General features: G+C 63.7%; 43 protein-coding genes and 1 pseudogene. 15 read left to right on the forward strand and 29 right to left on the reverse strand.

The window, feature by feature from the left end:
• A pseudogene (locus GCN78_RS27565) lies at nt 1-118 on the forward strand (IS5/IS1182 family transposase); the annotation flags it as partial.
• A gap of 152 nt (nt 119-270) precedes the next feature.
• On the opposite strand, the gene GCN78_RS27570 reads toward GCN78_RS27565, so the two are convergent.
• From GCN78_RS27570 to GCN78_RS27605, 8 genes are all read right to left on the reverse strand, one after another.
• The gene (locus GCN78_RS27570) at nt 271-711 is read right to left on the reverse strand and encodes a hypothetical protein (RefSeq protein ID WP_152254544.1); all 441 of its coding nucleotides are present in this window, start codon (nt 709-711) and stop codon (nt 271-273) included.
• Between the two features lie 198 nt (nt 712-909).
• On the reverse strand, nt 910-3,201 hold the full coding sequence (locus GCN78_RS27575) for a TonB-dependent receptor (RefSeq protein ID WP_152254578.1): 2,292 nt from the start codon (nt 3,199-3,201) through the stop codon (nt 910-912).
• Nucleotides 3,202-3,632: 431 nt separating this feature from the next.
• Nucleotides 3,633-5,357 (reverse strand): methyl-accepting chemotaxis protein, encoded by a 1,725-nt coding sequence (locus tag GCN78_RS27580; protein ID WP_152254545.1) that lies wholly within the window; start codon nt 5,355-5,357, stop codon nt 3,633-3,635.
• A 316-nt stretch (nt 5,358-5,673) separates the two neighbouring features.
• Nucleotides 5,674-6,063, reverse strand: coding sequence for a nuclear transport factor 2 family protein (locus tag GCN78_RS27585; protein ID WP_226939854.1), 390 nt, complete (start codon nt 6,061-6,063; stop codon nt 5,674-5,676).
• Nucleotides 6,064-6,068: 5 nt separating this feature from the next.
• Nucleotides 6,069-6,281, reverse strand: coding sequence for a hypothetical protein (locus GCN78_RS27590; RefSeq protein ID WP_099403040.1), 213 nt, complete (start codon nt 6,279-6,281; stop codon nt 6,069-6,071).
• An 86-nt stretch (nt 6,282-6,367) separates the two neighbouring features.
• Nucleotides 6,368-6,871 carry a DUF2939 domain-containing protein gene (locus tag GCN78_RS27595; protein ID WP_193316891.1) on the reverse strand — a complete coding sequence of 168 codons (504 nt, stop codon included), beginning with the start codon at nt 6,869-6,871 and terminating at the stop codon, nt 6,368-6,370.
• A gap of 125 nt (nt 6,872-6,996) precedes the next feature.
• Entirely contained in the window at nt 6,997-7,443 is a 447-nt protein-coding gene (locus GCN78_RS27600; RefSeq protein ID WP_152254547.1) for a DUF2939 domain-containing protein, read from the reverse strand.
• 36 nt (nt 7,444-7,479) lie between these two features.
• The gene (locus tag GCN78_RS27605; RefSeq protein ID WP_152254548.1) at nt 7,480-8,172 is read right to left on the reverse strand and encodes a hypothetical protein; all 693 of its coding nucleotides are present in this window, start codon (nt 8,170-8,172) and stop codon (nt 7,480-7,482) included.
• Nucleotides 8,173-8,399: 227 nt separating this feature from the next.
• On the opposite strand from GCN78_RS27605, the gene GCN78_RS27610 reads away from it, so the two are divergent.
• Both GCN78_RS27610 and GCN78_RS27615 read left to right on the forward strand, forming a co-directional pair.
• On the forward strand, nt 8,400-9,239 hold the full coding sequence (locus tag GCN78_RS27610) for a hypothetical protein (RefSeq protein WP_152254549.1): 840 nt from the start codon (nt 8,400-8,402) through the stop codon (nt 9,237-9,239).
• 14 nt (nt 9,240-9,253) lie between these two features.
• Nucleotides 9,254-11,452 carry a penicillin acylase family protein gene (locus GCN78_RS27615; protein ID WP_152254550.1) on the forward strand — a complete coding sequence of 733 codons (2,199 nt, stop codon included), beginning with the start codon at nt 9,254-9,256 and terminating at the stop codon, nt 11,450-11,452.
• Between the two features lie 79 nt (nt 11,453-11,531).
• On the opposite strand, the gene GCN78_RS27620 is transcribed toward GCN78_RS27615, so the two are convergent.
• Together GCN78_RS27620 and GCN78_RS27625 are read right to left on the reverse strand one after the other, a co-directional pair.
• On the reverse strand, nt 11,532-12,713 hold the full coding sequence (locus GCN78_RS27620; protein WP_152254551.1) for a trans-sulfuration enzyme family protein: 1,182 nt from the start codon (nt 12,711-12,713) through the stop codon (nt 11,532-11,534).
• A complete protein-coding gene (locus GCN78_RS27625; protein WP_413465248.1) occupies nt 12,710-14,101 on the reverse strand; it encodes a pyridoxal-phosphate dependent enzyme in 1,392 nt (463 codons plus the stop codon). Before GCN78_RS27625 ends, GCN78_RS27620 begins: the two co-directional genes overlap by 4 nt.
• A 290-nt stretch (nt 14,102-14,391) precedes the next feature.
• Here GCN78_RS27625 and GCN78_RS27630 point away from each other — a divergent pair, with 290 nt between their 5' ends.
• Nucleotides 14,392-14,940, forward strand: coding sequence for a thymidine kinase (locus GCN78_RS27630; RefSeq protein WP_152254552.1), 549 nt, complete (start codon nt 14,392-14,394; stop codon nt 14,938-14,940).
• 126 nt (nt 14,941-15,066) lie between these two features.
• Here GCN78_RS27630 and GCN78_RS27635 read toward each other — a convergent pair whose 3' ends face one another.
• Nucleotides 15,067-15,339: a putative signal transducing protein gene (locus GCN78_RS27635; RefSeq protein WP_152254553.1), complete on the reverse strand. Its 273-nt coding sequence runs from the start codon at nt 15,337-15,339 to the stop codon at nt 15,067-15,069.
• A gap of 49 nt (nt 15,340-15,388) precedes the next feature.
• A complete protein-coding gene (locus GCN78_RS27640) occupies nt 15,389-17,359 on the reverse strand; it encodes a methyl-accepting chemotaxis protein (RefSeq protein WP_193316892.1) in 1,971 nt (656 codons plus the stop codon).
• A gap of 522 nt (nt 17,360-17,881) precedes the next feature.
• Between GCN78_RS27640 and GCN78_RS27645 the strand changes: the two genes are divergently transcribed.
• The gene (locus GCN78_RS27645; RefSeq protein WP_152254554.1) at nt 17,882-20,149 is read left to right on the forward strand and encodes a carboxy terminal-processing peptidase; all 2,268 of its coding nucleotides are present in this window, start codon (nt 17,882-17,884) and stop codon (nt 20,147-20,149) included.
• Between the two features lie 194 nt (nt 20,150-20,343).
• On the opposite strand, the gene GCN78_RS27650 is transcribed toward GCN78_RS27645, so the two are convergent.
• The gene (locus GCN78_RS27650; RefSeq protein ID WP_152254555.1) at nt 20,344-21,270 is read right to left on the reverse strand and encodes a LysR family transcriptional regulator; all 927 of its coding nucleotides are present in this window, start codon (nt 21,268-21,270) and stop codon (nt 20,344-20,346) included.
• Between the two features lie 114 nt (nt 21,271-21,384).
• Here GCN78_RS27650 and GCN78_RS27655 point away from each other — a divergent pair, with 114 nt between their 5' ends.
• On the forward strand, nt 21,385-22,599 hold the full coding sequence (locus GCN78_RS27655; protein WP_152254556.1) for an MFS transporter: 1,215 nt from the start codon (nt 21,385-21,387) through the stop codon (nt 22,597-22,599).
• A 163-nt stretch (nt 22,600-22,762) separates the two neighbouring features.
• Here GCN78_RS27655 and GCN78_RS27660 read toward each other — a convergent pair whose 3' ends face one another.
• Complete coding sequence (locus tag GCN78_RS27660; protein WP_413465249.1) at nt 22,763-23,446, reverse strand: pentapeptide repeat-containing protein; 684 nt, start codon at nt 23,444-23,446, stop codon at nt 22,763-22,765.
• Nucleotides 23,447-23,754: 308 nt separating this feature from the next.
• On the opposite strand from GCN78_RS27660, the gene alaC reads away from it, so the two are divergent.
• The 4 genes from alaC to GCN78_RS27680 all read left to right on the forward strand — a co-directional run bounded on the left by alaC (nt 23,755) and on the right by GCN78_RS27680 (nt 30,469).
• Nucleotides 23,755-24,972: an alanine transaminase gene (alaC, locus tag GCN78_RS27665; RefSeq protein WP_152254557.1), complete on the forward strand. Its 1,218-nt coding sequence runs from the start codon at nt 23,755-23,757 to the stop codon at nt 24,970-24,972.
• A gap of 293 nt (nt 24,973-25,265) precedes the next feature.
• Nucleotides 25,266-25,811 (forward strand): HNH endonuclease family protein, encoded by a 546-nt coding sequence (locus GCN78_RS27670; protein ID WP_152254558.1) that lies wholly within the window; start codon nt 25,266-25,268, stop codon nt 25,809-25,811.
• Nucleotides 25,812-26,315: 504 nt separating this feature from the next.
• Nucleotides 26,316-28,604 (forward strand): 5-methyltetrahydropteroyltriglutamate--homocysteine S-methyltransferase, encoded by a 2,289-nt coding sequence (metE, locus tag GCN78_RS27675; RefSeq protein ID WP_152254559.1) that lies wholly within the window; start codon nt 26,316-26,318, stop codon nt 28,602-28,604.
• Between the two features lie 275 nt (nt 28,605-28,879).
• Nucleotides 28,880-30,469: an aspartate:alanine exchanger family transporter gene (locus tag GCN78_RS27680; RefSeq protein WP_152254560.1), complete on the forward strand. Its 1,590-nt coding sequence runs from the start codon at nt 28,880-28,882 to the stop codon at nt 30,467-30,469.
• A 17-nt stretch (nt 30,470-30,486) separates the two neighbouring features.
• Here GCN78_RS27680 and GCN78_RS27685 read toward each other — a convergent pair whose 3' ends face one another.
• Nucleotides 30,487-31,380: a LysR family transcriptional regulator gene (locus GCN78_RS27685; RefSeq protein WP_152254561.1), complete on the reverse strand. Its 894-nt coding sequence runs from the start codon at nt 31,378-31,380 to the stop codon at nt 30,487-30,489.
• A 165-nt stretch (nt 31,381-31,545) separates the two neighbouring features.
• Here GCN78_RS27685 and GCN78_RS27690 point away from each other — a divergent pair, with 165 nt between their 5' ends.
• The 5 genes from GCN78_RS27690 to GCN78_RS27710 all read left to right on the forward strand — a co-directional run bounded on the left by GCN78_RS27690 (nt 31,546) and on the right by GCN78_RS27710 (nt 35,661).
• The gene (locus GCN78_RS27690) at nt 31,546-32,163 is read left to right on the forward strand and encodes an FMN-dependent NADH-azoreductase (protein WP_152254562.1); all 618 of its coding nucleotides are present in this window, start codon (nt 31,546-31,548) and stop codon (nt 32,161-32,163) included.
• A 203-nt stretch (nt 32,164-32,366) separates the two neighbouring features.
• Nucleotides 32,367-33,557 carry an acyl-CoA dehydrogenase family protein gene (locus GCN78_RS27695; RefSeq protein WP_152254563.1) on the forward strand — a complete coding sequence of 397 codons (1,191 nt, stop codon included), beginning with the start codon at nt 32,367-32,369 and terminating at the stop codon, nt 33,555-33,557.
• 16 nt (nt 33,558-33,573) lie between these two features.
• The gene (locus tag GCN78_RS27700; RefSeq protein WP_152254564.1) at nt 33,574-34,719 is read left to right on the forward strand and encodes an acyl-CoA dehydrogenase family protein; all 1,146 of its coding nucleotides are present in this window, start codon (nt 33,574-33,576) and stop codon (nt 34,717-34,719) included.
• Entirely contained in the window at nt 34,716-35,213 is a 498-nt protein-coding gene (locus GCN78_RS27705; RefSeq protein ID WP_152254565.1) for a MaoC family dehydratase, read from the forward strand. The genes GCN78_RS27700 and GCN78_RS27705 overlap by 4 nt, the downstream gene beginning before the upstream one ends.
• Nucleotides 35,206-35,661, forward strand: coding sequence for a MaoC family dehydratase (locus GCN78_RS27710; protein ID WP_152254566.1), 456 nt, complete (start codon nt 35,206-35,208; stop codon nt 35,659-35,661). Before GCN78_RS27705 ends, GCN78_RS27710 begins: the two co-directional genes overlap by 8 nt.
• A gap of 88 nt (nt 35,662-35,749) precedes the next feature.
• On the opposite strand, the gene GCN78_RS27715 is transcribed toward GCN78_RS27710, so the two are convergent.
• The 14 genes from GCN78_RS27715 to GCN78_RS27780 form a co-directional block, all read right to left on the reverse strand.
• Complete coding sequence (locus GCN78_RS27715) at nt 35,750-36,673, reverse strand: diguanylate cyclase domain-containing protein (RefSeq protein ID WP_152254567.1); 924 nt, start codon at nt 36,671-36,673, stop codon at nt 35,750-35,752.
• The gene (locus GCN78_RS27720) at nt 36,670-41,142 is read right to left on the reverse strand and encodes a PAS domain-containing protein (RefSeq protein ID WP_226939855.1); all 4,473 of its coding nucleotides are present in this window, start codon (nt 41,140-41,142) and stop codon (nt 36,670-36,672) included. Before GCN78_RS27720 ends, GCN78_RS27715 begins: the two co-directional genes overlap by 4 nt.
• Nucleotides 41,143-41,373: 231 nt before the next feature.
• Complete coding sequence (locus tag GCN78_RS27725) at nt 41,374-41,739, reverse strand: NirD/YgiW/YdeI family stress tolerance protein (RefSeq protein ID WP_226939856.1); 366 nt, start codon at nt 41,737-41,739, stop codon at nt 41,374-41,376.
• A 27-nt stretch (nt 41,740-41,766) separates the two neighbouring features.
• Nucleotides 41,767-42,339, reverse strand: a complete 573-nt coding sequence (locus GCN78_RS27730; RefSeq protein ID WP_152254568.1) for a prepilin-type N-terminal cleavage/methylation domain-containing protein — start codon at nt 42,337-42,339, stop codon at nt 41,767-41,769.
• A gap of 76 nt (nt 42,340-42,415) precedes the next feature.
• On the reverse strand, nt 42,416-43,138 hold the full coding sequence (locus tag GCN78_RS27735; protein WP_152254569.1) for a hypothetical protein: 723 nt from the start codon (nt 43,136-43,138) through the stop codon (nt 42,416-42,418).
• Nucleotides 43,138-43,905: an ABC transporter permease subunit gene (locus GCN78_RS27740; RefSeq protein ID WP_226939857.1), complete on the reverse strand. Its 768-nt coding sequence runs from the start codon at nt 43,903-43,905 to the stop codon at nt 43,138-43,140. Before GCN78_RS27740 ends, GCN78_RS27735 begins: the two co-directional genes overlap by 1 nt.
• Before the next feature lie 5 nt (nt 43,906-43,910).
• Nucleotides 43,911-44,627, reverse strand: a complete 717-nt coding sequence (locus GCN78_RS27745) for a type II secretion system protein (protein ID WP_152254571.1) — start codon at nt 44,625-44,627, stop codon at nt 43,911-43,913.
• Nucleotides 44,624-45,358, reverse strand: a complete 735-nt coding sequence (locus GCN78_RS27750) for a hypothetical protein (protein ID WP_152254572.1) — start codon at nt 45,356-45,358, stop codon at nt 44,624-44,626. The genes GCN78_RS27745 and GCN78_RS27750 overlap by 4 nt, the downstream gene beginning before the upstream one ends.
• Nucleotides 45,355-45,786 carry a hypothetical protein gene (locus GCN78_RS27755; protein ID WP_152254573.1) on the reverse strand — a complete coding sequence of 144 codons (432 nt, stop codon included), beginning with the start codon at nt 45,784-45,786 and terminating at the stop codon, nt 45,355-45,357. The genes GCN78_RS27750 and GCN78_RS27755 overlap by 4 nt, the downstream gene beginning before the upstream one ends.
• Nucleotides 45,783-46,481 carry a hypothetical protein gene (locus GCN78_RS27760; RefSeq protein ID WP_226939858.1) on the reverse strand — a complete coding sequence of 233 codons (699 nt, stop codon included), beginning with the start codon at nt 46,479-46,481 and terminating at the stop codon, nt 45,783-45,785. Before GCN78_RS27760 ends, GCN78_RS27755 begins: the two co-directional genes overlap by 4 nt.
• Complete coding sequence (locus GCN78_RS27765; RefSeq protein ID WP_152254574.1) at nt 46,478-48,040, reverse strand: hypothetical protein; 1,563 nt, start codon at nt 48,038-48,040, stop codon at nt 46,478-46,480. The genes GCN78_RS27760 and GCN78_RS27765 overlap by 4 nt, the downstream gene beginning before the upstream one ends.
• Before the next feature lie 7 nt (nt 48,041-48,047).
• Nucleotides 48,048-49,253, reverse strand: coding sequence for a type II secretion system F family protein (locus tag GCN78_RS27770; RefSeq protein ID WP_152254575.1), 1,206 nt, complete (start codon nt 49,251-49,253; stop codon nt 48,048-48,050).
• Complete coding sequence (locus GCN78_RS27775) at nt 49,253-50,956, reverse strand: GspE/PulE family protein (RefSeq protein WP_152254576.1); 1,704 nt, start codon at nt 50,954-50,956, stop codon at nt 49,253-49,255. Before GCN78_RS27775 ends, GCN78_RS27770 begins: the two co-directional genes overlap by 1 nt.
• Before the next feature lie 7 nt (nt 50,957-50,963).
• Nucleotides 50,964-52,161, reverse strand: a 1,198-nt coding sequence (locus GCN78_RS27780; RefSeq protein WP_152254577.1) for a tetratricopeptide repeat protein, incomplete at its 5' end; no start/stop codon positions are given.

A 52,161-nucleotide genomic window follows, 5' to 3' on the forward strand; every position in this document is an offset into this window, starting at 1 on the left:
GCTACACCGCTTCCGCCGATTACGCATCCGCTACGAGCGCCGTGCCGATATCCATCAGGCATTCCTCTCGCTTGCCTGCATACTCATCTGCTGGAGATACATTCAGCGGTTTTGTTAGGCGTTCTAATACTCATGCTCATGGCAACTTCAGGTGCACGGCGGCCGCTCCCGTCTGGAAGACCAGCCTGTATGGTGCGATGCGAATGGAGCTTATTCTTAATGGCAAGTGCGGGTTGGCAGGACAACGCCGCGGACGATGTGATCATTGAATCAGTCCTGAATTCCAGCTTCAATTTCAAAACGATTCCAGATCTCTCTGTTTTTGGCATCCGCCGCATCTTGGCGCACAGCATAGCCCTGTTTCGTTTCGCTCGAATTTGGAGCGACACCTTCGAGCGCCGTGAGCGACGAGGCGTAGTAATCTTTGAGTAATTTTGCTGCGGCAGGTTTTTTTGCAACGGCTTTCAATGCAGCTGGATAGATATTCTTTAACTCTGCCTTGGCCTTTTTGATGCAAATTCGCATAGGCGGAACGGCATCATCCAGCTTTCCGAGTTGAACTTCCAAGATAGCGGTATGGGTCTCCATGCGGCACATCAATGTTTGAAATTGCGTCTGTAAGCGAAAGGTATCAAGAGGATCTGATTTTTCCTCTGCATGTACGGCAGGCTGGGCGAGAGTCAGGGCTACCGCAAACCAATATTTTTTCATACAAGACGCCGGAGTAATCATGGGGCCAGATTGTATTAAAAATAAACAACTGGAAATCTATCCAATTGTTGCATTGTTTTGTTAGTAGTACCTCCAATGCAGCGCGCAACTTGCGCTGAACATGGAATTGACGCCGCGTTGGAGTGAGCGGGCTCCAACACGAGCGTGGTCAGAGTATTATTGTCGCCTAATCAAGCGTCAAAACGTCGCCTTGAACTGCACCCCATACGTGCGCGGTTCGTTGATGATGCCCGTCAGGTTGTCGAAATCGATGGCGCCCAGCGACTGGATCTGGTTGGTGATGTTGCGGCCATACGCGGAAAGCTCATAGCGGTCCCATTTGTAGCCGACGCGCAAGCCGCCTTCGAGCAGTTCCTTGGCTTTGTATTCCTTCGCTTCATACAGGAAGAAGTTGTAGCTGGTGCGGTAGGCCCAGTCCGTGTAGGCGTAGAACTCGCCATTGGCGACGGGGATGCTGTATTTCAGGGTGAAGTTGGTTTGCCATTCCGGGGCGCGCGGCAGCGGGTTGCCGTCGATGTAGGCCGTGCCCTTGAACGGGCCCTGCGGGTCGGTGACGGTGCAGCCGCTGGCCGGGTTGTTTTGCGCGTTGCCGCAGCTTTGCACGAACAGTTTCTTGTCCTGGATTTCCGTGTGGTTATAGCTGCCGCCCAGGGTCATGCTGAGTGAATCGCTGAGGTTCGCCTGGAAATCGAGTTCCACGCCACGGCCCGTGGCCTTGTCGGCATTGATCAGCTGGTTCATGTTGACGGCGCCGCTGCCGGCCGTCAGTTGCTTGTCCTTCACGCGGTACTGGAACACGGCCAGGCTCAAGCGCGCGCGCTTGTCGAACAGGTCCTGCTTGATGCCGGCCTCGACGGACAGCGCCTTTTCGGCGCCGGCAAACGAGGGGCGGTCGGCCAGGCCGTTCAGGCGCCCCTGCATCGACGGCGCGCGGTAGCCGGTGGCGATGCGCGCGTAGGCATTGGTTGCCGGCGTGAGCACGTAGGTGCCGCTCAAGTCCCAGCTGATGTTGTGCGAGGTGTCGTTCAGGTTGAAAGGGCCGGCCGTGGTCGCTTCCACGCGCTTGGCCGAGAAATCCTTCTTGTCGCTCGTGTAGCGCAGGCCGGCGCGCAGTTTCAGCGCGTCCGAGACCGTGTAGTTGAGCGAGCCGAAGGCCGCATACGATTTCGAGCTCTGGTTTTGCGTGGCGTAAGCGCTGTTTTGCGGATTGCCGGGCGCCAGGCTGTCAAAGCTGATGCTGTCGATCTGGATGTCTTCCTTGAAATAGAACAGGCCGGCGATCCATTGCAGAGGCCCCTTGGCGCTCGATTCGGCGCGGAATTCCTGCGAAATCTGCTTGTGGTTGGGGATCACGTCGGCCGTTTCCACGACGAAGGGGATGAAGCCCGGGCCCATCGGCGGTGCGTACACGGCACCATAGCCGCCGTCGACGTCGGCGCGACTGAAGAAATCGAGTTTTTCGTAGCCGGTGATGGAATGCAGGGTGACGCCAGGCAAGTCCCATTTCAGGCGCATGCTGCCGCCCTTGGTTTTCAGGTGCTGGCGGTTGATGCCGTCGGTCGGGTAAGAGCCGTAGTCGAAATTGTCGACCAGGTCATTCGTGCCCTGTTTCAGGATGTTGGCGCGGAACAAGGTGGCCGTGCCATCGAGGTTGCGCGCGTGCACATTGAACAGGGCGCTGAAGTCGCGCGTGGGCTTGACCAGCACCTGCAGCCGGGCGGCGCTGTCTTCATAGCCTTCGAAGTCGCGCGTGCCGGTGGGGCGCGGATTGTGCACGCGGTCGTCGCGGCGCTGCGTCTGGCCGGAGAAGCGCAGGGCCACCGTGTCGCTGACGGGCACGTTGTACGCGCCTTCCAGGTTCTTCATGCCATCCTTGCCAAAGCCGCCGCTCAGGTAGCCTTCCGTCTTGAAGACGGGCTTGGCGGAATCGAACTTGATCACGCCGGCCGGCGAGTTGCGCCCGAACAGCGTGCCTTGCGGGCCGCGCAACACCTCGACCTGGTCCACGTCGAACACGGGAAAACCTTTCAGCATGGCGTTTTCCTGCACCACGTCGTCCATCACCAGGCCCACGGGCTGCGAGGCGTTCAGGTCGAAGTCGGTATTGCCCAGGCCGCGAATGTAGAAGCGGGGGAAGGTGCGGCCGTAATCCGATTCGACGGACACGCTGGGCGAGCGGCTGTTGAGAAAACGGATGTCGGCGCCGCCGGCCGTCAGGGTGTCGAGCTTGTCGCCCTTCAGGGTGGCGATGGACATGGGCACGTCCTTGATGTTTTCCGCGCGCCGCTGCGCCGTCACGATCACCGTTTCCAGTTGGCCAGGACCGGCCTGTGCCGCCGGCGCGGCAGGGGCGTCGGCGACAGGCGCCGGGACGCTGTCCTGTGCCTGCGCCATCGCCTGCAGGGGAAAGGCGGCGGTGATTGCCAGGGCAATCAGGGTATGGCGTACTGTGCTGGCATGCGGTGTCATCATGTAACGGCTCCTGTCGGTCGAGGTTGTTGGGGCATGCAGGCTGGCGCTGGCCAGCTGAACGAAAAATCATGCTAGCACGGAAAGTTTTGGTATTCATGCCATTTTCCAGCGATGGCTATTCATATCCGTTTCGACTGAATACGTGAATAAAATCGTATTTGTCGTCAATATCCGACGGGTGCATAGTAGAGTGCCGGCAGGCTTGTGCGAGCGCAAAAGTGGCCGGGCGTAACGATGGGGTTTCCTGCGGGAGCGCAAAAAAGAGCGATGGCTGTTGCCGTGCTGGTCGCTTGCGGGCAGTGGAAATACAACAGCTGCCGCGGATTTTTTCGGGAGGGGCGTGTTGTTGCAACGCGACAGGAGCGCCGCCTGCGGCGAGGCCCCTGTGCGGGTGTGGCGCGGCACGCGTGGCCGCATGCCGCTATCTGCTAAAACTCTTCCCAATCGCCGGCCGTCACCGCTTCCGCTTGCACCGCACGGTGTTTTGCCGGCGCGGCCTGGCGCTTGACGGTGCTGCTGGCCGGCGCCGGTACCAGGCGCAGCGGCTTGTGGCTGGCACGCGCTGGTGCAGGCGCCGGTGCGGCCGCATGGCCGTCGTGCGTCTTGAAGATGCTCACGGTTTGCACCAGGTGGCTGGCCTGGTCGCGCAGTGATTCGGCGGCCGCCGCCGCTTCTTCCACCAGCGACGCGTTTTGTTGCGTGACGCCATCCATCTGGGTCACCGCCTGATTGATCTGCTCGATGCCGGCGGACTGTTCCTGGCTGGCCATCGTGATTTCAGCGATGATATTGCTGACGCGGGCGACGCTGGCGACCACCTCGGACATCGTCGTGCCCGCTTGTGCCGCCAGTCTGGCACCGGCATCGACGCGGCTCACGGAATCGTCGATCAGCGTCTTGATTTCCTTGGCCGCGCTGGCGCTGCGTTGGGCCAGACCGCGCACTTCGGTGGCCACGACGGCGAAGCCGCGGCCCTGTTCGCCGGCACGCGCCGCTTCCACGGCGGCATTCAGGGCCAGGATATTGGTCTGGAAGGCGATGCCGTCGATGACGCTGATGATGTCGACAATCTTGCGCGACGATTCGCTGATCAGGTCCATGGTGCCCATCACTTGCCCCACCACGTCGCCGCCCTTGCTGGCGACGTCCGATGCGGTGGTGGCCAGCACATTGGCTTCGCGGGCGTTTTCCGCATTCTTGCGCACGGTGCTGGTGAGTTCTTCCATCGAGGAAGCGGTTTCTTCCAGTGAACTGGCTTGCTGTTCCGTGCGCAGGGACAGGTCGTTGTTGCCGGTGGAAATTTCCTCGGCGGCAAGGGCCACCGTGTCGGAATCCTGGCGCACGGAGGACACCACCGAGGTCAGCGACACCTGCATGCGCTGCAGCGCCGACAGCACGCTGACGCTATCGTGCGCTGCAACGTTGAGTTTGCCTGTCAGGTCGCCGCCCGCCAGCTGGCTGACGGCGTCGCACAGCTGCTTCGGTTCGGCGCCCAGCGCCTTGAGCAGGCTGCGTGTGATGAGCCAGCCCGCCAGGGCCGCCAGCACGATGGACAGCAAGCTGGCGCCGATGAGGATGTTCCTGTTGAGAATATAGCGCTCATTGTCTTCCTGCAGGATGAGGGCGGAGCGCTGGTCCGTCAGGGTGAAATAGTCATCGGTGGCCGCGACGAGGGCGGCCAGCAGCGGACGGCATTCCTCGTTCATCTTGACGATGGCCAATTCGGTTTTCTTTTGCAGCGCCAGGTCGACGATGGCCAGCGCCACGGGGGCGTAGCGCTTTTCGATGCTGTCGATCTTGTTGATGATGGCGCGCACCTCGTCCGATACCCCCGGCTGCTGCGCCAGTTGCAGCAGATGCTGCATGTTCCTGGCGACATCGGCGTGCGCTTGCAAGACCTGTTTGCGTTCGATTTCCAGGTCTTCCGGCTTGGTGACGAGCACCAGGTTCCTGGCCGCCACGGCACGCATGTCGATCGCGTCACGCACGCGGTGCGCCGTATTGGCGCGGGCCGTGATGCCGTTGACATACTGCTCAAAGCCCGTGTTGAAAGTGGAAAAACTCCGCACCGACAGGGCCGAGATGCCGATGAGGAAAAAGACCAGCAGGCCGAAGGCCAGAGTGAGCTGGGTGCGAACGGTGAATTTATCCATGATGTCTCTCCCAAGAATACGTGGTGACGATTAGAAAGGATGCTTGCGCGGAACAAGTGGCAGGCGTTGGCCTGGCAGCGGGTCGTGCGTTACGCAGTGCTTCTCTATCCAGAACACGGATTCGTGGTGTGAGGATTGTGGTACTTAAAAAAACGATTCCAATAATTTATTTGTTTTATTTATTAAATTCATTGTTGCAAAAAAAAATTAGTAAATCAATGAGATTTCGTGCCGTAAAACAACTTTCCGGCATGCATGGTTTGCTCCGGCGCCGCTGGAGCTGGCACCGGAAAAGCGTCTGGAGAATGGGGGAGGATCAGCCGGGAATGGGCGTGCCCTGGTGAAAAACCATTTGCCAGCGGCCGTCGCGCCATGTCCACAGCGAACTGCGCCAGCTGGCGCTGGCGGGCAGGGCGCCGCTCGCGTGGCGCTCTGAGCGGTAGGTAACAAAGGCGACATCGTCGGCCAGCAAGCGGGCCTGAAAATCGCTGATGCTACGGCGGCAAAAGTCTTCCGCCGGCAGGTCCGCCAGGGTTGCCGCGCGCGTCCAGAGATTGCCCGAACTGCCGAATTCGACGAACTCGTCGGCCAGCATGGCCGCCAGCCTGGCGCTGTCGGCGCGCACCGCCTGGCTTTGCAGCGCCGCTTCCAGCGCCTGCAGCTGCGCCGCCAGGCCTGCGCTGTCCTGCGTCTTGTCCGTTGCCAAGGTGTTCAGATGGGAAAGGCGCCCGCGCCCGAGACATTCAGGCAGGCGACCTTGTCGCTGGAAAAATACTTGATTTGCCCCAGGCCGATGGCGTAGCAGCCGTCACTGAGCGGGGAAATGGGGCCGGTGAGTTTTTCACCGCTGACGAGGGTCACCACCCAGGGCGTGGTGGCCGGTTTGCCCGCGTGGGTCAAGGCGTGTTGTACCAGGTCTGACATGCTGCCTCCGATGGAAATCAAAAACCGATGATAGCAGTGTACGGTGTCGGATAGCGGCTGGATTGACGACACGAAGGGCGGGCGCCTTACGCGTCGGCCAGCAGATTCTTTGGCAGGGCCACCGACACCAGTTTCCAGTGCCACAGGCCGTCGCGCGTCAGGGTCAGTTCGCCGATGTGGCTTTTGCTGTGGGCGCGCTGCACCACGACGCTGTTCCAGGAGGTGTAGCGCAGCTTGTAGTCGGGCTTGGTGTTGCGTTTGCGGCCGCTGATGTCGCTGACCTTGGCGATCGGATTTTCGTAGCGGTCATTGAGCTTCATCAACGCGACGATGCCTTCAGGCATCAGCATGGTATCGAGCAAGGGATCGATGACGTCGGGACTGATGTCGTCGGCCACTTCCGGCGCCGAGAACAGGGTGTGCAGTTGCTGCCCGAGGCTGCCGCGCAGCTGGGCCAGGTCGATTTGCGCGGCCAGGGCCTGGCTATCCTCGTCCATGGTCGCCGCGCGGATCTTGTTCATGGTGAAATACGGGCTGCCATAGAAGACGCCGGCCAGCGCGACCAGTGCCACTACAGCGAGAAGCATCATTCTTTTCATCGTGCAATCTCTCGGATGCCTGGCGACCCGGTGCGCCTGAAGTGTTGGCATTCTACATAATATTTCCCAAAATCAATATAGCGGTTTAGGTAAGTGTTGTTTTAGATCAAGTTTCGTCAGAGTAATTCTGGCGGCAAGGTGATGTCCGTCAGTTTCCAGTCCCAGATGCCATGGCGGCGCAGCAAAAACTGGCTGGCGGCGGGCCCGGCCCCGCTGCGCCGCAGCACCACTTCGTTCCACGAGCGGTACGCCATGCCGAAGTCGTGGCGCTTGCCGTCCGCCCCCTGCTTGCCGTGCAGGATCAGCACCGTGATGCCGGGCGGCGAGACGATGGTGTCGAGCATTTCCTTGAAATCGTCTTCGCTGGCCGTTTCGCCGGCCGCCCGCAACTGGCGCGCCACGCTGGCGCGTATGGCGGGCAGGTCCGCCTGCTGCGCGAGGTTTTCCAGGCGCACGGATTTCGCCGCGATGCTGATGCGGTACATGGCGATGTAGGGGCTGACCCAGGTGAAGCCGATGGCGGCGACGGCAAAAATGATCGCGGTGGCGTACTTTCTTTTCATGCTATATCTGCTCGGATCGCAGCTTGCTCACAAGGGTCAATAGCCGCCAAGGATCTGGTATTCCAGGCCTTGATTTCCTGCGCTGCGTACCTGGATCCGGATTTTCCTGAAGGTAATTTCCGCAGGGAAACTGGATATCTCAAACGACAAGTCTTGCGCAAACGACGGCCGTGCCAGGTCGCCTGCATATTCTCTGTAGGCAATGCGCAAGGTTTGATTGCTGTAGCCCTGGTATAGCAACTGCGAATTGATGGACCTGTCGATAGGTGCCGTTTCCACTCCCAGGCCGAATTTGATGCCGGGATTGACATCTTCGTGCAACCACATCAGATCGCTTGCGACCATTACCTGGTCCAGCAGGCCATCATTGTTGCGGTCAGCAAAACAGGCATTCTTGGTCATTCCGATTAGCAACATGTTGAATACCTGCCGTTCAGTGCAGTAAGCGGGTTTCCCCTCGACATCGGCGCGGTACAGGAAGTCGCCCTCGATGACGGCGACACGTCCGCCACCAATCGACACGGCGCGCCCATCGTAAATCTGATAGCCCGTTTTGCTTGTGTACTGGAAAGTGGATAACAGTGCTTCACCGGCAGTGACTTTTGAAACGATGTTCAGTTGCGGATCATGGCCGATGCGCTCCATCGTGCGGGTCGTCTCGCGGACCTCCATGGTGGCGCATCCGCTGAGTAGCAGGGCAGCGATGGCGACGTGGCAGAACTTTTTCATTGATTTCCTTGTTGTCTGGGGCGCGCTCATGCACAGGCAGGCGCGAGTAAAAGGGGATGGTAGCTAAATATTGCCAAATGATAAGTTCAGTTGCCTGTGAAAGAAAGGAAAAATGCACTTTTTCCCTCCTTGAGGAGCGATGGCGGACCTCAGTCGGCTTTATGGGTGGCGGATGGTGTAGCATTCGTGCCGGCGCGGACCATCGCGCCGCAATATTGAGGACAACCATGAATATCACTATCAATCAGGTGCTGCAGTCGTATATCGATCCGCTCACCGCCAGCGAGTACGCGGCGCTCGAGCGCAGCCTGCTGGCCGAAGGCTGCCGCGACGCGCTGGTGCTGTGGAACGACGTGCTGATCGACGGGCATAACCGCTACGCCATCTGCCGCCAGCACGGCATCGAATTCAAGACCATCCAGAACACCAGCTTTACCTCGCTCGACGACGTCATGCTGTGGATGATCGACAATCACCTGGCGCGCCGCAGCGTATCGGACTTCCAGCGCGGCGTGCTGGCCCTGCGCAAGAAGGAAATCGTCGCCGCGCGCAGTCCCGCGCCCGTCAGCGCCCAGGATGCGCCGGAAGGCGAAAACGCGCCGAAGCCCCCCATGAGCACGCGCGAAGAGGTGGCCAAGGCGGCGAGATTGAGCAGCAACCAGATCAGCCAGATCGAGAAGATCCAGAAGGCGGCCGCGCCGGAACTGGTGGAAGCCGTCCGCTCGGGCACGATCTCGATCAACGCGGCGGCCACCGTGGCGTCCTTGCCGCCGGAAGAGCAGGTGGCGGCCGTCGCCGGCGGCAAAAAACTGCTGCGCCAGGCGGCCAAGGAAATCCGCGAACAGCGCGCCGCCACGCGCACGCCGCGCGAGCCGAAGGCGCCCCACGTGTCGCAGGATACGCCGGAAACAGGCAACGAACCGTGGGCGGACAATGCGGCGCAGGCGCCGTCCGAAACGGAACGCCTGCGCGGCGAGATCGCCAGCCTGAAACAGAAGGTGGCGCAGCTGCAGGCGGAAAATGTGGAGTTGAACCAGCGTATCGCCGCCTTGATCGACGCATCCTGATCTGGAGTTTTTGCATGTTACATCGCAGTGCCCTGTTTGCCTCCGTCGCTGTCGCCAGTATTCCCGTGCTGGCCGCGCCCGCTGTTTCTGTCACGGACATGGCCCGCTGGCGGGCCCAGGCCGCCAACGTCAGCATCGCGCGCGACACGTGGGGCGTGCCCCATGTGACGGGCAAGAGCGATGCGGATGCCGTCTTTGGCCTGATGTATGCGCAGGCCGAGGATGATTTCCCCCGCGTGGAACTCAACTACATCAACGCCATGGGACGGCTGGCGGAAGTGGAGGGCGAACGGGAGCTGTACCGCGACCTGCGCATGAAGCTCTTCATCGACCCGCAGGAGTTGCAGGCGCAGTACCGCGCCAGCCCGCCGTGGCTGCGCAAGCTGATGGATGCGTTTGCCGACGGCCTGAATTTTTACCTGGCCACGCATCCGCAGGTGAAACCAAAGCTGATCACGCATTTCGAGCCGTGGATGGCCCTGAGCTTCAGCGAAGGCAGCATCGGCGGCGATATCGAATCGATCAACCTGGCGCAGCTCGAAGCGTTCTACGGCCAGCAGGCCATGCCTGCCGCCGTGGCGCTGGCCAGCGTGGAAACGGGCTTGGATCCGGAGCCGAGCGGCTCGAACGGCTTCGCCATCGCGCCCGCGATCACGAAAAATGGCCATGCGCTCTTGATGATCAATCCGCATACCTCGTTCTATTTCCGTCCCGAAGTGCAGGTCACCAGCGGCGAAGGCTTGAACGCGTATGGCGCCGTCACCTGGGGCCAGTTCTTCGTCTACCAGGGTTTTAACGACCGCCTCGGCTGGATGCATACCTCGGGCGGCGGCGACGTCATCGACGAATACCTGGAAAGCATCGTCGACCACGATGGCGCATGGTTCTACCGCTATGACGGCGGCTTGCGCCCCTTGAAAGCCGTACCGATTACCTTGCCATATAAACTGGCCGACGGCGCCATGGGCTCGAAAATCATCACGGTCTACTACAGCCACCATGGCCCCATCGTGCGTGCGCAGGACGGTAAATGGGTGGCCGTGCGCCTGATGCATGAACCGTTGAAGGCGCTCACGCAGTCGTACACGCGCACCAAGGCGCGCGATTACGCGGCCTTCTACAAGACGATGGAGCTGCGCACGAATTCCTCGAACAACACCGTGTATGCGGATGCGGATGGCAACATCGCCTATTTTCACGGTAATTTCATCCCCGTGCGCGACCCGCGCTTCAACTGGAAGCAGCCCGTCGACGGCAGCGACCCGGCCACGGAATGGCAGGGGCTGCATACGGTGGCGCAAACCATCACCCTGTTCAATCCGAAAAATGGCTGGATACAGAATACGAACAACTGGCCGTATTCGGCGGCCGGCGCCAACAGCCCGCGCCAGAGCGACTATCCCGCCTACATGTCCGTGTATGGCGAAAACGCGCGCGGCCTGCATGCCGTCAAGGTCTTCCAGAACCAGAAGGATTTCACGCTCGACAAGCTGATCGCCGCGTCCTATGACAGCGAGCTGACGGCGTTCGAAGCGCTGCTGCCGCCGCTGTTCGCGGCTTGGGATGCGTTGCCGGCGGGCGACGCGCGCAAGCTGGCGCTGGCCGACAAGGTGGCCTTGCTGCGGTCCTGGGACTGGCGCTATTCGCTCACGTCGACGGCCACTTCGCTGGCCGTGTTCTGGGGCCAGGAACTGGCCGAAGTGGTTGGAAAACAGGCGCGCGAGCACGGCGTGCCCGTGGTCGATTTTCTGGCGACGGACAAGGTCACTGCGGCGCAACGGCTGGACGCCCTGGCCAGTGCCGCAGCCAAGCTGCAGCGCGATTTCGGTAACTGGCAAACGCCGTGGGGCGAGATCAACCGCTTCCAGCGCCTGACGGGCGATATCGTGCAGCCGTTCGACGATGCGCAGCCCAGCTTGCCCGTGCCTTATGCGTCGGGCAACTGGGGCGCGCTGGCCGCGTATGGCCAGAGCAGCAAGAGCAGCACGCGCAGGATTTACGGCGAGCGCGGCAACAGCTTTGTGGCGGCCGTGGAATTCGGTCCCCGCATCAAGGCGAAAAGCATCCTCGCGGGCGGCCAGAGCGGTGACCCCAAGTCGCCGCATTTCCGGGACCAGGCGGCCATGTATGCGCGCGGCGAGTTCAAGGACGTGCTGTTTTATCCCGAGGACGTGGCGAAGCACCTGGCGCGCAGGTATCGGCCGGGGGAGTGAGGAAACCCCACCGCTACAGCCGGGGTCGTACCCTCAGGGTACGACCCCAGTAGTTTTGGTCCTGGGTTGATCTGAAATATCAAATCGCGTCGAGCGCCGTGCGCAAGTCATGGCGCAAATCCTCGATATCCTCGATGCCCACCGACAGCCGGATCAAGCCATCGCCGATGCCCAGTTTGGCCCGCTGCTCGGCCGGGATACTGGCATGCGTCATCAGGGCCGGGTGTTCGATCAGGCTCTCCACGCCGCCCAGGCTTTCGGCCAGAGCGAACACCTCGCAGCGTTCGAGGAAGCGCCGTGCGCCCGCCAGGTCCGTATCGAGGTCGATCGAGATGATGCCGCCGAAACCGTCCATCTGGCGCCGCGCCAGCGCGTGCTGCGGGTGCGATGCCAGGCCCGGATAAAACACTTTTCTTACTTCCTTCTGCTGTTCCAGCCACTGCGCCAGCGCCAGGGCGCTTTCGCAATGGCGCTGCATGCGGATGGCCAGGGTTTTCACGCCGCGCAGGGCCAGGAAACTGTCGAACGGCCCGGCGATCGCGCCCACGGAGTTTTGCAAGAAGCCCAGCTGCTCGCGCCATTCCGCCTGGCGCTCTTCCGCGCCGACGATGGCGATGCCGCCGATGATGTCCGAGTGGCCGTTCAGGTACTTGGTGGTCGAATGCACGACGATGTCGAAGCCGTGTTCCAAAGGCCGCTGCACCAGCGGGCTGGCAAACGTGTTGTCGGCCACGGCGATGATGCCGCGCGCGCGGCAGATGTCGGCAATCGCCCGCAGGTCGGCCAGTTTCAGCATCGGGTTGGTCGGCGTTTCGACCCACACCATCTTCGTTTCCGGGCGTAGCGCGGCCAGCAGGTTCTCGGGATTGGTCAGATCGACATACGTAAACTCGTGCCCGGCCGAGCGCCGGCGCACGCGCTCGAATAAGCGGTAGGTGCCGCCGTACATGTCGTCGCCGGCGACGATATGGCTGCCCGCGTCCAGCAATTCCAGCACGGACGAGATGGCGGCCAGGCCCGAGGCGAACGCGAAGGCCGCGCTGCCGCCTTCCAGGTCTGCCACGCAGCGCTCGAGCGCCCAGCGCGTGGGATTGTGCGAGCGGCCGTAATCGAGGCCCTTGTGCACGCCGGGGCTGTCCTGCACGAAGGTGGAGGTGGCGTAAATGGGCGGCATGATGGCGCCCGTCGACGGATCGGACGACTGGCCGGCGTGGATGACGCGGGTGGCGAGGCGGCTCTTGCGGGGAATGTGCTGGCTCAAGATAGTGTCCTGCGTAAGTGGTTGAGAAGGTCGAAGCGGGTGATCAAGCCATAGAAGGCGTTGTCGTCGGCGACGACGGCCGTCAAGCCACGGTCCAAGGTGGCGCGCAGGGCGGGCAAGCCGCTCGATGGCGCCAGGGTTTCGAGCTGCGTCGTCATGGTGGCGCCCACCAGACCCGCGAAATGCGCGGCGTCGCTTGATACATGCAGCAGCAAATCCGATTCGTCGAGGATGCCGACCAGCCGGCCGCCATCGATGACGGGCAGCTGCGCCAGGTCGCTGGCCCGCATGCGGTTGAAGGCCGTCAGCAGGGTATCGCCCGGCGCCACGCTGACGACGTCGCCCTCGTCGTAGCGGCGCCCGATCAGGTCGCGCAAGTCGCCCGAGAGCGCCCGCTGCAGCAGACCCTGGTCGCGCATCCAGCCGTCGTTGTAGACCTTCGACAGGTAGCGTGTGCCCGTGTCGCACACGAACGTGACGACGCGTTTGGGCGTGGTCTGTTCGCGGCAGTATTTGAGGGCGGCGGCCAGCAGGGTGCCGGTGGACGAGCCGCCTAAAATGCCTTCGGCGCGCAGCAGGGCGCGCGCGGAATCAAAACTTTCCTGGTCGCTGATGGTGTAGGCTTTTTTCACGCTGTCCATGTCGGCGATAGCCGGGATGAAATCTTCGCCGATTCCTTCCACGGCCCACGAGCCGCTCGTGTCCGACACCTTGCCCGTGTCGATGTATTCGGTGAGGATGGAGCCTTGCGGGTCGGCCAGCACGAATTCGAGCTTGGGCTGCACCTTGCGGAAGTAGCGCGTCAGGCCCGTCAGGGTGCCGGACGAGCCGACGCCGACGACGATGGCATCCACGTCATGGCCGCTTTGCTCCCAGATTTCCGGTCCGGTGGTCGTTTCGTGGGCCAGCGGGTTGGCGGGATTGTTGAACTGGTCGGCGAAGAAGGCGCCGGGCAGGTCGCGCGCCAGGCGCGCCGCGTAATCCTGGTAGTACTCGGGATGGCCCTTGCCCACGTCCGAGCGCGTGGTGTGCACTTCCGCGCCCAGGGCCTTCAAATGCAGCACTTTTTCCGTCGACATCTTGTCGGGCACGACGAGAATCACGCGGTAGCCCTTGATGCGGCCGACCAGGGCCAGGCCGATGCCGGTGTTGCCGGCGGTCGCCTCGACGATGGTGCCGCCCGGCCGCAGGCGGCCGTCGGCTTCGGCCGCTTCGATGATGGACAGGCCGATGCGGTCCTTGATGGAACCGCCGGGATTTTGCGATTCCAGTTTCAGGAACAGCTGGCACAGGCCCGTGTCGAGCCTGGTCACTTCGACCAGCGGGGTATTGCCGATCAGCGTGTATAGCGCTGGCGGCTGGGATGGGGATGGCATTCGATCATTCATGGTGGCTCCTGTCAGAGAAACAGCCGCTCCGGATTGTGTCCCGAGCCGCCTTCCGTGCCGCGCAGTGTAGGCGGGTGGACGGGTGCGGCGAACGAATGTTTGCATGCTTGCATATGCGGCTTTCGCATATGCCTGCGGAACTGCATCATCCCAGTATGCACCGTTTTCCGGCGCTTTGCCTCGGCATGGGCGCATGGATTAAGCTGCCGCAAGCTTGCCATTGCGATTTATAATCACGCCTCGAAAAGATACTAAATAGTATTGAAATTACTCAGACAGGGCAGGCGGCAGTGGCAAAACTTTATTTCCGGTATTCCGCAATGAACGCGGGCAAGTCGACGGCCTTGTTGCAGGTCGCGCACAACTATGAAGAGCAGGGCCAGCAGGTGCGCCTGTACACGGCCGCCATCGACAGCCGCTACGGCGTGGGAAGGGTCACTTCGCGCCTGGGCCCGCAGCGCCAGGTCGACATCTTCCACGCCGACACGAATTTCCTCGACGATATTCCCCAGGTCGCCTGCCTGCTGGTGGACGAGGCGCAATTTCTCAGCACGGTCCAGGTGCAGCAGCTGCACCAGTTGGCGCAAGTGAAGGGCGTGCCCGTCATCTGCTACGGCTTGCGCACGGATTTCAAGGGCGAACCGTTCCCCGGCTCGGCCTATCTGCTGGCGCTGGCCGACGATATCGAGGAATTGAAGAATATTTGTACTTGCGGCAAGAAGGCCACGATGAACATCCGCGTGGACGAGCAGGGCCGCCGCATCAAGGAAGGTGAGCAGATCAGTATTGGCGGCAACGAGAGTTACCGCCAGGCGTGCGGGCGCTGTTTCTATGCCTGATTTACAACGCCTAGCAAAACCGTAGCGAGCGGAAGGAAGTTGTGGTTGAGAAGCGCAACTGTACGAAGGTACAGTGAGCATCGCAGACCGCAAATTACGACGCGCAGTAGGTTTTGACAGGTGTTCTTAATCCGCGACGGGCACGCCCACGTCGGCATCATCCGCCAGCGCCAGGTCGCCCCGCTCGAAGGCGGCCAGGATGTCATTGGCGCGCGCCACGTCGTGTTCGCGCACCATGACGCGGGCGCCGCCGATGGCGGCCGCCAGCAGCATGTCGGCCTGCATGTGCTGGTCGTCCGTCAGCAGCACGTCGATGCCGGCGGCCGCCAGGCAGCCGCGGATGACGTGCGCATCCGTGGGTATCATCAGCCGGGCTATTACAACGTAGTCGTCGTGCATGCTGCCTCCTGGCAAAGTGGATTCGTCCCCATCTTAGCACCGCCAGCCCTTACAGCTTGAACACGCCCACCACCTGGTTCAGCTCCTGCGCCTGCTCCTGCAAGGCGTCGGCGGCCGCGGCCGCTTCTTCCACCAGGGCCGCGTTCTGCTGGGTCACCTGGTCCATCTGGGCGATGGCCTGGTTGACTTGCTCGATGCCGCTGCGCTGCTCTTCGCTCGCCTGGGCGATCTCGGCCATGATGGTGCTCACTTGCCGCACGCTGGCCACCACCGTGTCCATGGTGGCGCTGGCCTGGCTCACTTGCGCATGGCCCAGGTCCACCGTGCCGGCGGACGCCTGGATCAAATCCTTGATGTCTTTCGCCGCTGCCGTCGAGCGCTGCGCCAGGGTGCGCACCTCGGTGGCGACGACGGCAAAGCCGCGTCCCTGTTCGCCGGCGCGGGCCGCTTCCACGGCCGCGTTCAAGGCCAGGATATTCGTCTGGAAGGCGATGCCGTCGATGACGCCGATGATGTCGGCGATCTTGCCGGAGGAACTGCGGATGGCATCCATGGTGCTGGCCACTTGCGCCACGGCCGCGCCGCCTTCCGCTGCCAGGCTGGACGAATCGTGCGCCAGCCGGCTTGCCTGCTGCGCGTGATCGACGTTCTGGCGCACGGTCGAGCTCAGTTCTTCCATCGAGGCGGCTGTTTCTTCCAGCGAACTGGCTTGCTGCTCCGTGCGGCTCGACAAGTCCAGGTTGCCGCTGGCGATTTCACCGGACGCCGTGGCGATCTGCCCGGCGCTGCCGCGCACATTGCTGACCACTTGCGACAGGTTGTCGCTGATGCGGTTCATGGCGAGCAGCAGGCGGCCGATTTCATCCAGGCTGCTGGTGTCGAGGTGCACGGTCAGGTCGCCGGCGGCGATTTGCGCGGCGGCCGTTTCGGCGGCGGCCAGCGGGCGCGACACGAGGGTGCGCACGAGCCAGTACAGCAGCAGGGCGAAGATGAGCAGGGCGATGAAACCGGAAATGGCCAGCTGGTTGCGCATCTGGCGCGCCTCCAGGGTGATCTCGTCCGTGAACGTGCCGCCCGCGATGATCCATTGCCAATCCTTGAATTGGCGGTAAAACAGCTGCTTTTCGCGCGCGCTGGCACTCGTTTCGCCCGGCGCCGTCCACGTATAGCGCATGGCGCCGTTTTTTTGCGCCAGCATGTCCTGGATGAACAAGCGGCCATCGCTGGCCTTGAACTCGAGCGCGCTCTTGCCTTCGCTGTTCGGGTGCAGCACCAGGTGACCGTAGTTGGCGCCGGGGGCCGTGTCGACGATATAGATATAGCCCGTCTGGCCGATCTTGACCTGGCGAATCTTCTCTTTCAGCATGGCCAGATTCTTGCTGATGTCCAGGCCGATGAACAGCACGCCCACCACCTTGCCGCCCACATCGCGCACGGGATCGTACTGGGTGATGTATTGCTTGCCAAATAGGGTTGCCATGCCAACGAAGCGCTGGCCGGCGCGCAGCGGCGCATAGCTGGGGTGATTGTGGTCGAGCTGGGTGCCGATGGCCCGTTCGCCATCCTGCTTTTTCAGCGAGGTACTGATGCGCACGAATTCATCGCCGTTGGCGGCAAAGATGGTGGCGATCACGCCCGTCTGCGCCGTGTAGCGGTCGACCAGGGCCGTGTCGAGGTTGAGCACCTTGCCGCCGTTGGCCAGCGCCGGCGTGGCCTTGCCGGCCACGGCCACCATGGCGCCCGCATCGACCGTGAACGGGCCGGGAAACTCGGCCGCGAACAGGCGCGCAAAGCTGGCCGCCTCGTTGACCATGGCGGTATGAAACACTTCCGTGGTCGTCATGACGCTATTGAGTTCGCTGGTGACGGCCGCTTCGGCACGCTGTTCCAGGGCATTGGAGGTACGGATGCTGGTCAAGGCCGTCAGGCTGGCGAGGATCAGGCTGACGAGGGAAAACGTGAAGACGGTAATCTTGCCGCCGACACTCCAGTGGCGGGGGGAGAACGAAATTGTAGGCATAGTGTGAGTCTGGCAAAGGGTAATCAGCTCGGCCATTCCTGGTCATGACATGACACGCGGGGAGGGGATCTGGTGGGGAATGCGTTTGAAACGGAGGCGCGCCGGCTTGGGGGCCGCGCACAGGCAAGCTGGATTTCAGGGCGCGATGATAGCATGTCGCTTGCCTTTTGTTACTAAGTGTTTCCCGCAGGAATCATTTTTTTTCGCGTAAAAACATCATCCACATCAAGATTTTCAAGAATGGGGTATTGACTTTCTTGATTTCAATGGAACATGCTGAACTCGATCGCTGGCCGATGATGCGATTTTTCTCACAAATGTTTCACTTTGTAATGAATGAAACGCCGCCTTTAATCCGCGTTTAAGCTTCCAGGAAGAAACTGATATTCCTTGGGAGACTGCCAGGCCGTATCCTGTAGAATAATATGCAGACCAGTCGTGTATCCCCCTTACTGTCTTGCTGGCTGGCGCATGCCTCTCTGCGCCGCCTGGAATTGATTCAACTAATTTTCGGAGAAGCCGATGAAGAAGCAAATGATGCTGGTCACCCTGGTGCTTGCCCTGTCAGCCCACGCTGGCGCAGCCCAGACGGACAAGAGCGCCGCTCCTCCGCTACCCATGAAGCCGCTGGCCCAGCAAACGCAGGCCGCCTTGTGGGCCTCGCGCGTATTGACGCGCGTCCATTACAAGGCCATGCCGCTCGATGACGCCATGTCGGAGAAAATCTTCGACCGTTACTTCAAGTCGCTGGACGCGGAAAAATTGTTTTTCGTGCAGGCCGACGTCGACCGCTTCGCACCGCTGCGCACCAAGCTCGATGACGCCATCATCAATGAAGACTTGACGGCGCCGTTTGCCATCTACAACCTGTACCAGCAACGTTTCGACGAGCGCATGGCGTATGCGCGTGAATTGCTGAAAACCAAATTCGACTTCACGGCCGACGAGAGTTACCAGATCGACCGCGAAAAGGCCGCCTGGCCGAAGAACGACGAGGAAGTGCGCGACCTGTGGCGCAAGCGCGTCAAGAACGACTGGCTGCGCCTGAAGCTGGCGGGCAAGGAAGACAAGGCCATCCGCGAGACCCTGGACAAGCGCTATGAAAGCTACACGACCCGTTCGCGCAAGCTCAACAGCGAAGACGTGTTTCAGATCTTCATGAACGCGTACGCCATGTCGATCGAGCCGCATACCAATTACCTGGGCCCGCGCGCCTCGGACAACTTCGACATCGCCATGCGGCTGTCGCTCGAAGGTATCGGCGCCGTGCTGCAGACGCGCGACGAATACACGGTGGTGCGCGAAGTCGTGCCGGGCAGCCCGGCCGGCTTGTCGGGCAAGCTGAAAGTGGGCGACCGCATCGTCGGCGTGGGGCAGGGCGAAAGCGGCCCCATCACCGAAGTGCTGGGCATGCGCATCGATGACGTGGTGCAGCTGATCCGCGGCGCCAAGGATTCCGTGGTGCGCCTCGACATCCTGCCGGCCGACGCCGGCCCCGACGCCAAGCATGTGGTCTTGCCGCTGGTGCGCAAGAAAATCAGCATGGAAGAGCAGGCAGCGAAGAAATCGATCATCGAAGTGCGCGACAACGGCGTCAAGCGCCGCATCGGCGTCATTTCCCTGCCGACGTTCTACCAGGACTTCGAAGCGCGCCGCCGAGGCGACAAGGACTTCAAGAGCGCCACGCGCGACGTCAGCCGTTTGCTGGCCGAGTTGAAGAAGGACAAGGTCGACAACGTCCTGATCGACTTGCGCAACAACGGCGGCGGTTCGCTGAACGAAGCCGTCGAACTGACGGGCCTGTTCATCGACAAGGGGCCTGTCGTGATGCAGCGCAATGCCGAAGGCAAGGTTGACGTGGAAAGCGATACGAATGCCGGCCTGGCCTGGGATGGCCCGATGGGCGTGCTGATCAATCGCGGCTCGGCTTCCGCCTCTGAAATTTTCGCCGCCGCCGTGCAGGACTACGGTCGTGGCGTCATCATCGGCGAAGGCAGTTTCGGCAAGGGCACGGTGCAGACCCTGTTCAACCTCGACCGTTTCGGCGGCAGCGAGAAAGCCCGTTTCGGCGAGCTGAAAATGACCATCGCGCAGTTCTTCCGCATCAATGGCGGCACCACGCAGTTGCGCGGCGTCACGCCCGACATCAAGCTGCCAGCCATGTCGGACGCGGAAAACTTCGGCGAATCGAGCTATGACAATGCCTTGCCGTGGGTGGCCATCAAGCCGGCGCCGTACATGCCGACGGGCGACCTGAAGGACATCGTGCCGCTGCTGGACAAGAAACATGAAGCGCGCGTGGCCAAGGACAAGGATTTCCAGTACTTGCTCGATGACATCGCCCTGGTCGTCAAGCAGCGCAAGGAAAACCAGATCTCGCTCAATGAAACCGTGCGCCGCAAGGAGCGCGACGCCCAGGAAGCGCGCGCCAAGGCGCGTGAAAAACGCCTGATCGCGCAGATTGCGAATCCTGCCGACGACCTGGTGGTGATTCCCGATCCGAAAGACGTGCTGAAGGGTGCGAAAGCGGCCAACAAGACGGCCAAGCAGATCGCCGCCGTGAAGGGCGCCTTGCGCACCGACGACGGCTTGCAGGGCGATGAGCGCGCCCTGAGCGCGGAACTCGACGCCGAAACGGCCGCCAAGAGCGCCAAGGACGTGCTGCTGAACGAGACGGCGCGCATCCTGGCCGATGAAGTGGCGCTGATCAAGGCCGATACCCGCATGGCGTCCAAGGTCTTGCCGTATGGCGCCGACATCAAGGGCACGCCGGTGACGGCAGCGAAGTAAAGCGGTGCACGCAGCGGAAAGCCGGTTCCTTGCGGAGCCGGCTTTTTTTTCATCAGTTATCTGCTTGGTGTATTTCTATTATTCCAACAATCAATTGGATTAATATGCCGCGACGCAGCATAATTCACCTGTCTCCTCTATTCTCCTCCAAGAAAATAGATTCAGCCCGCTCTCGCAGCGGGCTTTTTTTTGCCTCAGATTTTGTGCGCGGGCAGTTGTACGTCGGGCTGGGCGGCCAGCAGGGCCGTGATCCAGCCGGCAAATGCCTGCAGCTTGGGCGTGGCCAGACGGCCTTGCGGCGTCAGCAGCGACATCGGCATGGGCGTGGGCGGGTGATCGGCCAGCACGGCCACCAGGGCGCCACTGTCGAGGTGGGCGCGCACCTGGTACATGGCCGCCTGTGCCAGGCCCAGCCCCTGCAGTGCGCAGGCGACGCTGGCGTCGGCGTCGTTGACGGCGATGGGGCCGGCCATCTGCACGCGCGCCACTTCACTTTCCTGTAGAAAGTCCCAATCGAAGGCGCGTCCCGTGCGCCCTGAAAAATGCATGATGGCCCGGTGCGCGGCCAGGTCGGCCAGGGTGTGCGGCGTGCCGTGGCGCGCCAGGTAGGCAGGGGACGCGCAGGTAACGAAGCGCATCAGGCCGACCTGCTTGCCGATGAAGGCGGAATCTTGCAAGGTGCCCACGCGCAAGGCGCAATCGATGCCTTCCTGCGTCAGGTCGACCAAGCGGTCCGTCAGGCTCAGCTGCAGTTGCACGTCCGGCCAGGCGGCGTGAAACTGCGCGATATGGGGAATGATCAGGCGCCGGCCTACCGTGTTGGGCAGGTTGATGCGCAGCAAGCCACGTGGTTTTTTCGCATCGGGCCCACGGAAGGCCAGTTCCGCCGTGTCGACGGCTTTCAAAATGTCGAGGCAATGGCGAAAGTACTCGGCTCCTTCCGGCGTCAGCGACAAGCGGCGCGTGGTTCGCTGCAGCAATTGCGTGCCCAGGTAGGCTTCCAGTTTTTGCAGGGTGGCCGTCAGCGCGGCGCGCGGCAAATTCAGGGTTTCGGCCGCCTTGGAAAAACTGTTGGCTTCGACGATGCGCACGAAGGTTTGCATGGCCTTGATCTTGTCCATGGGATAGCTTTCATTGTTCATATTATGTGAAAAGTGTAGATCGATTATGCCCTAATTATCTTAGGCCCGGTTTTGCCTAGAATGGCTACATCCCTACCGAACCGAGGAAACAACATGAACAAGGCCTCACCTTCCGCTCCCCACGATATTTCACCCGCCATGGTACTGCTGCTGGCCATCGCTTCCGGCCTGATCGTGGCCAATCTGTATTACGCGCAAACCCTCGTCGGGCCCATCAGCGCCTCGACGGGCCTGTCGGCCAAGGCGGCCGGGCTGATCGTCACCCTGACGCAAGTCGGCTATACCTTGGGCCTGCTGTTTGTCGTGCCTCTGGGCGACTTGCTGGAAAACCGCCGCCTGATCGTCTCCGCCTTGCTGGTGACGGCCACGGCGCTGGTGGTGGCGGCCCTTTCCACTGGCGCCATCGTGTTCCTGGCCGCGGCGCTGGCCATCGGCCTCGGATCCGTGGCGGCGCAAGTGATCGTGCCGTTTGCCGCCCACCTGTCGCAGGAAGCGACGCGGGGGCAGACGGTGGGCAAGGTGGTCAGCGGCTTGTTGCTGGGCATCATGCTGGCCCGTCCCGTGGCGTCGCTGGTGGCGGCCCACGCGAGCTGGCATGTGGTGTTTGGCGGCGCCGCCGTGCTGATGGTGCTGCTGGCGCTGGTGCTGCGCCGCGCCTTGCCCGTGCGCCAGCCGGTGTCGAGCATGCGCTATCCTGCCTTGATGGCTTCGCTGTGGCATTTGCTGCTGGGCACGCCCGTGCTGCGCCGCCGCGCCGCCTATCACGCTGGCCTGTTTGGCGCCTTCAGCCTGTTCTGGACCGTCACGCCGCTGGTGCTGGCCAGCCCCGCGTTCGGTCTGTCTCAAACGGGCATCGCCATCTTTGCCCTGGTGGGCATGGCGGGCGCCGTCGCTTCGCCGATCGCCGGCCGCCTGGCCGATGCGGGCCACACCTTGCCTGCCACGGCCGCCGCGCTGGCCCTGGGCATCGTCGCCTTTGCCTTGCCGATGTTGGCGCCAACGTCGAAACACCTGGCGCTGGGCTTGCTGGTGCTGGCCTCCATCGTGCTCGACATGGGCGTGGCGGCGAATCTGGTGTTGGGCCAGCGCGCCATCTTCAGCCTGGGCGCGGAAGTGCGGGGCCGCCTGAACGGCCTGTATTTCGCCCTGTTCTTCGCCGGTGGCGCTGCCGGCTCGGCCATCGGCGCCTGGGTATATGCCAGCTACGGCTGGCAAGCAACCTTGCTGACCGGCATGGCGTTTCCGGGCCTGGCCATGCTGGTGTGGCTGGGAGAATTTTTGCCGCAAGCCACGCGTCGCACGGCTTGAAACCCTGATGGCGACTCATTATCACTGACAGGAATTTCTATCATCATGAATATAAAGTGGCGTGATATGCCGCGATGCCGCAAGATGCACCTGTCTCCTCTATCTCCTCCAAGGAAATAGATTCAGCCCGCTTCCATAGCGGGCTTTTTTTTGCCTTTTTACATTAAATCACCACCAGGTCCAGCGCCCGCATGAAGTTGGCCGCCTGCGCATGCGTGATGACGGCGCCTTTCAGCAAGGACGCTTCGCTCAATTTGAATCCGTCGATATCGGCGCCGCGCAAGTCCGCGCCCTGGAATTTCGCCAGTTTGATGGTGGCATTGCGCAGGCTGCCCCCTTCGAAGACGGCTTCGCGGAAGTCGCAGCCGGCCAGGTAGGCGTCGGAAAAATCCAGCTGTTTTAATGTTGCCTTGCGGAAGGAAAAGCCGCGCAGGTCGGCGCCCACCAGCAGGCTGTCTTCGAAGGTGAGGCCCAGGTGGGCCACTTCCTCGAACGAGGCGCCCGTCAGCTTGCAGCCGCGGTAGGTGACCGACGCCAGCTTGGCGCGCCGCCATTTCGTGTTGTTCAGGTCGCAGCCTTCAAACGTGGCGTCGACGGCGTCGACGGATTCGAAATCGGCGCTGCCCGCGCGGCAGCGGCGCCAGGTGCTGCGTGCCAGTTTGCTGGCGAACATATTGGTGTCGGCAAAGGTGCAGCGCTCGAAGGTGCAGCCTTGCAGATCGAGGCGCGACAGGTCTTCGCCGTCGAACGCGCACTCGATGAAGTGGCGCACGGGCAGGGCCAGCTGCTGCTCGATGCCGGCGCGGTCCAGGGTCATGCCAGTTGCTGCGGTGTCGTGTGTTGCCATCCGTCTCATTCCTAAAGTGAAGCAGGGGAGGGATGGCGCGGCGGGAAAATGCACGAACCAGAACACCTCCCCGGCTGGTGTAACAGCCAAGGGGCAGCGCCGTGGGTCCGCGTGGGCGGGAGCATGCCGGACGGTGCCGGGCACTTACCGGGTTACCAACCGGTGCGCTCATTTTCGATCAGCGCGTATTGTAGCCTGTCCGAATCGGCCTTGCCAATGTCGGCAAAGCCGGGTTAGTATCTTCTCAGGCGCAGCCACCGCGCCAACGTCGCTCGGACGGATCCGGGCGCTTACGTACAGAGATCATCATGACCGACAGCCAAGCTCCGCGCAGCTTTTCGCGCATCAATCGCCTTCCCCCTTACGTTTTCAATATCACCGCCGAGCTCAAGATGGCCGCCCGCCGCCGTGGCGAGGACATCATCGACATGTCGATGGGTAATCCCGATGGCGCCACCCCGGCCCACATCGTCGACAAGCTGGTCGAGACGGTGAAACGCCCCGACACGCACGGCTATTCCGCCTCCAAGGGCATCCCCCGGCTGCGCCGTGCGATTGCGCACTGGTACAAGAAGCGCTACGAGGTCGACATCGACCCGGACAGCGAAGCTATCGTCACCATCGGCTCGAAGGAGGGCCTGGCCCATCTGATGCTGGCGACCCTGGACCGGGGCGACACGGTGCTGGTGCCGAACCCCAGCTACCCGATCCACATCTGGGGCGCCGTGATCGCGGGCGCCGACATTCGCTCCGTGCGCATGGGCCCGGGCGTGGATTTCTTTGCCGAACTGGAACGGGCCATCCGCGAAAGCTACCCGAAACCGAAGATGATGGTGCTGGGCTTTCCGTCGAACCCCACGGCGCAATGCGTGGAGCTGGAATTTTTTGAAAGAGTCGTGGCGCTGGCGAAGCAGCACAATATTTTGGTGGTGCATGACCTGGCCTATGCCGACATCACCTTCGATGGCTGGAAGGCGCCGTCCATCATGCAGGTGCCGGGCGCGCGCGACGTGGCCGTCGAGTTTTTCACCATGTCGAAAAGCTACAACATGGCGGGCTGGCGCATCGGCTTCATGGTCGGCAATGCGGAACTGGTGGCGGCGCTGGCGCGCATCAAGAGTTACCACGACTATGGCAGTTTTACGCCCGTGCAAGTGGCGGCCATTGCCGCGCTGGAAGGCGACCAGAGCTGCGTGAAGGACATCTGCGCCCAGTACCAGCGACGCCGCGACGTGCTGGTCAAAGGTTTGCATGAGGCAGGCTGGATGGTGGAAAAACCGAAGGCGTCGATGTATATCTGGGCGCATATCCCGCAAGCCTATCGCCACCTGGGTTCGCTGGAGTTCGCCAAGCTGCTGCTGCAAAAAGCCAAGGTGAGCGTGTCGCCCGGCATCGGTTTCGGCGAATACGGCGATGAATACGTGCGTTTCGCCCTGATCGAAAACGAGGCGCGGGTGCGGCAAGCCTTGCGCGGCATCAAGAATATGTTGCGTTCCGGCGACGGGAAAACGGAAGCGGCGGCATAAAAGTTGCCACGCGGAATGATCTGTTGCCCCTAATATCACTACGGCGTATTTCTGACATCACGAATATAAAGTGGTTTTATATGCTGCAACGCGGCATCATTCAACTGTCTCCTCTATCTCCTCCAAGGAAATAGATTCAGCCCGCTCCCGCAGCGGGCTTTTTTTTGCCCGAAAATTCATCATCATCGGCTGGTACACATTCTCCAGGCTGGCTTTGGCCGGGATCGGGAATCACCGTTGCCTATGGCGTACATAGGGCAATTTATTGACTGAAGGGTATTTTGTGGACGTTGATGGCAATGCGTGTTTCAATGCGCGGCTATCTTCCTATGACAAATGAGCCGGAAGAGTACCACCGCATGGTGCGTTGGTATGCTGATCTGCGCAGTACGCCGATTTCCTCGGCCGAAATCGTTGTTTTTCACGGCACCAATCCTCGACAAGCTTTTGGCGCCCTGAACAAGGGCAAGGAAGCCATCCTCGCATTGATCGCCAGCAAGGTGGAACAAAACGATATCAATGATTTACTGGCAAGGGGGAAGGGGCGCTCAACGGAGATCGACATACTGTGCCAGGCCCGGCGCGGGCAAGGCCGGTATCGGGACGAATTGCTCGCATTGTGGGACAGGAAATGTGCGGTAACGGGGTGCGATCTTGAACCGGTTCTGCGTGCTTCGCATGCCTTGTCCTGGCAAGGTGCCACCGATCAGCAGCGGCTTGATCCCCATAATGGCTTGCCGCTGATCGCGCCCCTTTGTTTGATCGCGGCCCGATCAGCTTTGCGGATGATGGCGCCATGTTGTGTTCCCCCTCGTTGCTGGGGCGGCATCGTGAACTGATCGGTTTGCCAATCCCGTTGCGCATGGTCCTGAAGGAGGAGCAGAAATACTATCTGCGCATGCATCGGCAACGCTTTGCGTTTTGTTCGCCTGCCCAAGACTGAACAATCATCGCTGCGCTGGCCTCTATTTCTCTGCCGATGGCGCCGCATTTTTCCTGGTCTGTTTCAGATATGGATAATTCATATCTCCACTATCACAACATGTAATTGGATTGATGGCCTGCAATGCGGCATCATGCGTCTGTCTCCTCTATCTTCCTCCAAGAAAATAGATTCAGCCCGCTCCCGCAGCGGGCTTTTTTTTTGCCCGTCGCCGACACAAGGAGCAGTTAGTCGATCCCGTCGTCCGTTTCAGCGGGTCGGGCGTGACCCGCGCAAGACGGCCAGATGCATTCGAACATGATTTCACATGAGCTATATTCATGGATATATAAAATATTATCATTATTTTTAATCGATGGAACCTTTTATGATGTGTGCATACTTCATAAGGAGCACCGTCATGACCGTCACGACACACAATCTGGGCTATCCGCGCATCGGCGCCAAACGTGAACTGAAATTCGCCCTGGAAGACTACTGGAAGGGCCAAAGCAGCCTCGATGCGCTGGAAGGCCATGGCGCCGAGTTGCGCCAGCGCCACTGGCAAGACCAGAACGGGCTGGACCTGGCGCCCGTGGGCGACTTTTCCTTCTACGACCAGGTGCTGGACCTGAGCTTTGCACTTGGCAACTTGCCGCGGCGCGTACGCGGCCTGGAAGGCGCGGCGCTCGATAACTATTTCCGCGTGGCCCGTGGCCGCTCGGCCAGCGACAGTGAATGCAGCTGCATCCACGCCGGCGAAATGACGAAATGGTTCGACACCAATTACCATTACATCGTGCCGGAATTCGCGGCCGACACGCAATTCAAGCTCGACAGCAGCCGCCTGCTGCGGCAACTGGCGCAAGCGCGCCAGCTCGGTGTGAAAGCCAAGCCCGTGCTGATCGGGCCCGTCACCTACTTGTGGCTGGGCAAGGCCAAGGATGATTCCGACAAGCTGGCGCTGCTGCAAGGCTTGCTGCCCGTCTACGTGCAACTGCTGCAGGAACTGGCCGCGCAGGGCGTGGAATGGGTGCAGATCGACGAACCGATCCTCGTCACGGAACTGGATGGCGCCTGGCGGCAGGCGCTGCTCACGGCCTATGACGCCTTGAGCAAGCTCAATCACGTCAAACTGCTGCTGGCCACGTATTTCGGCAAGCTGCAAGACAACCTGGCACTGGCGTGCACATTGCCGGTCCAGGGCTTGCACCTCGATGCCGTCAACGCCCGCGATGAAGTCGAGCAGGTCATCACCCGATTGCCCGCCACCAGCGTGCTGTCCCTGGGCGTCGTGAATGGCCGCAATATCTGGAAGACGGATTTGAACGCGGTGCTGGCATGGCTGGAACCCGTGCACGCCAGGCTGCAAGGCCGGCTGTGGATCGCGCCCTCGTGCTCGCTGCTGCACGTGCCCGTCGACCTGGACAGCGAACAAAAGCTCGATGTGGAGATCAAATCCTGGCTGGCCTTCGCCCGTCAAAAGCTCGATGAAGTGCACACCCTCGCCGGCGCCCTGAACCAGGGCCGCGTCTCCGTGCAAGCGGCGCTGGATGCGAATCTCGCCGCCGTGCTGTCGCGCCGCCAGTCGCCGCGCGTGCACAATCCGGACGTGAAAGCGGCCGTGGCCCGCATCGACGCCAGCCTGGGCCGGCGCGCCAGCGGCTTTGCCGAGCGTGCTGCCAAGCAAGCGGCGCTGCTGCAACTGCCGCTGTATCCGACGACGACCATCGGTTCGTTTCCGCAGACGGCGCCAATCCGCCAGGCCCGCAGCCAGTTCCGCAGCGGCCAGCTCGATGAAGCCGGCTATAAAAAGCTGATGCGGGCGGAAATCGCCCATTGCGTGCAGGAACAGGAAAGCCTGGGCCTGGACGTTTTCGTGCATGGCGAGGCGGAACGCAATGACATGGTGGAATACTTCGGCGAACAGCTCGACGGCTATGCCTTCAGCCAGTTCGGCTGGGTTCAATCGTACGGTTCGCGCTGCGTGAAGCCGCCCATCCTGTTCGGCGACATCAGCCGCCCGCGCGCCATGACGGTCGAGTGGAGCACCTACGCCCAGTCGCTGACGGACAAGCCGATGAAAGGCATGCTGACGGGCCCCGTCACCATCCTGAACTGGTCCTTCGTGCGCGATGACCAGCCCCGTTCCGTGTCATGCCACCAGCTGGCGCTGGCCATCCGCGCCGAAGTGCAGGACCTGGAGCAGGCCGGCATCCGCGTGATCCAGATCGACGAGGCGGCGCTGCGCGAAGGCTTGCCGCTGCGTCAATCGCAATGGGCCGACTACCTGCGCTGGGCCGTCGAATCGTTCCGCATCGCGGCCAATGGCGTGGCCGACGAGACGCAGATCCACACGCACATGTGCTATTCGGAATTCAACGACATCATCGCGCAGATCGCCGACATGGATGCGGACGTCATCACGATCGAGACGTCGCGCTCCGACATGGAATTGCTGGATGCCTTCGATGATTTCAACTATCCGAATGAGATTGGCCCCGGTGTCTACGACATTCACTCGCCGAATATTCCCAGCCAGGAACAGATGGTGAAACTGATGCGCAAGGCGGCCGAGCGCATCCCCGCCCAGCGCCTGTGGGTCAACCCCGATTGCGGCCTGAAGACGCGTGGCTGGAAAGAAGTCATTCCTGCGCTGGCGAACATGGTGGCGGCGGCGAAAACTTTGCGCGGCGATAACGCGGCCTGAGGATGGCGGGAGTAGGGACGGCCGGCATGGATCAGATATAGAACAATCGTATTTCTGTCATCACAACATGCAATTGGATTTATATATTGCGATGCGGCATCATTGCACCTGTCTCCTCTACTTCCTCACAGGAATTAGATTCAGCCCGCTCCCGCAGCGGGCTTTTTTTTGCCCTTTTTACGGTGCAGGCCGCCGCACACGCTTGCTTGTCATACAGGCATGGTGTTGCTTTTGTGCATGCTAAACTGGGCCTTCTCCAGACCAAGGTTGCCCTGATGATTGAACTGTTTCGCCACACGCTGGAGTCGACGCCCATCCTCGCCCTGTTTCTCGTCATCGGCGCCGGGTATGCGCTGGGGCGCATCAGCGTGTTCGGCTTTTCGCTGGGCGTGGGCGGCGTGCTGTTCGCGGGGCTGGCGCTGGGCGCGTTCGCTCCCGCTGCCGTGCCGCCGCCGATGGTCGGCCCCATCGGCTTGCTGCTGTTCTTGTACGGCATCGGCGTGCAGTATGGCGTGCAGTTTTTCGCCGGCTTGCGCGGCGCGGGGCAGAAACATAACCTGATCGCCTTTGCCGCCGTCATGGGCGGCCTGGCCGTGTCCGTCTGGGGCGGGCAGTGGATCGATATTTCGCTGCGCATGGCCAGCGGCGTGTTTGCCGGCGCCATGACCAGCACGGCCGCCCTGCAGGCGGCGCTGGAAGCGTCGCACGGCAATGGCGACGCGGCCGTCGGCTATGCCGTCGCCTATCCGTTCGGCGTCGTCGGCCCCATGCTGGGCCTGTACCTGGCCGGACGGATATTAAAACCCGTACTGACGCCGCCGCCGGCGCCCATCGTCGTGTCCGAAATCACCATCGATGAAGCCAAATTGGCGGGCGCGGCCCTGTCCGAACTGGCCGACGGTCCCCTGGCGGGCGTGCAAGTGATCGGCGTGCGCCAGGGCCACCAGAACCGCTTGCCCGACCCAAGCCTGGTGCTTGGCGTGGGCGACGCGCTGATGGTGTCGGGCACGGTGGCGGGCGTGGAAGCGGCGCGCACGGCGCTGGGCCACCTGGATCCGGGCCGGTTGATGAAGGACCGCAGCGCGTTCGACGGCACGGAAGTGTTCGTGTCGGACGCGGCAATCGTCGGCGTGCCCCTGGGTGAACTGAACCTGGCGAAAGACTTCCCCCTGCAGATAGCGTTCATCCGCCGTGGCGACGCCATGATTTTGCCGCACCCGTTCCTGACCCTGGAATTCGGCGACCGGGTGATGGCCATCGCGCCGGCGAAACATGCGGCCGACGTGCGCAAGCTGTTCGGCAATTCCATCACGGCCACGGCCGAGTTCAGCTATGTATCGCTGGGCATGGGCATGGTGCTGGGTGTCTTGCTGGGCCTGGTGCCGATACCGTTGCCGTGGATAGGCTCGTTCAGCCTGGGCCTGGCGGGCGGCCCGCTGGTGATGGCGCTGATCCTGGGGCGCCTGGGCAGAGTGGGCAAGATCAGCTGGCGCTTGCCGCTGTCGGCCAACCTGGTCATGCGCAACTATGGCTTGACGATCTTTCTCGCTGCCGTCGGCATGGCGTCCGGCTTGCCCTTCGTGCAGCAGGTGGGCGCCGATGGCTTGCCCATGCTGGCGCTCGGCGCCGTCACGGTGCTGGTGGTGGTGGCTCTCGTTGTAATCCTGGGCAAGGTATTCCTGCGCCTGCCATTTCCCGAGTTGCTGGGGATCGCGGCCGGCGCCACGGGCAACCCGGCCGTGCTGGTGTTCGCCAACCGCCTGGCCAAGTCGGACCGCCCGAACCTCGGCTACGCCATGATTTTCCCCAGCATGACCATCGTCAAGATCGTCGCCGTGCAGGTGCTGCTGCATTTGTATGGGTGATGGCGGCAAGGATCACTTCAAGACAGGCGCCGTGTGAGGTCGTCCAGCAACCATCGCCCTGCAGGCCCGAGCGTGCGGCCACGCTGGTGCGCCGCATAAATCGTCAGCCCTTCGCGGGGTGTCGGGTCGTGTTCGATTTGCATGGCAACCAGGCTGCCGGCTGCAATCAATGGCGACACGAGATGGTCCGGCATGCGGCACCAGCCGAAACCGCCGAGCAGGAAGTCCAGGCGGCGGCCAAGGTCGGCGAAGCGCCAAAGTTTGCCGCTTGCCAGCCCAAAGTTGGCGCCACCGGGATGAACCGGGTCTGACAGCACAAGCTGGACATGCGGTTCCAGATCGGCCTGCGTCGCCACACGTGCCAGCGAGGCAAGTGCATGCCCTGGCGCCACGACAGCCTGCATGCCGACACGCAGCAACGGATAGGCGGCAATGTCGTCTGGAACAGAAGGCAGCAACAGGCAGATCCCGATGGCGGCCGGGTCATTTCTCAGACGCCGCAGCGAACCGCCCAGGCCTTCCGTCGAAAAGCTGACGGGCAGATTGGGAAATGTCCGGCTCAGTGCGGACAGGCTCTCGATCAAGGGCGCCGTCGGTACGAGAGGATCGATGGCAACGACGAGCTCCGGTTCCAGGCCCGAACGCGTACCCATGGCCACTCCTTCGAAGCGGGCCGCGCTCGCCAAGACCAGACGTGCCTGCTCGACCAGAACCCTGCCAGTCTCGGTCAGGCTCGGGCGATGGCCACTGCGGTCAAACAGCCGCACGCCTTGCACATCCTCCAGCGTCGCGATGGCCTGGCTGATGGCCGATTGCACGCGGCCGAGTTGTCGACCGGCGGCGGAAAAGCTGCCCGTATCGGCGATCGTGACCAGTACCCGCAACTGGTCCAGCGTCAGACTTCCAATCAAAATAGCGTCTCCACGGTAACTCCATCATGATTATCGATGGAAATCATCACATTTTAATCTCTATTGGAAATAGATTCGCGGCGATATAGTGGAAGCACATAAGCGGCCTGACCGACAAGCGTGCTTCAGGCGTTACCCCGCAGTGCTATTTTTAAGGATGACTGTATGACTCAGCTATTGGTAATCGAAACCAGCCCTCGTGGCAAGCACTCCGTGTCGCGCAACATGACCCGTCGTTTCGTGCAGGACTGGCGCGCCGCGCACGCGGATGGCGAAGTGGTCGAACGCGACCTCATGGATGCGGGACTGCAGTTCGTCAACGCGGCCTGGCTGCAAGCCTACTTCACGCCTGCACAGCAGCACACTCCCGCCATGGCGGACGAGTTACGGCTGTCGGACGAGCTCGTTGCGGAATTGCTCGCCGCCGACCACATTGTCATCGCAACGCCCGTCTATAACTACAATGTTCCGGCCGTGCTCAAGGCCTGGATCGACCATATCGTGCGCAAGGGTCTGACGCTGGGCTTCGATGGACGCGGCCTCGTGACCGGCAAGAAGGCAACCGTACTGATCGCGTCTGGCGGCGTCTATACGGAGGGCTCGCCGATCCGGGATCGCGACATCGCCACCCAGTACCTCCGCCTCGTGCTTGGCGTGATCGGTATCGGCGACGTGACCTTCGTTGCCGGTGGCGGGGCCAAGGCGGTCGATTTAGGCGAGGAAACCATGGAACGCTTCGTCGAGAAGCTCGGCGCCGATCTCGGACGCGCGGCCAGCGTCTGATATGGATCGGCGCTGGAAGCAGCCAAGGGTAGGGCACCTGTCCTTGTCGGCAGGTGTTCCGCTCCTGAGCACCAGCCCGCGTAAAACCCCTGGCGCCGCTCCCAATCTGTTGTACAATCCTTGAGAACGGTCGTGCTTTTTTTGTGCGCTGAGCTTCCTTGCGTGCAGTCATCACGGCAACCGATAAGAACAAGGAGACAGACATGGACCTGCAATATACGGCCGAGGAGATGGCGTTCCGCGACACGGTGCGCGCCTTCCTCGACACCCATCTGCCGGCGGACTTGCAGCGCAAGGTGCGCCAGCATTTGCGCCTGAACCGCGACGATTACGTGCGCTGGCATAAGATTGTTGCGCAGCAAGGCTGGGCCGCGCCGGCCTGGCCCGTCGAATACGGCGGCACGGGCTGGACGTCCGTGCAGCGCCACATCTGGGAAGACGAGTGCGCGCGCGCCGCCACGCCGCCCATCCTGCCCTTCGGCGTCAACATGGTGGCGCCCGTCATCATGGCCTTCGCCAATGCCGAACAAAAAGCATACTACTTGCCGCGCATCTTGAACTGCGACGACTGGTGGTGCCAGGGTTATTCGGAGCCGGGCGCCGGTTCCGACCTCGCTTCCCTGAAAACCACTGCCGAGCGCGACGGCGACCATTACATCGTCAACGGCCAGAAAACCTGGACGACGCTGGGCCAGCACGCGGACATGATCTTTTGCCTGGTGCGGACGGATAGCACGGTGCGCAAGCAGGAAGGCATCAGTTTCCTGTTGATCGACATGAAAACGCCGGGCGTCACCGTGCGTCCCATCATCATGCTCGATGAAGAACATGAAGTGAACGAAGTCTTCTTCGACAACGTGCGCGTGCCCGTCAGCAATCTGGTGGGCCAGGAAAACAAGGGCTGGACGTACGCCAAGTATCTGCTGGGCCACGAGCGCACGGGCATCGCCGCCGTGGGACGCTCCAAGCGCGAATTGACTTTCCTCAAGCAGCTGGCCATGCAGCAGAGCAAGCGCGGCGTGCCGCTGCTGCACGACCCCGTCTTTGCGGCCAAGGTCGCCACCCTGGAAATCGAATTGATGGCGCTGGAAATGACGGTCTTGCGCGTCATCAGCGAAGAAGGCAAGGGGCCTGGACCGCAGGCGTCGATGCTGAAGGTGCGCGGTTCGGAACTGCAGCAGCAATTGACGGAACTGATGGTGGAAGCCCTCGGCCCGCAAGCCTTGCCCTTCGACCCTGATTTTCTTGACGGCACCGCACCGCATGGCGCGGGCGGCGACGACCTGGCCGCGCCGCTGGCCGCGTATTACTTCAATTACCGCAAGACATCGATCTATGGCGGCTCGAATGAAATCCAGAAAAACATCATCACGCAGATGATCCTGGGCCTGTAAGGCAGAAGGAGACGACATGGACTTCCATTTTAATCAGGAACAGCAGCAATTCGCCGACGCGCTCAGGCGCTGGGTCGACAAGGATTACCCGTTTGAAACGCGCAAGCAGATCGTCCACTCGGCCACGGGCACGTCCGATGCCGCCTGGGCCACCCTGGCCGAACTGGGCATGACGGCCTTGCCGCTGCCGGCCGCCGCGGGCGGCTTCGATGGCACGGCCGTCGACATGCTGCTGGTGATGCAGGAACTGGGCCGCGGCCTGGTGGTCGAACCGTATCTGGCCACCGTGCTGGGGGCGCGTTTCCTCACGTTGGCGGGCGGTCACGATGCCGTGCTGGAGCAGGTCGCCGGCGGCAGCCTGAAGCTCGCGTGCGCGCTGGGCGAACGCCAGTCGCGCCATGACATGCACGATATCGCCACCACGGCCATCGCCAGCGGCGACGGTTTCGTGCTCGATGGCGAGAAAACCGTCGTCATCCACGGCGCGCAGGCGGGCGCGCTGATCGTCTCGGCGCGCAGCGGTGGCGCCCAGATGGACACGGACGGCATCTCGCTGTTCCTCGTGCCTGTCGATGCACCCGGCGTTTCCGTGCGCGACTACCGCACCATCGACGGCCAGCGCGCCGCCACCGTCACCCTCGTGCAAGTGGTGCTGAGCCATGACGCCCTGATCGGCCAGGCTGGGCAGGGCTGGCCCGTGCTCGATGCCGCGCTCGACTATGGCGCCGCGCTGCTGTGCGCGGAAGCCGTGGGCGCCATGGACGCCATCTTCGCCGCCACGCTCGAGTACCTGAAGACGCGTCAGCAGTTCGGCGCGCCCATCGGCAAGTTTCAGGCCTTGCAGCACCGCATGGCCGACATGTTCATCCACCTGGAGCAGGCGCGCTCGATGGCCATGCTGGCCGCCGCCAAGGCCGACAGCGACGACGTGGCGGAGCGCCGCCGGACGGTCTCCGCCGCCAAGGCGAGGGTGGGGCTGGCCGCCACCTTTGTCGGCCAGCAAGCCGTGCAATTGCATGGCGGCATGGGCGTGACGGACGAATTGCCTGCCGCCCACCATTTCAAGCGCCTCTCCATGATCGCCCTGACCTTGGGCGACGTGGAGCACCATATCGAGCGCTTTATCGCCCAGCCGGGCTTCTTGCCGACGGAGACCGCATGACCGCATTGACCGGAATCAAACCCAAGCACTGGTATTTCGAAGATTTTACGCAAGGACTGGAAATCGACCTGGGCCAGCGCCATGTGACGGAGAAGGAAATCATCGCCTTCGCCACGGATTTCGACCCGCAGCCGTTCCACGTCGACCATGCGGCCGCCGAAAAGACCATCTTCAAGGGCGTCATCGCCAGCGGCTGGCATACCTGCGGCATGATGATGCGCCTGGTGGTCGACAACTTGCTCAAGCATTCGTCCAGCATGGGTTCGCCTGGCCTGGACAGCATCCGCTGGTTGAAACCCGTGCGCGCCGGCGACACTTTGCACCTGACCTACCAGGTCAAGGAAGTGCGCCCATCGACGTCGAAACCGGACCGCGGCATCGTCATTTCCGTGTGGAGCGTGCGCAACCAGCATGGCGAAGTCGTCACCACGGTGGAGGGCATGGGCATGTTCGGCCGCCGCCCGGTGGCGCAAGAGGAGCCGGGCCATGCGTGACATCGCCGGCATCGCCGGTTTCCAGGCCCTGGCGGGCCAGCACGTGGCCGTTTCCGACTGGCTCACCATCACCCAGCAGCGAATCGACACCTTTGCCGACGCGACGGACGACCATCAGTGGATCCACGTCGACGCCGAGCGCTGCGCGCGCGAGTCGCCGTACGGCTGCACCGTGGCGCACGGCTTCCTGACCTTGTCCCTGCTGCCGGCCATGTTGCAGGGCGCCTTGCACATGGCCGGCATCCGCATGGCCATCAACTATGGCCTCAATAAGGTGCGCTTTCCCGGCCCCGTGCCCGTGAACAGCCGGCTGCGCGCGCGGCTCGACATCCTCTCCGTCGACGACTTGCCGGAAGGCGCCCAGGTGAACTGGGCCGTCACCATGGAGCGCGAAGGCGATGCGAAACCCGTGTGCGTGGCGGAGTTCCTGATGCGGTGTTATCCCTGAGCGACAAGTTGCTTCCCCTTCGTAGGTCGGCTTAGCCCGCAGGGCGTAAGCCGACATGGGGCTGGCGGAAGTCCCCTGGCGGCGGCGCTCACTCCCCGTCAGAGGCGCAATACCTGTCCCGCCCCGTATGCTTGGCGCGGTACAGCAGGGCGTCGGCGGCGCGGATCAGGGCGCTGGGGTCCATGCCTTCCGTGGGCATGACGCTGGCCATGCCCAGGCTGACGGTGACGTGCGGGCCGACGCTCGACCGGGCATGGGGAATGTCCAGTGCGCGCACCTCGTCGAGGATGCGCTGGGCCACCACTTCGGCGCCGTCGCGTGTTTCCTGCGGCAGCAGGATGATGAATTCCTCGCCGCCATAGCGCGCCAGCAGGTCGGGCGGACGCACGGCGCAGCGGCGCAGGGCGGCGCTCACCTGCTGCAGGCACAGGTCGCCTGCCTGGTGGCCATACGTGTCGTTGTAATCCTTGAAGTGGTCGATATCGGCCATGATGAGGGCCATCGGCACGCCATCGCGCGCGCAGCGCCGCCATTCGCTATCCATCGTCTCGTTGAAGCTGCGCCGGTTGGCCACGCCCGTCAGCGAGTCCGTCAGCGACAGTTCGCGCATGGCGTCGGCCTGCCGCTTGATGGTCAGCTGGCTGCGCACGCGGGCGCGCACGACGGCCGCGTTGAACGGTTTCGTGATGAAATCGACGGCGCCCGCTTCCAGCGCCCGCGTCTCGTCCTCGGGCTGGTTCAGGGCCGTGACGAAGATGACGGGAATGGCGTTCAGCAGGGCCGATTCGCGCAGCGCGTTGCAGACGGCATAGCCATCCATGCCGGGCATGACGGCGTCGAGCAGGATCAGGTCCGGCAGTTGATTATGCGCGATCTCCAGCGCCTTCGCACCGCTCAGGGCGAACAGCACGTCGTGTTCCTCGCGCAGCAGCTGGTGCAGGATCTGGATGTTTTCCATGGCGTCATCGACGATGAGGATGCGCCCGTTCATGGCAAGGTTGGTCCAGCTCACTTGTTTTCCTCTCGTTTCAGCTGATCGAGCACGAGTTCTTCCGCCTCGGCAAAATTCAGCGTTTCAATCGCATCCGCCATCGCCAGGGCCGCTTCCCGGTCCGCCTGTTGCAGGGCGGGGTGCAGGGCGTGGAATTGCGCCAGCGCTTTCAGGTTATTGTTGTGGATCAGGATGAGCAGCTCGGCCAGGCCGGCGCGCAGGTCGACCGGCACGCTGCCGGGCGCGGCCGCTGCCGCCTGCCCGCGCCGCAGGGGCGAGGGCAGGGTGCGCGCCGCGTCGATGACTTCGGCCATCGCGTGTTCCAGGCGGCCCAGCAAGGCGGCCGTGGCGTGCGATTGCCCCGTTTTCAGCGCTTTTTCCGTCTCGGCGGCCAGGCTGGCGACATGCGTGGCGCCCAGGTTGGCCGCCACGCCGCACACGCGGTGCAGCAACTGCGCCGCCTGCTGCGCCTGGCCTGCGGCCAGCAGGGCCCTGGTTTCCTCGACGGCGTCGCCTTGCGAGTTTTCAAAGCGCTTGAGCAGGGCCAGGAAGGCGCCGTAATCGCCGCCGAAGCGGTGCAGGGCCGCCGCCAGGTCGATGCCGGGCACCGTGGCCGGCAGGTCCAGCATTGGCGTGACGGCATCATCCGCCTGGCTGGCGCCGCCACCGCCGCCCGGGGTCGCCGGCACCAGCCGGGTCAGGGTCTGGATCATCTCGTCGACATCGATGGGCTTGGCCACATGCGCATTCATGCCGCTGGCGATGGCGCGCAGGCGGTCTTCGTCCATGGCGTTGGCCGTCATGGCGATGATGGGCAGATCCCCCAAACCCAGGGCGCGGATGGCGAGCGTGGCGTCATAGCCATTCATGACGGGCATCTGCAAATCCATCAGCACCACGTCCCAGGCATCCGGCGTGTTGGTGAGCAAGTCGACGGCCAGCTTGCCGTTGGCGGCCAGGGCCACGCGCGCGCCCGAGTGCAGCAAAATGTACTGCGCCACTTCCTGGTTGATTTCATTGTCTTCCACCAGCAGCACGCGCATGCCGCTGAGCAAACCCGACAAGGGCGTGGAAACGGGTAGCGCGGAAGGCGTGCCGCGGCCCTCGCGCACGGCCGTCACGGCCGCCAGCAGGCGCGCCGGGGTGGCCGGTTTCGAAACGATGCCGGCCAGCATCAGACTGTCGGCCAGGCGTTCGAGGTTTTCGCTATCCTGGTCGGCCACCAGCATGATCACGGGCGGCAGCGCCAGCGGCGCGTCGGCGCGCGCCTCGGTGAGCATGGAAATGCCATCCATGCCGGGCATGGCCGCGTCCAGCAAGACGATGTCCGCCGCCGGCCCGCCGCTGGCGTGGGCGCGCAGCAGGGCCAGGCCGGCCGCGCCGCTATCGGCACTGCGGCTGTGCCAACCCTGCGCCGCGCACCAGTCTTCCAGCATGGCGCGCACGCTGGCATTGTCGTCGATGATCAGCAGCGACAGCTCCCTGGGCGCGCTTCGGCCGGGCGGCTCGGACGGCGGCATGACCTTCTCGAAGCGGCAGCTGAAGCGGAAATCGGAACCCTGGCCCAGCGCGCTGGTGACGCTGAGGGCGCCCCCCATCAATTCCACCATGCGCCGGCAGATGGCCAGCCCCAGTCCCGTGCCGCCGTACTTGCGGCTGGTGCTGGTGTCGCCCTGGGAAAACGCGTCGAAGATGTGTTCCTGCTCGGCCGCGCCGATGCCGATGCCCGTGTCGCGCACGGAAAACTCCAGCGTGACGCCGGTCGCATCCTCGGCCACCTTGTTGATGGACAGCACCACTTCGCCGTATGAGGTGAACTTGACGGCGTTGCCCACCAGGTTGATGAGGATCTGTTCCACGCGCAGGGCGTCGCCGATCAGTTCGTCCGGCACGCCGGGGTCGAGCACGAACACGGGTTCCACGCCGCGCGCCCACGCGCTGCTGGCCAGCAAGACGCCTACGCTGTCGAGCATGCGTTCGAGTTGGAAGCGGCGCTGTTCCAGCACCATCTGGCCCGCCTCGATCTTGGAGAAATCGAGCACATCGTTGACGATATTGAGCAGCGATTGCGTGGCCATCTGGATCTTGCCGACATAGCTGCGCTCGCGCCGTTCCAGCGGCGACTCTTCCAGCAGGCGCGCCAGGCCGATGATGGCGTTCATCGGCGTGCGGATTTCATGGCTCATGTTGGCGACGAATTCGCTCTTCGCGATGCTGGCCGCCTCGGCCTTGTCGCGCGCGCGCACCATCTGCTCGTTGAGTTCATGCAGACGCAATTCCGTGCGCTTGAGCTCGGACACATCCGAGGCCAGCACGAAGAAGCCGCGCACGCCGCCGCCATCGTCGATATCGGGGATGTAATTGGTCCACGTGTGGCACACCTGGCCGGCGGGATCGAGCAGGTCGCGCTCGAAGCTTTGCGGCCGGCCCGCCAGCACGCCTTCCACGTGGGGCGCATACACGTCGAACAGTTCCTGCCCCAGCAATTCGCACATGTGGATGCCGGCCAGTTCGGCGCTGCTGCGGCCAAACCATTCGTTATAGAAATTATTTGCGAAGCGGCAACGCAAATCGGCGCCCCAGTACGACACCATGCCGGGCAGGTTGTCGGTGACGGTGCGGATGAAGCGTTCGCTCTGTTCCAGGCGCAAGGTGGTGGCGTGCAGCACCTCGGTGGCGCGCTTGCGTTCCGTGATGTCGATCGACACCCCCAGCACGTGGCTGGGGCGCCCCGCATCGTCGCGCAAGACCACCTTGCGCGTGGTGAAGTGGCGCGTGGTGCCGTCGGCCGTGTTGATCGCCTCCTGTTCGATTTCCACCATCTGCCCCGTGGCCAGCAGCTTGCGGTCGGCGCTGACGAAGGCCGACGCTTGCTGCGGCGGGAAGAAATCGTGGTCGGTCTTGCCCAGCAATTGCTCGCGCGAGCGTCCCAGGGTCAGTTCCGCGTGGCGGTTGATCATTTCAAAGCTCAGCTTGTCGGCGCGCTTGACGAAGACCATGGCCGGGATGTTTTCGATGATGGTGCCAAACAGGTGCTTCGAGCGGCGAAATTCCGCTTCGCTGCGCTTGCGCTCGCTAATGTCCAGCCACAGGCCCGATACGCCCAGCAACTCCCGTTCCGGGCCGAAAATCGGGTGGTACGAAACGATCCAGTGACTCAATTGCTCGCGCTGCTGGCCGCTATGGCCCTGCAATTCGATGTCGACGATGGGCTGACCCGTCTCGATCACCTGGCGCACGCGGCGCTCCACGTCCGCCCGCACGGCGGCGTCGAACAGCATGGCGCCCACGGGACGGCCCAGGTGCTGCGCCACGCTGGCACCGTTGATGGCGGCCAGGTAGTGGTTGATCATGACGATGCGCAAGTCCAGGTCGACGAACAGCATGCCGATCGGCGCCGTCGCATACACGGTTTCCAGCAGGCGCGTGGATTTTTCCAGGGCCAGCGTGCGTTCGGCCACCAGGCTTTCGAGCTGCGTGCGGTGGCGCCGCAAGTCGCGTTCCAGCGCGCCCAGGGCGCTGGCCATGTCGGCCGATTCGCGGTCCGCGTGCCTGTTCGAGCGCAGCGGTTTGCCTTGCGCCAGCGCGTGGATCTGCTGCGTCAGTTCCTGCAGGGTGCTGGCCAGGCGGCCGCCCACGCGCCAGGCCAGGGCAAAGCCTGCGCCCAGCAGCAGCGCCAGGATGAGGGACGCCGTGACCACGGAGCGCAGCAGGGCTTGCGCCACCGTGCTGCTGCGCATGGTGACGGCCACCGTCCAGGCGGCGTCCGGGGCGCGGCGAAAGCCCGTATACACGTCGATGCCTTCCAGGGTGGCATGGCGCAGCACGCCTTCGCGTGCATGGCGTATCTGTTCGAGCAGCGGCGCCGCGCTGCGCTGGCCCACATAGCGCTGCGGCGCCACCGTGCGCGCCACGTTGATGCCGTCGGCATTGATGAGGACCGCGTCCAGGTAGGCCGGCAGGCGCAGCTCGCGCAGCAGCACGGACAGGTAATCGGGCGGGTACAGGGCCGTCAGCACATAGGCGGGACCTTGGTCACGCGGCAAGGGTTGGTTCAGGGCCAGCCGCGGCACGTCGTCCGGCGCCATGAGCAGACTGGTCAGCCGCACCTTGCCGTAGTCGCGCGTGCGTTCCATGCTGGCGGCCCATTTTTGCGGCAGCGGAGGCGGCGCCTGGCCGACGGGCAGTGTCGTATTGATCAGTTGGCGGCCCTTGGCGTCGGAAACGATGAAACCACTGACGGCCAGGCCCGGCTGCAGCAGGCTGCCGGCCAGGGTCCGCAGGGTGCCGATGTCGTCCGTTTGCAGGGCGGGCGAGGCGGCCAGGACGCGTGCGGCCATCCGGGCGCCGCTCAGGTCGCGTTCGACGGCGGCGGCGACCGCCAGCGCCGCCTGCGCCGTCTCGCTGACGACATGGTCGCGTTCGCGCGTGTAGCTTTGCGCCACGAGCAAGAGAAACACGAGCGCCGTCGGCATGACCCAGGCGAGCACCAGCCATGAAATTCTTGAGCGTATCGAAGGCAAATCTTGCACCCGGAAAGCTCCCAGAATGGATGAGTCGACAGGCTGGCTCACGCTGGCGCTGGCTGACCCTGAATGAAAAGATGCTAGACGAAATTGATTGTTCTGACAAGCCTAGTTTCCGTGATGGAAAAAAGCTTGCGCAAGGCATACAGAGGAGGGGGTATCCCTCCCGCCATGGCGGCGGGAGGGCGGCGATGCTTATTGCACCACGGTCAGCACGTCGACATCGATTTCCGGGCTTTCCATGAAATCTTTTTCCACTTCGCCACGGATTTCCACCTGGGTCCTGGCGTCGATCTTGCGGTTCATGAAGACCTTGTCGTCGATGTCCACGCGGATTTCCGCCGTACCGTCGGAGAACGTGTATTTTTCCTTGCCGACCTTGCGCAACAAATGGCCGCGCAGCACGACGGCCTGGTCGTCGACGGGATTTTTCAGGATGGCGGCCACGTTGCCGGGCGCGGTCGGGCCGGCCGTCGGTCCCATGTACTGGGCTTGCGCGCCGCCGGCCAGCAAGGCGCTGGCGGCGGCCATGGAAACGATGAGTTTGCGGTGCATTGACATGGTATTCCTTTGATAGTGACTGGCGTGTCAGAAGAAAACGGCGGTGCGGGGGATGATAGCACCGGTATTGCCATAGGGCATGTTCGCCCGGACGCTGCCCGTGCTGGCCACGCCATCGTCGAGTTTGCTGTCTATCTGTTCCGCGTAACTCTCGGGCAGATTGTCGAAACGGATGCCGTTGCCGGCGCGCCCGCCCACTTCATCGTTGTACAAGTAGACGGCGCCGCCCTGGGCGCTGGTCATGAATTGCGAGGTGCCGTTGTAGGAGCCGGTAATGAAACCGCCCAGCGCCAGGTGCTGCGGCGCCAGCGTGAATTCGCGCGGCTGGCCGTCGCCGATCTGGCCGTCGCCATTGCCGTTTCCGGCCGAGTTCGGCACGTGCGTGGTGCCCTGGATATCGTCGCCGGGCAGGGCGCGGAACTTGTCCTGGTAGGCGTTGACGGCGGCCGTCAGCGCATTCGACTGCTGGATGATGTTTTTCACCTTGGCGCTGTCGATCAAGCTTTGTCCCTTGAGCACGCCACCGAGCAGCAGGCCGATGATGACCAGGACGATGGCGATTTCTACGAGCGTAAAGCCTTGCTGGCGGCGTGGGAGCATGGGGTTTCCTTGAAAAAAAGTGCGACAACTTGGAATGGCAGTTTACTGCATTTGATGCCGGGCGCGCATGGCAGGATCATGGTGCGGCCTTTGCTTTCTTCTTGGCAAGTTCGTCGAGCCGGCGCGCGAGGAAAGCCAGCTCGTGTGGATCGCTGATCTGGCCGCTGGCGATCAGGCCGCCGATCACCACGCGGGCGCTGTCGAGCTGGTCCATGTCTTCCAGGATGAACGCTTCCATCTCGCGCACCCACGGCGGTACCTGCGGTCCCGTCGCCAGGTGGCGCAGCGCGCGCGCATACGACAGGGCCAGTGGCAGGTCGCGCAGCTGGTGCTTCGCCACGAGCACCGCCTGGGCCATGGCGGGCCAGCGGCGCTGCGGGTCGGCCGCGAAGCTGGCGGCGACAAAGGCCAGCATGCGCCGCGCGCGTTGCGGGTCGGCCACGCCGGCGTAGATTTCGCTGGCGGCCATCAGCGAGTAGTTGCTGCGCGGATCGAGCGTTTGCGCCGTCTCCAGCCAGCCGGCCAGGCGGTCATAGTCGAGTTCGCGCCACGGCAGGTTGACGCCGGGCTGATCCTCGAACGACTGCAGGTACAGCAGCATGGCCTTGGCCATGGCCAGCGGCTCGCCCAGGCTGGCCAGGCGCGCCACGTCGGCCGGCGGCGCGGCGGGCAGCGGCCGTGCCTGTGCCGGAGCGTGTTGCTGCGCCAGGCGCCAGCCCAGCTGCAGCAGCAGGCATGCGGCCAGCAGCCAGCACAGGGGGCGCGGCACGCTGCTCCAGGGGCGCTGGGCGGCGGCCATCAGATGTTCCTGCGGTAAAAGTCGCACAGCGCGCAGCTGGCCAGCAAGGCCACATAGATGGCCGTTTGCGCCGCCACCCCTGCCAGGGCTTGCCAGTCGCCGGTGGCGTACAGCAGCCAGTCCGTGCGCGCAAAGGCATCGAGGCGTGGCAGCAGCAGGGCCAGCACGTCGATGGCGCCGGCCGTGGCCCGCTGCGCCAGCGAGTCGCCCGCCTGCGGTCCGTGCGCCAGCAGTTGCAGGCTGCCCAGCATGCGCGCCAGCACATAGAAGCCGCCGCTGGCGGCCAGCGCCGGCAGGGCTTGTTGCAGGCTGGCCGCGCACAGCAGGCTGAACGCGGCGACGATCCACAATTCGCCGAGCAGCGACAGCGCCCACAGCGCGCTGTGCGCGGGCGCGGCGAACAGCGCCATCAAGAGACCGAACAGCAAGGCGGGTACGGCCGCCAGCACCGCATAGCCCAGCAGTTTGCCCAGCAGATAGGCGGCGCGCGGCATCGGCAGTGCCAGCAGCAGTTCCAGCCCCCGCTCGGCCGCTTCGCGCGCCATGCTGGTGATGATGAAGGTGGACAGCAGGAAGACGCCGGCCAGGCGCAGGGTGGCCGCCAGCAGCGCCGCCTGCACGGCGCCGCTTTCCGTCAGCGCCAGTTGCTGCAGGAAGCCGGCCAGCGCGGCGGCACCGCAGGCGGCCAGCAAAAATAGCCACAGCAGGCGGCTGCGCAGCGCTTCGAGCAGCGTGTAGCGGGCGATGGTGAGGGCGGGAAAGAACATGGGCATCAGCGCGGCAGCCTTTGCGCCGCCACCATGCGGTTGAACAGAATGTTCGGCGACAGCCAGACGACGAGGTCGTCGAACTCGCCGCCCGGTTGCTGCGGCCCGCTGGCGGCGCGGCTGATGAAAGCGGTGGCGTTCGAGGCATTGTTGCGCTCATCGACATTGTTGCCGAAAGGCACAGCCTGGCGCTGGCCCTGCACGCTCGTGGCGCCGAAACCGTTCTTGCCGTGCGACATGATCATGGCGGGGATGTCGCTCAATGCCGTCGCCTGCAGCAGCGCGCCGCCCTGGCGCGTGACGACGCTGATGTCGCGCGGCGTGCCCAGGTTGAACTGCTGGCCGCTGTCGCTGAAGGCCGGCGTCACGCTGTAGCGGAACAGATTGTTCCAGCTGTCGCCCTGGCGCAGCCCCAGGGTGGCCCACGGCAGGAAGCCGGCGCGTTTTTCGCCCGTGCAGCGCGTGCCGCGCCGGTCTTCCAGGCCGCTCAGGGCGGAGATGGCGGGACACGGCAGGTAGCCGTAGCGCAGCGCGTAGCCCGTCAGCGCTTCCTTCGCTTCATTGAGCGCCTGTTGCGTCTCGGCCACCTTGCGCTGCTCCAGCTGCACCGTCAAGGGCGTGACCAGGCCGCCTATCATCAGGCCGACGATGACGAGCACGATGGCGGTCTCGATCAGGGAAAAGCCCCCCTGGCGGCGCGAAGGGGGCGGGCGGGGGCTCATGGCAGGTTGCGCGCGGCGCGCATGCGTTGGTACAGGGTGGGCAAGGTAATCCAGGTCAGCATGTCGTCAAAGGTGCCGCCCGGCAGCGCGGCATTGTCGGTGGCGGGGCGGGCAATGAAACTGCGGCTGGCGCGGTCGTTCGTCGCTTCGTCGAGATTACCGCGTGCCGTATTGATCTGCGTCACGCCGCTGGCGGCCGTGCCGTAATGCTCCTTGCCTTGCGAGAACAGCACGACCGGCAGGCACTGGGCGCTGACGTCGCACTGGTCCTGGCCCGCCACGTAGGCGTAGTCGCCGCGGCCGTCGCGCGTGAGGACGACCCGGTCGGCGACGGCGGAAAACGAGACGATGGGGGCGCGCGCCATTTCCGGCGTGACGCTGTAGCGCAGCAGCTTGCCCCACGCATCGACGCCGTCCACGCCCAGCGCCACCCACGGCAGGAAGCCGCTGCAGGCGGCGGCGTCGGCGCAGTCGGCGGCCCGTTCGCGCCCGTCGAGGGCGGAGGCGGCCGGACGGGGCAAGCGCCCTTGCGTGACGGCAAAGCCCAGCAAGGCTTCGCGCGCCTGCGCCAGGGTGGCCAGGGTGCGCTGCTGGCGTTCGGCCTCGCCCGACTGGCGGCCGAAGGCGCTGATCAGCAGGCTGGCGGTGCCCAGGCCCAGCACGGCCACCAGCAGCAACAGGGCGGCGCCGCGCTGGCGATGAGGTCGCCAATGAGCTTGCCGTGGCGTCATGGCGGCGCCTCCTGCGCTTCGCTGACCGTGCCGCTGGCCGGGTCGTAGCGCTGGCCAGGTTTCAGCAGCACCACCTGGCCGTTCGACAGGCGCAGGGTCAAGGTGCCGGGTTTGCCACTGGCAAGGCGGTTGTGCGGCTCGTTCTGTACTTCCTGGTTCAACCAGACGGTGGAGCGGCCGCTGCTGCGCTGTACCACGCCATTCAATTCCACGGGCGGGGCGGGCGGCGGCGGTGGCGGCGGCGGCGCTGGCGCGGCCATGGCAGGATCGGGCGCCGGCGGCCCGTAGCGTTGCGCGTCGAGCTGGGCGCGCTGTTCGGGCGACAGGAACAGTCGCCCCAGCTGCGGGGACTGGGCGCGGGCCGTCAGCGCGGCGCCGGCCAGCAGCACGCACAGGATGAGGGGGCGCAGGACGACGGTGTCGCTCATGGCCGCCCCGGCACGGGTACGCTGTTGACGGTCAGCCACAGCAGCTCGCATTCGGCGCCCAGGGCGGGCGCCGTGGCACCCGTGGCGTTCGCGTTGCCTGCGCCGGCCGCGGCCGCTCCATGGCGCTTGAGCGTGCAAGCCTGCACGGCGAAATAGCCGGCCTGGCGCAAATCGTCAAACAGGTTCAGCAAGTCCATCTCGTGCAGCAAATCCATCTGCAGGCGCATGCGGCTGCCGCGCAGGTGATATTGCCCCATCACCATGGGCAATGGCACTGGCAGCGCTTGCTGCGGACTGATGTCGTAGCTGATCGGCAGCAGTTTGCGCTGTTCCTGGCTGCGACGGATGGCGTCGATCCAGGCCAGGCGGTTTTCCTCGCCGATCAGGCCGCGCTGGCGCAGGGCCAGGAATTGCGGCTCGTAGGCGCGGATTTCCTGCTTTTCCGCTTCCGCGTGGTTGAACAGGGTGGCCGCCGCCGTGCGCGTGTGCTGGGCCAGGTACAACCGTTGCGCTTCGCGCATGCGATAGGCGGCGCTCAGACTGAGCAGCAGCACGCTGGCCAGCAAGGTCAGCGCAAAACACAGCAGGGCGGCGCGCACCAGGTGCAGTTCGCCCAGCCAGGCGGGCAGGGTGCGCGCGGGCGTGCCTGCCCGCTGCATGCCGGGCAGGGGCGGCTGCTTGACGGGGCCGCTCATGGTTGCCACTCCAGCAAGAGGGTGAAGCGGGCCTGGCTGTCTGGCGCCGGCGCGGCGCTCTTGCCGGACAGGGCCGCGCTGGGGCGCAAGTCGAGCGGCGTTTCCTCGATCATCACCTGCATGCCCGGCTGGCGTGCCAGGGTGTGCGCAAAGGCCGTGACGGCGGCCAGCGCGGCGCGGTAATCATTGTTCGGCATGGCCACGTCCGCTTCCAGGCGCAGCGCCTGCGGCGGCGCGACCGGGATGCCGGCCAGGGCGCTGCGCGGCGGCGCACTCGCATCCTGTTGCGGCCCTGGCTGGCCACCGGCCGCGCGCGCGGGCGCCCGGCCCGCATGCCATTGCAGCTGGCCGAGCGCGACCTGCGGCGCCTGGTCCAGCGCGGCGCTCAGCATGCCCAGCAGGCGGCCCGGTTCCGGCGCCTGGCTGGCGATCATCTGGCCCAGGGTCACGGCCACCTTCATGTTCTGCGTCTTGGCCGGCGCCGGCGGCTGCGTCGACATGACACTGCGGTAGCGCTCCTGGTAGGACGCCGTTTCCTGCGCCAGGCGCTGCGTCGCGGCCCCGTCGGTGATGCCGCTGAGCAAATTAATCACGCACCACAGGGCGGCCGACGCGCCGATCAGCGCGCTGGCGCCATACAGCGCCTTGCGCGCGCGCTGGAAGTGGTAATAGCGCGCCAGCGCGCCGGGCGGATAGTGGCTGGGCGGCGGATGCTTGCCCAGCAAGGTCAGCAGCAATTCGTCGGCCAGCGCCGGCGTCTGGCGCAAGCCCACCCGTTTGCCGGCCAGTTGCAGGTCGATGAAGTGGTAAGCCACTTCGACACCGTTGTCGCACAGCAGTTCGAGCTTGGCGATCTGCGCCGCCGGCGCCAGGATGACGGTGTTGAGGACGTCGCCGCGCGCCAGCATGCGCGTGCTGGTGAGAAATTGCCGTGTCTTTTCCGTTTCCAGCGCGATATTCACTGCCACGCCGTCGAGTGCGATGGTGGCCGTCTGGCGCGAAAAGCGCAGCTGCCCTTTTTCATAATAACTTTGCCGCAAGCCGCCCGATTGCTGCGTCACCAGCAGCAGGTGTTCGTGCGCGATCGACAGCTTCTTGACCAGCGCGATACTGAGCAGGCTGGTCGAATAGATGCCGGCCACGGGCACGCGCAAGTGCTCGAGCGCCTCCGTCCACGGCTGCAGCAAGCCGGGGTTGGTCAGGGCGAAAAACAGCACCTGGTCATCGTGGCGGCCCGTGCTGTCGCGGCCCAGCAGGGTGCTGCCCCGATAGGGCGTGTCGCGGTGCAATTGCTGCTTGCGCCGCTCCAGCAAGGCACGGCCCGCCTTGCCGCGCACGTGGGGCAGCAGCTGGCGCTGGAAATCTTCCTCGATCAAGTCCGTCAGCAGATAGGCGGGCACATTGAGCCGCTGTGCCTGCGGATCTTCCAGCCACGCGGCGAAGCCGTCCAGCCCGGCCGCGCTGGCGGGGAAAGCCTGGCCGGCACCCAGCACGCCGTGGTCCCAGTCGTAGGCGCACAGGGTGTCGCTGGTGATGTAGAGCAGTTGTTTGCGGAACACGGCGGCCTCAGGTTTTGATGGTGCTGATGGTGTCGTAAATCGGCCCCAGCACCGACAGCATGATCCAGCCCAGCAGCAAGCCCAGGATGACCGTCATGGCCGGTTCGATCATGGCTTGCACTTTTTCAATCAATTCCTTCACTTCGCGGTTGTAAAAGTAACTGACATTGCGCAAGGCCGTGTCCAGCGAACCCGTCGCTTCGCCCACCTTCAGCATGCGGATCACCAGCGGCGGGAAGATGCCCGTGTGCTGGAAGGCGGCGGTGACGCCGTAGCCCTCGCTGATCAGCTGGGCGGCGCGGCGCAGGCCGGCCGCCACCACCTGGTTGCCGGCGATGCCTTCGGACAGGCGGATGCATTCGAGTATCGTGATGCCGGAGGCATACATCAGGGCAAAGAACGTGGCGAAGCGCGCCAGGATGATCTTGTGCAGCACGGGGCCGACCAGCCACAGGCGCAGTTTCAAGCCATCCCACGCATGGCGGGCCGCCTCGCTGCGGCCGATGAGCGCGCGCCCGCCGAAATACAGCAGCACGGGCAGGGCCAGCAGCAGATACCAGTAATCGATGAAGACATTCGACACGGCAATGAGCACGCGCGTGTGCAGCGGCAGCTCGCCGCCCATGTTGCGGATGAACGCCGTCAGCTGGGGCACGAGGTAGATCATCAGGAAGAACGTCACGGCCGCCACGACGATGGCCACGATGACGGGGTACATGATGATCTTGCGCGTCTGCGAGGCCAGCTCGTCCTGCCACTTCAGGCTTTCCGACAGGTTCTTGAACACCTCGGCGATCTTGCCGCTCTGTTCGCCCGCGAGGATCAGGCTGGTGAACGTGGCGTCGAAGATGTCGCCATGCTGGGCCAGCGCGCCCGACAGGGGCAAGCCGCCCTCGATGCTTTCGATCAAGTCCGTGACGACTTCGCGCAGGCGCGGGTGGTCCGTGCTTTCGCGCAAGTCGTTCAAGCCTTCCAGGATGGGCACGCCGGCCCCCGTCAATTGCTCCATGTGGAAGCAGAAATTGATCAGGTCGCGGCGGTGGATGATCCGCTTGCCCAGCAGCACCAGATACTGGCCCGTGATCTTGCAATCGATCAGGTCGAGCTGCATGCGGTGCAGGCGCGCTTCCAGGTCCGGCACGTTGGCCGCCTCCATGCTGCCGGGAATCAGGGCGCCGGCCGCATCCATGGCACGGTAGACATATTGCGGCATCAGTGCAGCCTTTCCGTCAGGTCGACGACGCGGCCCACTTCTTCCAGCGTGGTCACGCCTTCCAGCACGCGGCGCATGCCGTCGTCGATGATGCCTTTGAAGCCGGCCGCGCGCGCCGCGTTCTTCAATTCGCGGCCACTGGCGCGGCGCGCCGTCAATTCATCGAGTTCGGCCGTCATCTTGAGGATTTCCATGATGGCCAGGCGGCCCTTGTAGCCCTGGTGCGCGCAGCGCTCGCAGCCGACGGCGCGGCAGATGGACACGGGCGCCTCGTCGGCTGCCAGGCCCAGCAGGCGCCGCTCGACGTCGTCGGCGATCACCGTTTCCTTGCAATGCGGACACAGCCGGCGCACCAGGCGTTGCGCCACGATGCCGATGATGTTGCCGGCCATGATGTCGGGCAGGATGCCGATGTCGAGCAGGCGCGAGATGGAGCCGATGGACGAGTTCGTATGCAGCGTCGAATACACCTGGTGGCCCGTCATGGCGGCGGCAAATGCCATTTCCGCCGTTTCGCGGTCGCGGATCTCGCCCACGAGGATGATGTCCGGGTCTTGCCGCATCATCGAGCGGATGCCGTCGGCAAAGCCCAGCTTGACCGATTCGTTGACGGAGGTCTGGCGTATCATGTTCATCGGATACTCGACCGGGTCTTCCAGCGTCATGATGTTGACGCTTTCCGTATTGATATGGTTGATGATCGAGTACAGGGTGGTGGTCTTGCCGCTGCCCGTCGGGCCCGTCACGAGGATCACGCCGTCGGGGCGCGCGATCATGAGTTTCAACAAGTTCAATTCCGCTTCGGCCAGGCCCAGGGCATCCAGCGGGACGATGCCTTTCTGGCGGTCCAGCACGCGCAGCACGAAGTTTTCGCCATGCGTGGTGGGCTGCGCCGACGCGCGGAAATCGATTTGCCGCCCGGAAAACTTGATGCTGATGCGTCCATCCTGCGGCGCGCGCGCCTCGGCGATATTCATGTTCGACATCACCTTCAGGCGCACGGCCATGGCCGGCCAGTACGATTTGTGCAGGCTGCGGATCTGCCGCAGGATGCCGTCAATGCGGTAGCGGATGCGCAGGAACGACTGTTCCGGCTCGAAATGGATGTCCGAGGCGCCGTTTTGCACGGCATCGGCCAGCAGCGCGTCGATCAGGCGCACCATGGGCTGGCTGTATTCGTCCGAGGGCGAAGCCATGCTTTGATAGCTGACCTCGCCCGTTTCGATTTCGTGCAGGATGCCGTCGATCGACAATTCAAAACCATAGTACTGGTCGATGGCGCGCGAAATGTCCGATTCGTTGACGAGCACGGTGGAAATCGTGATGCCCTTGACCAGCATGGCGCTGATCTGGTCGAGCGCGACGATGTTGCTCGTGTCGGCCATGGCCAGGATCAGATTGTCCGCCTGCCGTTCATACACGATGGGAAAGACGCGGTAGCGCTTGGCCACGTCCTTCGGGATCAGTTTCAGGGCGATGGCGTCGACCACCAGGCTCGACAAGTCTGCGCTGACCTGTTTCAGGTTTTCGCTGAGCGCCTCGCGCACGGTTGCTTCCGTGACGAAACCCAGGGTGATCAGCAGCTTGCCCAGCGGTTCGCTGCTGCGCCGTTGCTCGATCAGGGCGATGCGCAGCTGGTCTTCGCTGATCACGCCTTTCTGGATCAACAGCTTGCCGAGCGGAAGTTTTGCCTGTTCTGCCATGCGATGCTTATTCCTGACGGGGTGGGATGGTGGCCGGCTCGGCCGTGGCCGCACCTGCCGTGGGCACGGGGACCGCCAGTTCGCGCAAGCGCGTTTGCACGACGGCCTGGTCGAAGGCGGCGGGCGTCGTTTGCGCCAGGGTCAAGGCGCGCTGGTAATACGTGGCGGCCAGCCGGGGCTGGTTCAGCCGGTCCAGGCCGACGGCCAGGTTGAAGGCGTAGTCGGGATTGCCGGGCGCGGCACCGTAGGCGCGGAAAAATTGCTGCTGCGCTTCGTTCCAGCGGCGCTGCTTGGCGTACACATTGCCCAGCGCAAACAGCACGGGGCCGCTGTCGGGGTTGCGCGCCAGGATGGCTTTCAATTTTGCCTCGGACTGCGCCACGTCGCCCTGGCGCAGTCCGATCAAACCAGCCAGCGCCTCGCCATCGTCGGGATTGATTTCCAGCAAACGCACGTACAGGGCCGCCGCCTGCGCGCCCTGGTTCTCGCGCAGGGCCACGGCCGCCAGGCCCAGCAGCGCGTCACGGTTATTCGCATCCTGCCGCAGCACCGTTTCATATTCTTGACGAGCAAGGCCCAGCTGGCCGCCGTTGAAGGCTTGATAGGCTTGCTGCACGCCGGGGGGGATTTGCGGCGCCGTATCGTTGCGCAGCACCTGGATCTGGCTATTGTCGGGCGCGGCCACGGGCGGCAGGCTGGCGGGGGCTGGCGCGGGCGGCGCCAGGTGCGCCAGCTGGGCGGCCACGGCCGCTTGCGCCGCGGCCTGGATCATGGCTTGCTGGTCCTGTGCCGTCGCCGGCTGGCGCGCGTCGCGCGGATAGTCGGGCGGCAGCGCGGCGGGCGTCATGGCCTCCGGCGGCACCGCACCTGTGGCGGGTTCCACCAGGATGGGGCCGGCAACGCCGGCCGTGCCCGGGGCATCCGTCAGCGGCATGGGCACGCCGGGCAGGTTGGCACCCGCACCGGGGCTGGTGCTGGCGCGCCAGTACCAATACGCCATGGAACCTGCCACCACCAGCAATATCGCCAGCAGCACGGCCAGGCGCAGGGTGGCCGGGTCGACGCTGATGGGCCCCGTGGGGCCTTTCGGCGGCGGATTGCTGCGGCTGGCGCGTGGCCGGGCGGGCGGCGGTTCGGGGCGCGCGCGTGGCGGCTCGGGAGGCGGGCCAGGCTGCGCGCCTTGCTGTCCGCCCGGCTGTGGATCT

Origin of the sequence: Janthinobacterium rivuli, from assembly GCF_009208735.1 — a bacterium.
In the GTDB taxonomy this organism is placed as follows: domain Bacteria; phylum Pseudomonadota; class Gammaproteobacteria; order Burkholderiales; family Burkholderiaceae_D; genus Janthinobacterium.

What these genes read in the sequence shown, in the direction of transcription:
- GCN78_RS27570 (WP_152254544.1), bottom strand. Translation starts at nt 711, where the DNA reads ATGAAAAAATATTGGTTTGCGGTAGCCCTGACTCTCGCCCAGCCTGCC.
- GCN78_RS27575 (WP_152254578.1), bottom strand. Translation starts at nt 3,201, where the DNA reads ATGACACCGCATGCCAGCACAGTACGCCATACCCTGATTGCCCTGGCA.
- GCN78_RS27580 (WP_152254545.1), bottom strand. Translation starts at nt 5,357, where the DNA reads ATGGATAAATTCACCGTTCGCACCCAGCTCACTCTGGCCTTCGGCCTG.
- GCN78_RS27590 (WP_099403040.1), bottom strand. Translation starts at nt 6,281, where the DNA reads ATGTCAGACCTGGTACAACACGCCTTGACCCACGCGGGCAAACCGGCC.
- GCN78_RS27595 (WP_193316891.1), bottom strand. Translation starts at nt 6,871, where the DNA reads ATGATGCTTCTCGCTGTAGTGGCACTGGTCGCGCTGGCCGGCGTCTTC.
- GCN78_RS27600 (WP_152254547.1), bottom strand. Translation starts at nt 7,443, where the DNA reads ATGAAAAGAAAGTACGCCACCGCGATCATTTTTGCCGTCGCCGCCATC.
- GCN78_RS27605 (WP_152254548.1), bottom strand. Translation starts at nt 8,172, where the DNA reads ATGAAAAAGTTCTGCCACGTCGCCATCGCTGCCCTGCTACTCAGCGGA.
- GCN78_RS27610 (WP_152254549.1), top strand. Translation starts at nt 8,400, where the DNA reads ATGAATATCACTATCAATCAGGTGCTGCAGTCGTATATCGATCCGCTC.
- GCN78_RS27615 (WP_152254550.1), top strand. Translation starts at nt 9,254, where the DNA reads ATGTTACATCGCAGTGCCCTGTTTGCCTCCGTCGCTGTCGCCAGTATT.
- GCN78_RS27625 (WP_413465248.1), bottom strand. Translation starts at nt 14,101, where the DNA reads ATGAATGATCGAATGCCATCCCCATCCCAGCCGCCAGCGCTATACACG.
- GCN78_RS27635 (WP_152254553.1), bottom strand. Translation starts at nt 15,339, where the DNA reads ATGCACGACGACTACGTTGTAATAGCCCGGCTGATGATACCCACGGAT.
- GCN78_RS27640 (WP_193316892.1), bottom strand. Translation starts at nt 17,359, where the DNA reads ATGCCTACAATTTCGTTCTCCCCCCGCCACTGGAGTGTCGGCGGCAAG.
- GCN78_RS27645 (WP_152254554.1), top strand. Translation starts at nt 17,882, where the DNA reads ATGAAGAAGCAAATGATGCTGGTCACCCTGGTGCTTGCCCTGTCAGCC.
- GCN78_RS27650 (WP_152254555.1), bottom strand. Translation starts at nt 21,270, where the DNA reads ATGGACAAGATCAAGGCCATGCAAACCTTCGTGCGCATCGTCGAAGCC.
- GCN78_RS27655 (WP_152254556.1), top strand. Translation starts at nt 21,385, where the DNA reads ATGAACAAGGCCTCACCTTCCGCTCCCCACGATATTTCACCCGCCATG.
- GCN78_RS27660 (WP_413465249.1), bottom strand. Translation starts at nt 23,446, where the DNA reads ATGGCAACACACGACACCGCAGCAACTGGCATGACCCTGGACCGCGCC.
- alaC (WP_152254557.1), top strand. Translation starts at nt 23,755, where the DNA reads ATGACCGACAGCCAAGCTCCGCGCAGCTTTTCGCGCATCAATCGCCTT.
- GCN78_RS27670 (WP_152254558.1), top strand. Translation starts at nt 25,266, where the DNA reads ATGGCAATGCGTGTTTCAATGCGCGGCTATCTTCCTATGACAAATGAG.
- metE (WP_152254559.1), top strand. Translation starts at nt 26,316, where the DNA reads ATGACCGTCACGACACACAATCTGGGCTATCCGCGCATCGGCGCCAAA.
- GCN78_RS27680 (WP_152254560.1), top strand. Translation starts at nt 28,880, where the DNA reads ATGATTGAACTGTTTCGCCACACGCTGGAGTCGACGCCCATCCTCGCC.
- GCN78_RS27690 (WP_152254562.1), top strand. Translation starts at nt 31,546, where the DNA reads ATGACTCAGCTATTGGTAATCGAAACCAGCCCTCGTGGCAAGCACTCC.
- GCN78_RS27695 (WP_152254563.1), top strand. Translation starts at nt 32,367, where the DNA reads ATGGACCTGCAATATACGGCCGAGGAGATGGCGTTCCGCGACACGGTG.
- GCN78_RS27700 (WP_152254564.1), top strand. Translation starts at nt 33,574, where the DNA reads ATGGACTTCCATTTTAATCAGGAACAGCAGCAATTCGCCGACGCGCTC.
- GCN78_RS27705 (WP_152254565.1), top strand. Translation starts at nt 34,716, where the DNA reads ATGACCGCATTGACCGGAATCAAACCCAAGCACTGGTATTTCGAAGAT.
- GCN78_RS27710 (WP_152254566.1), top strand. Translation starts at nt 35,206, where the DNA reads ATGCGTGACATCGCCGGCATCGCCGGTTTCCAGGCCCTGGCGGGCCAG.
- GCN78_RS27725 (WP_226939856.1), bottom strand. Translation starts at nt 41,739, where the DNA reads ATGTCAATGCACCGCAAACTCATCGTTTCCATGGCCGCCGCCAGCGCC.
- GCN78_RS27730 (WP_152254568.1), bottom strand. Translation starts at nt 42,339, where the DNA reads ATGCTCCCACGCCGCCAGCAAGGCTTTACGCTCGTAGAAATCGCCATC.
- GCN78_RS27735 (WP_152254569.1), bottom strand. Translation starts at nt 43,138, where the DNA reads ATGGCCGCCGCCCAGCGCCCCTGGAGCAGCGTGCCGCGCCCCCTGTGC.
- GCN78_RS27740 (WP_226939857.1), bottom strand. Translation starts at nt 43,905, where the DNA reads ATGTTCTTTCCCGCCCTCACCATCGCCCGCTACACGCTGCTCGAAGCG.
- GCN78_RS27745 (WP_152254571.1), bottom strand. Translation starts at nt 44,627, where the DNA reads ATGAGCCCCCGCCCGCCCCCTTCGCGCCGCCAGGGGGGCTTTTCCCTG.
- GCN78_RS27750 (WP_152254572.1), bottom strand. Translation starts at nt 45,358, where the DNA reads ATGACGCCACGGCAAGCTCATTGGCGACCTCATCGCCAGCGCGGCGCC.
- GCN78_RS27755 (WP_152254573.1), bottom strand. Translation starts at nt 45,786, where the DNA reads ATGAGCGACACCGTCGTCCTGCGCCCCCTCATCCTGTGCGTGCTGCTG.
- GCN78_RS27760 (WP_226939858.1), bottom strand. Translation starts at nt 46,481, where the DNA reads ATGAGCGGCCCCGTCAAGCAGCCGCCCCTGCCCGGCATGCAGCGGGCA.
- GCN78_RS27770 (WP_152254575.1), bottom strand. Translation starts at nt 49,253, where the DNA reads ATGCCGCAATATGTCTACCGTGCCATGGATGCGGCCGGCGCCCTGATT.
- GCN78_RS27775 (WP_152254576.1), bottom strand. Translation starts at nt 50,956, where the DNA reads ATGGCAGAACAGGCAAAACTTCCGCTCGGCAAGCTGTTGATCCAGAAA.